At 66.4% G+C, this 57,074-nt stretch carries 49 protein-coding genes and 2 tRNA genes (2 of these 51 running past the window's edge); 23 read left to right on the top strand and 28 right to left on the bottom strand.

What is annotated here, in order from left to right; translation table 11 throughout:
• A protein-coding gene (locus BLR57_RS13575) for a Cdc6/Cdc18 family protein (RefSeq protein ID WP_089698384.1) crosses the window boundary here: on the bottom strand, nt 1-886 show its 5' portion. 320 nt of this gene lie to the left of the window's left edge; the window shows 886 of its 1,206 coding nt (coding positions 1-886); the start codon lies at nt 884-886; the stop codon falls past the left edge of the window.
• 1,349 nt (nt 887-2,235) lie between these two features.
• On the opposite strand from BLR57_RS13575, the gene BLR57_RS13570 reads away from it, so the two are divergent.
• Together BLR57_RS13570 and BLR57_RS13565 are read left to right on the top strand one after the other, a co-directional pair.
• Nucleotides 2,236-2,811: a hypothetical protein gene (locus tag BLR57_RS13570; RefSeq protein WP_089698382.1), complete on the top strand. Its 576-nt coding sequence runs from the start codon at nt 2,236-2,238 to the stop codon at nt 2,809-2,811.
• 568 nt (nt 2,812-3,379) lie between these two features.
• Nucleotides 3,380-3,841, top strand: coding sequence for a hypothetical protein (locus BLR57_RS13565; RefSeq protein WP_089698380.1), 462 nt, complete (start codon nt 3,380-3,382; stop codon nt 3,839-3,841).
• Nucleotides 3,842-3,855: 14 nt separating this feature from the next.
• On the opposite strand, the gene BLR57_RS13560 is transcribed toward BLR57_RS13565, so the two are convergent.
• Nucleotides 3,856-4,782: a hypothetical protein gene (locus BLR57_RS13560; RefSeq protein WP_089698378.1), complete on the bottom strand. Its 927-nt coding sequence runs from the start codon at nt 4,780-4,782 to the stop codon at nt 3,856-3,858.
• Nucleotides 4,783-4,903: 121 nt separating this feature from the next.
• Here BLR57_RS13560 and BLR57_RS13555 point away from each other — a divergent pair, with 121 nt between their 5' ends.
• Both BLR57_RS13555 and BLR57_RS13550 read left to right on the top strand, forming a co-directional pair.
• A complete protein-coding gene (locus tag BLR57_RS13555) occupies nt 4,904-7,105 on the top strand; it encodes a DEAD/DEAH box helicase (protein WP_170830643.1) in 2,202 nt (733 codons plus the stop codon).
• Nucleotides 7,105-7,434, top strand: a complete 330-nt coding sequence (locus BLR57_RS13550) for a hypothetical protein (RefSeq protein ID WP_089698376.1) — start codon at nt 7,105-7,107, stop codon at nt 7,432-7,434. Before BLR57_RS13555 ends, BLR57_RS13550 begins: the two co-directional genes overlap by 1 nt.
• Nucleotides 7,435-7,580: 146 nt before the next feature.
• On the opposite strand, the gene BLR57_RS13545 is transcribed toward BLR57_RS13550, so the two are convergent.
• Nucleotides 7,581-8,633 (bottom strand): pyridoxal-phosphate-dependent aminotransferase family protein, encoded by a 1,053-nt coding sequence (locus tag BLR57_RS13545; protein WP_089698374.1) that lies wholly within the window; start codon nt 8,631-8,633, stop codon nt 7,581-7,583.
• 129 nt (nt 8,634-8,762) lie between these two features.
• Here BLR57_RS13545 and BLR57_RS13540 point away from each other — a divergent pair, with 129 nt between their 5' ends.
• The gene (locus BLR57_RS13540; protein ID WP_089698373.1) at nt 8,763-9,746 is read left to right on the top strand and encodes an AIR synthase family protein; all 984 of its coding nucleotides are present in this window, start codon (nt 8,763-8,765) and stop codon (nt 9,744-9,746) included.
• 9 nt (nt 9,747-9,755) lie between these two features.
• On the opposite strand, the gene BLR57_RS13535 is transcribed toward BLR57_RS13540, so the two are convergent.
• Complete coding sequence (locus BLR57_RS13535) at nt 9,756-10,523, bottom strand: hypothetical protein (RefSeq protein WP_089698371.1); 768 nt, start codon at nt 10,521-10,523, stop codon at nt 9,756-9,758.
• A 120-nt stretch (nt 10,524-10,643) separates the two neighbouring features.
• On the opposite strand from BLR57_RS13535, the gene BLR57_RS13530 reads away from it, so the two are divergent.
• Nucleotides 10,644-10,717: transfer RNA gene (locus BLR57_RS13530), tRNA-Tyr, on the top strand.
• 231 nt (nt 10,718-10,948) lie between these two features.
• Here the strand turns inward: BLR57_RS13530 and BLR57_RS13525 are convergent.
• Both BLR57_RS13525 and BLR57_RS13520 read right to left on the bottom strand, forming a co-directional pair.
• Complete coding sequence (locus tag BLR57_RS13525; RefSeq protein WP_089698369.1) at nt 10,949-11,647, bottom strand: hypothetical protein; 699 nt, start codon at nt 11,645-11,647, stop codon at nt 10,949-10,951.
• Between the two features lie 85 nt (nt 11,648-11,732).
• A complete protein-coding gene (locus BLR57_RS13520; protein WP_089698366.1) occupies nt 11,733-12,083 on the bottom strand; it encodes a 2Fe-2S iron-sulfur cluster-binding protein in 351 nt (116 codons plus the stop codon).
• A 139-nt stretch (nt 12,084-12,222) separates the two neighbouring features.
• On the opposite strand from BLR57_RS13520, the gene BLR57_RS13515 reads away from it, so the two are divergent.
• The 6 genes from BLR57_RS13515 (at nt 12,223) to BLR57_RS13490 (ending at nt 16,064) form a co-directional block, all read left to right on the top strand.
• Nucleotides 12,223-12,513 carry a DUF7999 family protein gene (locus tag BLR57_RS13515; RefSeq protein WP_170830642.1) on the top strand — a complete coding sequence of 97 codons (291 nt, stop codon included), beginning with the start codon at nt 12,223-12,225 and terminating at the stop codon, nt 12,511-12,513.
• Between the two features lie 149 nt (nt 12,514-12,662).
• A complete protein-coding gene (locus BLR57_RS13510) occupies nt 12,663-13,067 on the top strand; it encodes an acyl-CoA thioesterase (protein WP_089698363.1) in 405 nt (134 codons plus the stop codon).
• Between the two features lie 188 nt (nt 13,068-13,255).
• Complete coding sequence (locus BLR57_RS13505; protein WP_089698360.1) at nt 13,256-13,717, top strand: 6-pyruvoyl trahydropterin synthase family protein; 462 nt, start codon at nt 13,256-13,258, stop codon at nt 13,715-13,717.
• A complete protein-coding gene (locus BLR57_RS13500) occupies nt 13,717-14,490 on the top strand; it encodes a 7-carboxy-7-deazaguanine synthase QueE (RefSeq protein ID WP_089698358.1) in 774 nt (257 codons plus the stop codon). Before BLR57_RS13505 ends, BLR57_RS13500 begins: the two co-directional genes overlap by 1 nt.
• Nucleotides 14,491-14,512: 22 nt before the next feature.
• Complete coding sequence (queC, locus tag BLR57_RS13495) at nt 14,513-15,241, top strand: 7-cyano-7-deazaguanine synthase QueC (protein ID WP_089698356.1); 729 nt, start codon at nt 14,513-14,515, stop codon at nt 15,239-15,241.
• A 64-nt stretch (nt 15,242-15,305) separates the two neighbouring features.
• Nucleotides 15,306-16,064 (top strand): class I SAM-dependent methyltransferase, encoded by a 759-nt coding sequence (locus tag BLR57_RS13490; protein ID WP_089698355.1) that lies wholly within the window; start codon nt 15,306-15,308, stop codon nt 16,062-16,064.
• On the opposite strand, the gene BLR57_RS13485 is transcribed toward BLR57_RS13490, so the two are convergent.
• Nucleotides 16,061-16,987, bottom strand: coding sequence for a DMT family transporter (locus BLR57_RS13485; protein ID WP_089698353.1), 927 nt, complete (start codon nt 16,985-16,987; stop codon nt 16,061-16,063). The genes BLR57_RS13490 and BLR57_RS13485 overlap by 4 nt on opposite strands.
• Before the next feature lie 102 nt (nt 16,988-17,089).
• Here BLR57_RS13485 and BLR57_RS13480 point away from each other — a divergent pair, with 102 nt between their 5' ends.
• Entirely contained in the window at nt 17,090-18,043 is a 954-nt protein-coding gene (locus tag BLR57_RS13480; protein ID WP_089698351.1) for a DMT family transporter, read from the top strand.
• A 72-nt stretch (nt 18,044-18,115) separates the two neighbouring features.
• On the opposite strand, the gene BLR57_RS13475 is transcribed toward BLR57_RS13480, so the two are convergent.
• Complete coding sequence (locus BLR57_RS13475) at nt 18,116-18,595, bottom strand: SRPBCC family protein (protein WP_089698350.1); 480 nt, start codon at nt 18,593-18,595, stop codon at nt 18,116-18,118.
• A gap of 103 nt (nt 18,596-18,698) precedes the next feature.
• On the opposite strand from BLR57_RS13475, the gene BLR57_RS13470 reads away from it, so the two are divergent.
• Nucleotides 18,699-18,959 carry a hypothetical protein gene (locus BLR57_RS13470; protein WP_089698347.1) on the top strand — a complete coding sequence of 87 codons (261 nt, stop codon included), beginning with the start codon at nt 18,699-18,701 and terminating at the stop codon, nt 18,957-18,959.
• A 46-nt stretch (nt 18,960-19,005) separates the two neighbouring features.
• Here BLR57_RS13470 and BLR57_RS13465 read toward each other — a convergent pair whose 3' ends face one another.
• Nucleotides 19,006-23,547, bottom strand: a complete 4,542-nt coding sequence (locus BLR57_RS13465; RefSeq protein WP_089698346.1) for a DUF7997 domain-containing protein — start codon at nt 23,545-23,547, stop codon at nt 19,006-19,008.
• Nucleotides 23,548-23,780: 233 nt separating this feature from the next.
• On the opposite strand from BLR57_RS13465, the gene malA reads away from it, so the two are divergent.
• From malA to BLR57_RS13450, 3 genes are all read left to right on the top strand, one after another.
• Nucleotides 23,781-25,739: an alpha-amylase MalA gene (malA, locus tag BLR57_RS13460; protein WP_089698344.1), complete on the top strand. Its 1,959-nt coding sequence runs from the start codon at nt 23,781-23,783 to the stop codon at nt 25,737-25,739.
• A gap of 114 nt (nt 25,740-25,853) precedes the next feature.
• A complete protein-coding gene (gene gghA, locus BLR57_RS13455; RefSeq protein ID WP_089698342.1) occupies nt 25,854-28,262 on the top strand; it encodes a glucosylglycerol hydrolase in 2,409 nt (802 codons plus the stop codon).
• A 98-nt stretch (nt 28,263-28,360) separates the two neighbouring features.
• Nucleotides 28,361-28,864, top strand: a complete 504-nt coding sequence (locus BLR57_RS13450; protein ID WP_089698339.1) for a DUF8215 family protein — start codon at nt 28,361-28,363, stop codon at nt 28,862-28,864.
• Here BLR57_RS13450 and BLR57_RS13445 read toward each other — a convergent pair.
• Genes BLR57_RS13445 through BLR57_RS13425 form a run of 5 tightly spaced genes read right to left on the bottom strand, consistent with a single transcriptional unit; the run spans nt 28,861 to nt 36,292 of the window.
• Entirely contained in the window at nt 28,861-31,125 is a 2,265-nt protein-coding gene (locus tag BLR57_RS13445; RefSeq protein ID WP_089698337.1) for an ArnT family glycosyltransferase, read from the bottom strand. The genes BLR57_RS13450 and BLR57_RS13445 overlap by 4 nt on opposite strands.
• A 3-nt stretch (nt 31,126-31,128) precedes the next feature.
• Nucleotides 31,129-32,271: an ABC transporter ATP-binding protein gene (locus tag BLR57_RS13440; protein WP_089698336.1), complete on the bottom strand. Its 1,143-nt coding sequence runs from the start codon at nt 32,269-32,271 to the stop codon at nt 31,129-31,131.
• On the bottom strand, nt 32,261-33,889 hold the full coding sequence (locus BLR57_RS13435; RefSeq protein WP_089698333.1) for an ABC transporter permease: 1,629 nt from the start codon (nt 33,887-33,889) through the stop codon (nt 32,261-32,263). Before BLR57_RS13435 ends, BLR57_RS13440 begins: the two co-directional genes overlap by 11 nt.
• A 15-nt stretch (nt 33,890-33,904) precedes the next feature.
• Nucleotides 33,905-35,074 carry an iron ABC transporter substrate-binding protein gene (locus BLR57_RS13430; RefSeq protein ID WP_089698331.1) on the bottom strand — a complete coding sequence of 390 codons (1,170 nt, stop codon included), beginning with the start codon at nt 35,072-35,074 and terminating at the stop codon, nt 33,905-33,907.
• A gap of 60 nt (nt 35,075-35,134) precedes the next feature.
• Nucleotides 35,135-36,292 (bottom strand): alpha-1 4-glucan-protein synthase, encoded by a 1,158-nt coding sequence (locus BLR57_RS13425; protein ID WP_089698329.1) that lies wholly within the window; start codon nt 36,290-36,292, stop codon nt 35,135-35,137.
• 115 nt (nt 36,293-36,407) lie between these two features.
• Here BLR57_RS13425 and BLR57_RS13420 point away from each other — a divergent pair, with 115 nt between their 5' ends.
• Nucleotides 36,408-37,583, top strand: coding sequence for a sensor histidine kinase (locus tag BLR57_RS13420; RefSeq protein ID WP_089698327.1), 1,176 nt, complete (start codon nt 36,408-36,410; stop codon nt 37,581-37,583).
• Nucleotides 37,584-37,703: 120 nt separating this feature from the next.
• Here the strand turns inward: BLR57_RS13420 and BLR57_RS13415 are convergent, their stop codons facing one another.
• From BLR57_RS13415 to BLR57_RS13400, 4 genes are all read right to left on the bottom strand, one after another.
• On the bottom strand, nt 37,704-40,031 hold the full coding sequence (locus BLR57_RS13415) for a DEAD/DEAH box helicase (RefSeq protein ID WP_089698325.1): 2,328 nt from the start codon (nt 40,029-40,031) through the stop codon (nt 37,704-37,706).
• A gap of 134 nt (nt 40,032-40,165) precedes the next feature.
• Nucleotides 40,166-40,939, bottom strand: a complete 774-nt coding sequence (locus BLR57_RS13410; RefSeq protein WP_089698323.1) for a class I SAM-dependent methyltransferase — start codon at nt 40,937-40,939, stop codon at nt 40,166-40,168.
• 79 nt (nt 40,940-41,018) lie between these two features.
• Nucleotides 41,019-41,378: a hypothetical protein gene (locus BLR57_RS13405; RefSeq protein WP_089698321.1), complete on the bottom strand. Its 360-nt coding sequence runs from the start codon at nt 41,376-41,378 to the stop codon at nt 41,019-41,021.
• 54 nt (nt 41,379-41,432) lie between these two features.
• Nucleotides 41,433-41,705, bottom strand: a complete 273-nt coding sequence (locus BLR57_RS13400; RefSeq protein ID WP_089698319.1) for a hypothetical protein — start codon at nt 41,703-41,705, stop codon at nt 41,433-41,435.
• A 214-nt stretch (nt 41,706-41,919) separates the two neighbouring features.
• Between BLR57_RS13400 and BLR57_RS19465 the strand changes: the two genes are divergently transcribed.
• Entirely contained in the window at nt 41,920-42,078 is a 159-nt protein-coding gene (locus BLR57_RS19465) for a hypothetical protein (RefSeq protein ID WP_170830641.1), read from the top strand.
• Nucleotides 42,079-42,085: 7 nt separating this feature from the next.
• Here the strand turns inward: BLR57_RS19465 and BLR57_RS13395 are convergent, their stop codons facing one another.
• Together BLR57_RS13395 and BLR57_RS13390 are read right to left on the bottom strand one after the other, a co-directional pair.
• Nucleotides 42,086-43,000, bottom strand: coding sequence for a DNA-3-methyladenine glycosylase family protein (locus tag BLR57_RS13395; protein ID WP_089698317.1), 915 nt, complete (start codon nt 42,998-43,000; stop codon nt 42,086-42,088).
• 103 nt (nt 43,001-43,103) lie between these two features.
• On the bottom strand, nt 43,104-44,063 hold the full coding sequence (locus BLR57_RS13390) for a mechanosensitive ion channel family protein (RefSeq protein ID WP_244510018.1): 960 nt from the start codon (nt 44,061-44,063) through the stop codon (nt 43,104-43,106).
• Between the two features lie 178 nt (nt 44,064-44,241).
• Between BLR57_RS13390 and BLR57_RS13385 the strand changes: the two genes are divergently transcribed.
• Entirely contained in the window at nt 44,242-45,303 is a 1,062-nt protein-coding gene (locus tag BLR57_RS13385) for a lysylphosphatidylglycerol synthase transmembrane domain-containing protein (RefSeq protein ID WP_170830640.1), read from the top strand.
• Nucleotides 45,304-45,343: 40 nt separating this feature from the next.
• Here the strand turns inward: BLR57_RS13385 and malQ are convergent, their stop codons facing one another.
• Entirely contained in the window at nt 45,344-46,834 is a 1,491-nt protein-coding gene (malQ, locus tag BLR57_RS13380) for a 4-alpha-glucanotransferase (protein WP_089698314.1), read from the bottom strand.
• Nucleotides 46,835-47,336: 502 nt separating this feature from the next.
• Here malQ and thrS point away from each other — a divergent pair.
• Nucleotides 47,337-49,265 (top strand): threonine--tRNA ligase, encoded by a 1,929-nt coding sequence (gene thrS / locus BLR57_RS13375; protein WP_089698313.1) that lies wholly within the window; start codon nt 47,337-47,339, stop codon nt 49,263-49,265.
• A 39-nt stretch (nt 49,266-49,304) separates the two neighbouring features.
• Here the strand turns inward: thrS and BLR57_RS13370 are convergent, their stop codons facing one another.
• The 5 genes from BLR57_RS13370 to BLR57_RS13355 form a co-directional block, all read right to left on the bottom strand.
• The gene (locus tag BLR57_RS13370; RefSeq protein ID WP_089698311.1) at nt 49,305-50,765 is read right to left on the bottom strand and encodes an alpha/beta hydrolase; all 1,461 of its coding nucleotides are present in this window, start codon (nt 50,763-50,765) and stop codon (nt 49,305-49,307) included.
• 50 nt (nt 50,766-50,815) lie between these two features.
• Entirely contained in the window at nt 50,816-52,108 is a 1,293-nt protein-coding gene (locus BLR57_RS13365; RefSeq protein WP_089698309.1) for an MFS transporter, read from the bottom strand.
• 48 nt (nt 52,109-52,156) lie between these two features.
• On the bottom strand, nt 52,157-52,606 hold the full coding sequence (locus BLR57_RS13360; RefSeq protein WP_089698307.1) for a hypothetical protein: 450 nt from the start codon (nt 52,604-52,606) through the stop codon (nt 52,157-52,159).
• A gap of 113 nt (nt 52,607-52,719) precedes the next feature.
• Complete coding sequence (locus BLR57_RS18985; protein ID WP_139173348.1) at nt 52,720-53,205, bottom strand: hypothetical protein; 486 nt, start codon at nt 53,203-53,205, stop codon at nt 52,720-52,722.
• A gap of 198 nt (nt 53,206-53,403) precedes the next feature.
• Nucleotides 53,404-53,477, bottom strand: a tRNA-Lys gene (locus BLR57_RS13355).
• A 134-nt stretch (nt 53,478-53,611) separates the two neighbouring features.
• On the opposite strand from BLR57_RS13355, the gene BLR57_RS13350 reads away from it, so the two are divergent.
• The gene (locus BLR57_RS13350) at nt 53,612-55,093 is read left to right on the top strand and encodes a DHH family phosphoesterase (protein ID WP_089698305.1); all 1,482 of its coding nucleotides are present in this window, start codon (nt 53,612-53,614) and stop codon (nt 55,091-55,093) included.
• Between the two features lie 5 nt (nt 55,094-55,098).
• Here the strand turns inward: BLR57_RS13350 and BLR57_RS13345 are convergent, their stop codons facing one another.
• Nucleotides 55,099-55,722: a DUF7125 family protein gene (locus BLR57_RS13345; protein ID WP_089698303.1), complete on the bottom strand. Its 624-nt coding sequence runs from the start codon at nt 55,720-55,722 to the stop codon at nt 55,099-55,101.
• 55 nt (nt 55,723-55,777) lie between these two features.
• Nucleotides 55,778-56,068 (bottom strand): PRC-barrel domain-containing protein, encoded by a 291-nt coding sequence (locus tag BLR57_RS13340; protein WP_089698301.1) that lies wholly within the window; start codon nt 56,066-56,068, stop codon nt 55,778-55,780.
• Between the two features lie 238 nt (nt 56,069-56,306).
• Between BLR57_RS13340 and BLR57_RS13335 the strand changes: the two genes are divergently transcribed.
• Nucleotides 56,307-57,074, top strand: partial view of an FAD-binding and (Fe-S)-binding domain-containing protein gene (locus BLR57_RS13335; protein WP_089698299.1) — the start only. It continues 2,388 nt past the right edge of the window; only the first 768 of its 3,156 coding nucleotides appear in the window; it begins with the start codon at nt 56,307-56,309; the stop codon falls past the right edge of the window.

Here is a 57,074-nt window from a genome sequence, read left to right as displayed (position 1 = left end):
GGAAGCGGTCGGTCTCCGCACGTTCGCGCGCTTGCGTGACGAAGTTTTCGCGAACCGTGGCGGCACCCTTCGACTGCGCGATCTCGCCAGCATAGCGGAGGATGTCGATGGCCTTCCGGGCGTCACCGTGTTCGCGCGCGGCGAGCGCGGCGGCGCGGGGAATCGTCGACGGGTCGAGGACGCCATCACGGAACGCGTCGCTACGGGCGTCCATGATGTCTCGGAGCTGGTTGGCGTCGTACGGGGGGAACACGAACTCCCGCTCGCAGAGACTGCTCTTCACGCGTTCGTCCATCCGTTCTTTGTACTGAATCTTGTTGCTGATGCCGATGACGCCGAGTTTGCAGTCGGCGATCTTGCCAGCTTCACCCGCTCGCGAGAGCTGCATCAGGATGTCGTCGTCGTCGAGCTTGTCGATCTCGTCGAGGAGGATGAGGACGACGTCGTAGCGCGCATCGAGGATACGCCACAGCCGTTTGTAGTAGGTCGACGTGCTCAGTCCCTTGTCGGGGACCTTGATACCCGTGTCCTCGGCGTCGTTGACGCTGTCGGCGATAGTCTGGACGGCCTGCGTCTCGGTAGTGTCTTGGGCGCAGTCGACATAGGCGAAGGTCGCGTTGACGCCTTCCTCACCGGCGGTGTCGACGAGCCGTTGGGAGACGTACTTCGCACACAGTGACTTCCCGGTCCCGGTCTTCCCGTAGATGAGCACGTTGCTCGGACTCTGGCCGAAGATAGCGGGGTTGACCGCGTTCGCGAGATTCGCAATCTCGTCGTCGCGGCCGACGATACGGCCTTCCCCCGGGAGGTGGCTGATTTCGAGGAGTTCCTTGTTGGCGAAGATGGGGTCTTCGCGCGTGAAGAGCGTGTCCCCAGTGTCGGACATACCATGCCACACCACGTTTCCGGTGAAATGACTTGCCCTTTCGAGGCGAGACACACACACCACGTTTCCGGTGAACGGGGTCGAAGGTGCGAGCGAGTGCAGTCGAAACGGGGGTTCTGGTTCATCGGAAACGAGGTGTGTCCACTCTGTCGCACGTTCGTTACGCGACTACCGATGACACCGACATCTCGGCTCGTGGACCTCAGTCCGCGTCGATTCCCGGTGATAACGAGACGGATGCTTCAGTGTCGGGAGGCAGTCCTCGCAGCGTCGGGTCCAACCACACAGCACTTCCCACCGACGGTGCTGTCTCTTCAAACGAAGCAGCAGTTCTCTTGCAGGAAACTGCAGAGTAGTATAATCTATTTCTGCAGAGGACTTGGTGGACTTTTCTCTCATGGAGTATATAATCCTGTCCTTACAGAGGCAACAGAATTGGTGACTGATTTGGCCCATGATCAAGCCGCTCTCCGGCCGCTCTCGCCCCTCTCAACGCGTTTCACCGGAAACGAGGTGTGTCTGTCTCCGGAAGACAGTCACTCGATCGGTGGTCATCGATGGCAGAGAACAGGGGAGCCGAACAGGGGAGCCGAACAGGAGAGCCGAACAGGAGAGTCGGCCCATGGAGTGTTGAATTGGGGTGTCGAGTTGAAGTGCCGAACTGGACTGCCGAACTAGAGTGCCGGATTGGGGGAGGATGTCGGACAGACCAATGGGGCGTACCGAGTCACGTCGTCGACACCGAGGGTCATCAGGGCAGTCGATGCTGAACCGTCGTGTGACACTGTTTCACCGGAAACCCGGTGTACTCCTGGTAGCACGCTGTTGCTGGTCGCGCGACGCTCACTGTACGCATCCGGCGTTCACCATAATATTCCACGTTGACCGTATACACACGACGTTCACCGTAAGCACTCGTCGACCGACACCACGTTTCCGATGAAATCTACGACTACTGACACGGTAGCTGTCGGGACGCGTGCTGTTCCTGAAACCCCTGTACGACTCACACAGCACCCCGCCCGACTACTGCCGGTTTCATCGGAAACACGGTGTCTGTGAGACCGTGTCGTTCCTGGAGCGGTTCCCCGGTCCGCGTGGGGATTCCCTGGTCCGTGTCGAGTTCTCCGGTCGACGTCGGGGCAACGAACCTCCGAAGGCCACGAACCGCCGGGCCGACGAGCGACGCTCTCGCCCCTCTCGACGCGTTTCACCGGAAACGAGGTGTCTTCCCTGGCTGAAACCGGTCCGCACGCGCTCGGCCCGGAGTCGCACTTCACCGGAAACGTGGTGTGGTCTCCAGCCAGCCGGTGCGTAAACGACATACGTCCTGTCAACCTAGCTGTGGTGTGGCTTCGCAACACAGTCGGGCGGATGACGCGCCGCCGACGTCCGACTCACGGCGCACGCCGTGGGACGTCCCGCTCCGTGACCCGGGTGTCTACGCCCTCACAAACCACTTCCGGCGACGGCTCGGACAACCCGGGAGATATCTCAGTCTCCCGGTCGTCTCCGAGACCATCCGTACCGGCCAACTCCGCTGGAATACGACCGACGGCTGGCGGTTCGCACTCGTCCGCGACGGCGTCCGGTTCATCATCGTCGTCGGCGATACCGAGACCAGCTCTCCCGTCATCGTGACCGGGTGGACCGAACTCGACTCGTGGGAGACCGCCCGCGCGTCGGCGCGGTGGTCCGCGAACGACCTCCACACGATTCGGCTGCGCGCGGACCTCAGCCGACACCGGACGCGACAGATTCCCGAGCGAATCCGTCCGCGGGTGGTTGACCGTCCGTTCGTCGTCGGCAACCACCGCGTACTCACGGATGCTGGCGCGGGCTACGTCGCCTGTGTCGACTGCGGTGCCCGCTTCCGGTCGAAAGCAGCACTCTGTGGTCGGCAGTGCTCGGACCGCCGCGGCTGAGATGCTACCGCCGGATGCGGACGCTTCGGCACCGCCTCGACCGGCGCGCTGATCTCGATTGGCGTGCTAATCTCAATTGGCCTGCTGATCTCGGCTGGTACGCTGAGGCCGAAATCTCTGCTATCTCACCGTGAGGCGGAACTATAACACCTCTTGGAGCGTATCTCCCGTATCGGTTGCGAGTCGGTCGGAGCGTCCTCACCGCACGACATCCTGGTCGCACGTGAACGGTCCTTGGCGGTTCCTGACCGTATGTGGACGAACTCACCTCCAGAGAACGACCCGCGCAAAACGTGCTCTCAGGAATCGTCAGTGGCTGATCCCCTAAGTGCCGTCGCTACAGTGGTCGGACCCTCGGATACCGGTCTCTCGAATGTCCATCTGCCGGATGTCGGTCCACCGGATGTCGATCCCCCGGACACACGGCTGCACGGACCGAACGCTGCCGATAGGAGCAGCTACCACAATGAGAGAATCCCCCGGAGGTCCGCTCTGGTTGCGAACGTATCGCTCACTGACGTCTGCCGTCGGCTCGGCCGCACGCAGGCTTCGCCGTGGCATCTCGTGGATGACGTCTCCCTACGGCGGTGGCACCTCCGCCGACCGTTGGGAGCGCGTCTGGCTCGCGCGAACCGAGGCGCGGTGGCGACGCGGTCCCGAGGTCGTCGAGTGCTTCCGGTTCGGCGACGGCTACGTCGCAACCGTCGAGTATACGAACCGCAGCGTCCGCTGGCAGCTCACCCCCGGCCCCGTTGGTCTCGCGAGCGCGCTGTTCACGGTCGCGCTCTATATCCAATACGACGTCACGCCGCAGATCGACCCCGACGGCCGGATGTTCGTCGCCCTCGCGGCCGACGGCCCTCGGCAGGTCTTCTCTGAATCCCTCGAAGAGCCGGTCCAGTACGTCTACATCGACAGCGTGCGCACGCTCGAAGAACTCCCGGGCTGTTTGGACACGATCTCGTTGGAACGGGCGTACTCGCGGCTCTCCTACGAGCAGCGGCGACAGCTTCGGTCGGGCCGGTCGTAGCGTCGCCAGCCAGCTTAGGGTTCCAGCCGCCCGTCGGCAGTGTAGAGTCGGGCGCCGTCCGCGTCGTCGACGAGGACGCCCCAGAGACTGCGGACCGAGGCGTCGAAGAGATGCTCGGGGACGAACGGCATCGGGACCGGTTCGTAGGCGGCCGCGCGCATCGACCTGATGTCGGTAAAGACGCCGACCTCGTGGCCCGAGCGGTCGGTCACGTGGAAACATTTGTCGCGTGGGTTCCGCTGGTAGGAGTAGGGGAACGTCGACGCTGGCGGACAGCCAAGGTCGTCGACACCATCGAGGACGGCGACCTCCTCGTCGTCGTCGGCGAGGACGACCCGTCGTCTGTCGGTCCCCGCCCGCCCGGCGTCAGCGTCGCCCTCGGCCGGACGCTCGAACCACTGGAAGTCGGGGTCGACAGCCTTGTGTAGCGCGTAGCCGCCCCCTGCCAGTTTGATCCGGTCGGGACCGTTGTAGAACGTCCGGCAGCCGTCCTCGGTCTCGTCTGCGACACACGCTGGCGAGGTGAGGAGACCGACGACCGTCTGGGCGAGCGCGTCGGCGTCGTCGCCCGGGACGACGAAGAGACTGCGGCGACCGTTGTTGCTGTTGTTCCAGAGCCGCGAGATAACCGTCGTCGGCTCGACGTCGCTCGCGCTCAACGGTTCGACCGCAATCGGTCCCGGTCCTCGCTCGCCACCGAAAAACGGGACCGTCTCCACGTCGTCGGCAGTTCGGCCATCCGATGTAGTTTGGTTCTCGGATGTGGTTCGGTCCGCCGATGTGGTTCGGTCCTTCGGTCTCGTTCGGTCCTCCTGTGCAGATCGGTCTTCCGGCGTGGCAATCGCCGTGGGAAGCCAGCTTCGCGCCGGTCGCTCGACCGCGTAGCCGTGACGCTCACACACGTCGACGCCGGACGCCACGAGCGACTCGTCAGTCGTCATCGACTGTCGTTAGGACTCGGCACACAATACGGTTGTGTGCGTGTGGCGACAGCTCCAACTCGGACGCCAGCGACCTTCCGAGGTCGCAAGCCGTTTCCCGCTGGCAGCGGTACGTCGGGTAATGACTGACGGGGACAGCGCTCCCAATACTGAACTCGCCGACGACACTGAACCCGCCGACGCGGCGACTCGCTCCAACTCGCGTGCTGACGACGCCGAGGCAGTCGCGGACTCGGCTGCCGACGACACGGACGCCGACGACACGGAGACCAACGACACGGACGCCGACGACTCGAAGGACTTCGACTTCTCGCTCGACCGGTTCTACGACGCCATCGAGTCCGAAGGCCGCCCGGTGATGACCGCCCAGCAGGTCGCACGACGGCTCGACTGCACGCAGGCCGAGGCGATGGACGCCCTCACCACCCTCGCGGAGGGCGGCGTTGTCACCCGCGTCGACGTCGAGACCGACCCGGTCGTCTGGTATCCCACCGAGTGGGAGGACGTCGCCAGCCGCGAGCGGGTGGTCCTCTTCTCCGAACGCCGCGAGATCGTCGTCGACCAGCCGACCCAGTACACCCGTGCCCAGCTCTCGCAGTTCGCCCACCTCGTCGACGCGACGGGCGAGCGGTTCGACTCCGCCCGCGAGCGCAACCGCGGCCGAGGGTATCTCTACAAAATCAGACAGGAAGACATCTGGCAGGCTCCCTTCGAGACGCTGGACGGACTTCTGACGAGCATCCGGTCGGTCCTGCCGCGGCGGTCACCCCATCTCGAAGAGTGGGTCGAGTCGCAGTGGAAGCGCGCTCACCAGTTCGTCCTGAAGACGCACGAGGACGGCTACACGGTGCTCGAAGCGGCCACCGACAATCTCATGGGCAACGTCGCCCGGCAGAAACTCGACGACGACCACATCCAGGCACCTCTCTCGGACACGGAGTGTTGGGTCTTCGACGACGCTGTCGCCGAGATCAAACGTATCCTCTACGACGCGGGCTATCCCGTCCAAGACAACCGCGACCTCGAAACGGGCGACCCGCTCGATATCGACCTCACCATCGAGCTTCGCGACTACCAGCGCGACTGGGTCGACCGCTTCGAGGAGCAACGTTCCGGCGTCTTCGTCTCCCCACCCGGTTCGGGCAAGACCGTCGCCGGTATCGGCGTGCTCGCAGCCGTCGGCGGCGAGACCCTGATTCTGGTCCCGAGCCGCGAACTCGCTGCCCAGTGGAAGGAAGAACTGCTCGCGCACACGACGCTCTCCGATGACCAGATCGGCGAGTACCACGGCGGCGAGAAGCAGATTCGCCCGGTGACTATCTCGACCTACCAGACCGCCGGGATGGACCGCCACCGCGCGCTGTTCGACTCGCGGAAGTGGGGGCTCATCCTCTACGACGAGGTCCACCACGTTCCCTCGCGTATCTACCGTCGCAGTGCCGACTTGCAGGCAAAACACCGTCTCGGTCTCTCGGCGACGCCAGTGCGGGAAGACGACCGCGAGAAGGACATCTTCACGCTCATCGGCCCGCCCATCGGCACCGACTGGGACAAACTGTTCGACGCCGGCTTCGTTCAGGAACCGGAGGTCGAGATCCGTTACGTCCCGTGGACGGACGACACCTCGCTCAACGAGTGGCGGAGTGCCGACGGCCGTGAGCGGCATATGCTGGCGGCGATGAACCCCGCGAAACTCGACGCGACCGAACGGCTCCTCGATGCACATCCGGACTCGAAGGCACTCGTCTTCGTCGACTATCTCGACCAGGGGAAGTTCCTCGAATCGGAACTCGACGTTCCCTTCATCAGCGGTGAGATGCCCCACTACCGGCGCGAACAGCTGTTCCAGTCGTTCCGCGACGGCGACATCAGAACCCTAGTCATCTCCCGCGTCGGCGACGAGGGTATCGACCTGCCGGACGCCGAACTCGCCATCGTCGCCTCCGGTCTCGGCGGGTCGCGCCGCCAGGGTGCCCAGCGCGCCGGGCGGACGATGCGACCGACGGGGAGCGCGCTGGTCTACGTGCTCGCCACCCGCGGGACGAGCGAGGAGGACTTCGCCCAGCGGCAGATGCGGCATCTCGCCGAGAAGGGCATCCGCGTCACCGAGCGCGACACGACCGCGTTACACGAGGAGACGGATCCTTCTGACGAGGTGGACGCTCACGAGGCGGACCCCGACAACGCGGACCTCGACGAGGCGGACCCTGACGAGGACAAGACGGCTCTCGCCGACGCCGAGAGCGACTCTCCAGAGCGTTCCGGCAGCGAATCCCAAACCGAAGAGAACACCACGGACGCCGAGAACACACGAGACAACTGATGCATACAGATCGCTTCGACTTCGAACTCGTCTCGCTGGAAGAGGCCGGTACCTTCTCGCGTGACGTCACCGCGGCCATCACGAACACGTCGGATGTTGTCGCGACGGACGTCGACCTGACGCTCGACATCTCTGCTGCGGGCGAGGACGTCGACACCGTCGAGGTCGGTCTCGGCGACCTCGCGTCCGGCGAACGCCGGGAGATCGCCTACACGCTCACCGTCTCACCGACACAGGGCGTCGCACTGCTCGCGAAGGGCGCGAATCTCGGGCTTACCGTCACCGCAGACGGCGAGACCGAGCAGGCCGAAGGCACTATCGAGGTCTGACGCTCCGCGCCGCGACCGCGCTTCTCACTCTTCTCTCCTCGTCGAGACCGGCCTTTTCGCCTCTGTCCACGTCGAGACAGCCGCTACGAGGCTGATTCGTTCGACGTTCGACGTTCGATGTTCGACGTTCGACCTTCGACGTCTCGCTACTTCCCGAGCACCGTCGCCAGCGCGTCCATGACGTGGTCGACCTTCTCGACGTCGGCGTTGTAGCCCATGTGGCCCACCCGGAGGATGTCGTCCGCGAGGTCCGCCAGCCCCGTCGATAGGACGACGTCGTGCTCCCCGGCCAGTTCCTCCTGGACCGCCTTCGCCTCGCCCGGCAGATGGAACGCCGTCACCGTCGGCGCGCTCCGCTCGGGGTCGGGGTAGAGGTCGAGTCCCAGCTCCGCGCCGCGCTCGCGACAGCGTTCGGCCGCCTGCTCGTGGCGGTCGTAGACCGACTCGACGCCCTCCTCGTGGAGCATCGTCAGCGACTCGTCAAGCGCGGCGACGTTGGCGACGAGATGCGTGTAGGGGAACATCTCGCTCGTGTCTCTCCAGGGCAGGAGGTTCGTGTAGAGCGACGTCGGGTCGCGCTCCTCGGCGACGTCCCACGCGCGGTCGCTGACGGCGACGGTCGTCAGCCCCGGCGGCGAACTGAACGCCTTCTGGGAGGCTCCGAGGTTGATGTCGATGTGTTCGCTCGGAACGGGCGTCCCGCCCAGCGAGGAGACGGCGTCGACGACGGTCAGTACGTCGTGCTCGTGACAGCGTTCGAGCACCGGTTCGATGTCGTTGAGCGTTCCCGTCGGCGTCTCGCAGTGGACCATCGTGGCGAGCTTGTAGTCGCCGTCTTCGAGTGCTGCCTCGACGCCCGCCACGTCCAGTGGGTCGGTATAGTCCGCGCCGACGAGCGTCGGTTCGCCGCCGTAGCTCTCGACGAAGTCGGCGAAACCATCGCCGTAGAGACCGTTCGAGACACACAGCACCTCGTCGCCCGGAGCGACGGTCGAGGCAATGGCGGCTTCGAGACCGAGGATGCCCTCTCCGCCCATGACGATGACGTCGTCGTCGGTGTCGTAGACGCGCTGGAGGTTCTCGCAGACGTCGTCGTAGGTATCGAAGAAGGCCTGTTCGACGTCAGGGTTCGGCATCGGTTCGCTCATCCGCTCGCGGACCCGCGACGGCACCGCCGTCGGGCCGGGTGTCATCTGCATGGTCGCGCTTGCGTGGCGGACGGCTTAGCCGTGGGGGGTCTGTCGGCTCTGCTGTCGACTTCGTCGCCCGTCGTCGGCGACGACTCTCAGACGGGAAGGCACAAAAGCCCGCTATCCCTCACCATCCCCATGAGCAAACTCTCGCCCGCGGACCTCGACCGCTACATCTTCTCGCGGACGGGCGCGGCCAGCGACGACCTGCTCGTCGGTCCCGGCTACGGCGAGGACGCCGCCGCCGTCGCCGTCGACGAGGGAACGATGGTCGTCAGCACCGACCCCATCTCGCTCGCCGCCGAACGCATCGGCACGCTCGGCGTCGCCATCGCGAGCAACGACGTCGCCGCCTGCGGCGGGGTTCCCGAGTGGCTGGTGAGTACAATCCTCCTGCCCGAACCGGACGTCGAAAGCCTCGACGAGATCACGCGACAGCTCGACGCCGAAGCCGAGCGACTCGGCATCACCATCGTCGGCGGCCACACCGAGACCGTCGCCGGCCTCGCCCGGCCCTTACTTTCGCTGACGTGCATGGGACCGGCCGACCGCTACGTCCCGACGTCCGGGGCAGAACCGGGCGACGCGGTCCTTCTGACGGAGGGTGCGGGCATCGAGGGGACAGCCGTCCTCGCGACGGACTTCCGGGCGGACCTCGAAGCCAGCGGCGTCGACGCCGACACCGTCGACCGCGCGGCGGGTTTCTTCGACGACATCAGCGTCCTTCCCGAGTCTGTCGTCCTCGCACCCGTCGCCACCGCGATGCACGACCCGACGGAGGGCGGCGTGCTCAACGGACTGGTCGAACTCGCCTGTGCCTCGGGGGTCCGTATCTCGCTGGCCGCGGACGACGTCCCCGTCCGCTCCGAGACGCGGACGCTCTGTGACGCGATGGGGGTCGACCCGATGCGAATCCTCGGCTCGGGGGCGTTGCTCGCGACGGTGCCCGCCGACGCCGCGGCCGAGGCAGTCTCGGCCCTCGACGCGGAAGGAATCGAGGCGACCGTCGTCGCGACGGTCGAGGAGAGCGCGGCAGACGGTGCGAGCGAGGGCTGTGTGGTCTACGACGGCCAGCAGTACACGGGTGGCGTCCGCGACGATATGTACGACCTCTGGGAGTAGCGCGGGAACTCAGAGCTCGTCTTCCGACGGCTCGTCCCACTTCGCGTTTTCGTCGACTGGCTCCAGCGCGTGACGGATCTGTTCTTCGGTGTAGTCGACGTCGCTGAGCACCATCGCCAGCCGTTGCCAGCGCGCACTCGTCTCGCCCTCGCCCTCCGGGCCGACGCGGGCACCGCGGGTCTTGAAGAACTCGGTGCCGCGACCCTTTCGCTTGCCTTCGCCGGTGTGACCGTCGAAGACCGCGTCGAACTCGCCGCCGACGTCGAGGTCACCGACCGGGAAGTCGTGCGTCGGCGTCTCGCCGCGCTCGAAGGCTTCGGCGCGCTTCTCGGCGACCGCACCGAAGTACGCGTCGGCGTTCGACGCCTCCCGCGACGACTGCGCCCGCGACGCGGCGAGCGCGCCCTGAATCCCGCAGAGTCGGCCACGCCACGTGTCCATCCCCCACTCCTCGGCGAGTTCCTCGTAGTGGGCGATGTGAAGCGCGACGTCCTGCCCGGCACGGAGGTCTTCGACGACGTAGAGATTCAGCCGGTCCCAGAGGTTCCAGCCGAAGCCCGAGCGGGCGAGTTCCCACGCGGCCCATGCGGCCACCTCGTCGTCGCTGCGACGGACGGCCTTCTGGAGCAGGCTGGAGACGACGTAGCGGCTGTAGCCGCCGTTCGTCTCGTCGCCGTCTTTCTCCTCGCCGAAGTCGTTTTCACCCGTCGCCTCCGGCGGCGTGTCGGTCTGCAGCTCCCCGTCGTTGCCGAACGTGGCCTGTCGGTCCTCGCCCATGCCCGAGTCGACGACAGCCCCGGATAAATCGGCTGTGGCCTCGCTCGCTCCGTGAAAACCGGGGACACCGAGCGACCGAATGAGAATTCTTAAGTTTCGGACCGGACTCTGTTTCGGTAGCCGCTCTTAGCTCAGCCTGGCAGAGCAGCCGACTGTAGATCGGCTTGCCCCCCGTTCAAATCGGGGAGAGCGGACTGAACTTCAACACCAGCGAGCAACGCGGAACCGAAGGTTCCGCTGGCAGCCGGTGCTGTGCGCCGGCGACGACAGCGAGCGGTGTTGAATGTGAAGGACTCCTCGCACCGATTTGAGCCTGCAAGTCACAGCCCGCGGAGCCGAGCGGAGCGAGGCGAGCAGGAATGTCTTGCTCCGTTCAAATCGGGGAGAGCGGACTCGATTCTCTCGGCGCAACGTGAACGAGCTCCTCAGCCTTGGATACTGACTTCTGCGTCGAGACCGGCGCGTTCGACCGCCGTCCGAATCGTGCGCTCGACGTCGACAGCCGACCCGCTGAGGTTGTCGACCAACTCCGCCGCGGCGGCGGTGTCGACGGTGCCGAACTTCATCACGTAGAAGAACGGCTGGTTCGTCGGGTTGACAGCGACGACTTCCGCGGGCGACCCGTCGCCGTGGACGAACGACCCGTACACGTCCTCGCCGAGGTCGCCGCCGACGAACGACCACCAGAGGTCGTCCTCCTGGTGTTGCGTCGACTGGACGACCTGTATCTCCGCCGTCGCCTCGGCCACGTCGAGCGGCATACTGGCGACGACCGGGCCGTCCCACTCCTCGTCGGCGACGGCGCGCCGCCAGAGGTCGACCGCGAAGTCGGGCGAGCGTTCGACGCCCGTCACGAGGACGAGTCGGAGCGGGTCGACGATGTCGAGATCGACGAACCGGCCGGGCTGTCCCGGGTGGAGACTCGCCTTGAGCAGGTTCCCCGGTTCGACGGCGTCGACGACGTGCTGGAGGTCCCCACCGTACTCCTGCGAGGAGACGGTGAGCGTGTGGCCGACCGTGACGTCCGCCGGGATGTCGACGTCCTCACCGGTTGGTCGGACGAGCAGTTCGCCGCGGGCGTCGCTGCGGCCGACGACGCGCCACGTGCCACGCTGGAGTTTCACGAGCGATCACCGACGGTACTGACGAGTGAATAGACCATTCAAACAGGATGGTTCGCCAGAAGCTTAAACTAGCTGTCACCGCGCGCTACTCGCGGCCGCCCCAGACACGCTTGTCTTCGACGAGCCTGACCGTCATGTCGCCGTCGATAGTCACCTGACAGGAGAGCCGCGGATAGCCGAAGCGGTCGGCGAGGCGGTCGTGCCAGTGGTCGGCTTCCGGCCCGTCGTGGAGACGAACGCCGCAGGTGGCACACAGCCCCCGACCTCCACAGTTGAGCCGCTCGGTGAGTGCCGAATACGGCGAGAGTCCGTGGTCGAGCAGGAGGTCACGGAGGACCGTCCCACGGGTCGCGGTGAGGGCGGTCGTCGTGTCGCCGTCGACGACGGTGACCGTCACCGTCGACTCGTCGCCCGAAGACCCGTCTGACTCGCTCATCGACTGAACTCTCGGCTCGCGTACACTTCACCGTGTTGGCACTCGGCTTGCCCCCCGCAGCCGTCGGATTCCCGGCAGAACCGGTAAGGATATCCTATACATCTGAGGAATTAAGAAGCTCTGTTTCATATATGGTACCATGCCACACGCCAGCCCCCGGATGGCGGTGCAGCAGGTACGGGTCATCCGTCAGATGAACGACCACGGCGCGATGACGGTCGAGACCGTCGAGACCAACGCGACGCGCCACGTCGTCGAGTACGCATCGCCGACGCTCCGGCGGACGCTCGCGGCCCTCCCGGTCGGCGCGACGGTCCCGCTGGTCCTCGAACCGCTCGGGACGCGGGCGAACGTCTGGCGTGCGACCCGACTGACCGCCGAACCGTCGGCGTCACCCTCGGCGGGGTCGCCGACGCCGCTCGTCGACTGACCGGTCGCTGACCGCCGTCGACCGATCGCTCGCTGACCGACCGCTTGTCGACCACTCGTCGACGGACCGCTCGCCGATTGACCGCTCGAAGTCGCGGCAATCCCCGCACCGACCCGCGCGTTTTCACGGCTTGGACGTTCCCCCTCCGTATGAGCGAGTTCAACCACGAGGTGGACATCACCGTCCGCTATCGCGACCTCGACCCGTGGGGCCACGTCAACAACGCCGTCTACGTCACCTATCTCGAACACGCCCGCGTCGACTACCTCGACGCCGTCCTCGACGTCGAACTCGAAGACATCGACGTCGTCGTCGCGAATCTGGAAATCGACTACGAGCAGTCGATCACCATCGACGACGACGTGACTGTCGCGATGGGTGTCTCGAACCTCGGTACGTCGAGTTACACGATGACCTACGAGGTCCGCGTCGGCGACGACGTGGCCGCGACCGCCGAGACGACGCAGGTCGTCATGGACCGCGAGACGGGCCGCCCGACGCCGATGGACGACGCCCACCGCGAGACCCTCGCCGCGTTCGAAGGTCTCGACTGAGCGTTCACTCCAGCCGTTTTCCGTCACCCACGTTGTGCTCCGTCGCCTGCATCCTTTCGGTCGCCCGCACCGTTTCCGTCATTTCCTTCGTCTCTACCGTTCCGCCCTCTCCGGGTTTTCTTCGCCACTCCCTCCCACAGCGGCAGCCGGTGGACACTGTTTTATACTCGCTACGGTATTCTCCGGATATGACTCCGGGAATACTCGAAGAAACTCCCGAGACGACGCTCGTCGAAGGGAGCGAGCGCGTCCTCCACATCGGTCGGGACCGACCCATCCGCATTAGTTCGGGCCACCGACTCATGCACCACGACGGCAAGTGTAGCAGGCCGCACGGCCACAACTACGAGATCTCCGTCCGCGTCGTCGGCGACCTCACCGAGGAGGGCTGGGTCGTCGACAAGGGTGACGTCACGAGTATCATCGACCGCTGGGACCACCGGTTCCTCCTCGAAGAGGGCGACCCGCTGGTCGACGCCTTCGAGTCGGCCGGCGACGGCGACGCCGTCGTTCTGTTCGAGGCCCCGCCGACAGCCGAGGTGATGAGCGTCGTGCTCGAACGGCGTCTCGCCGAGGAACTTCCGGACAACGTCCGCGACGTCTCGGTACAGGTGTCGGAGACGAGCGAACTCTGTGGCGGCGCGTTCTGATGCCCGTCACCTCCTCCGTCGACCGACCCGACAGTGCCCCCGAGGGCGACGCCCTCCCCATCAACGAGCTGTTCGTCTCGTTGCAGGGCGAGGGAACCTTGGCCGGTGTCCCGAGCGTCTTCGTCCGTACCAGCGGCTGCAACCTCAGATGCTGGTTCTGCGACTCCTATCACACCTCCTGGGAGCCGACGCACGCCTGGATGACCCTCGACGAGATCGTCGCGGAAATCGGTTCCTTCGACGCCGACCACGTCGTCCTCACGGGCGGCGAGCCGCTCGTCCACGACTCGGCACAAAAGCTCCTGCGGCAGCTCGACGCCCTCGGCTACCACACCACCGTCGAGACGAACGGAACGGTCGTCCCCGACGCCGAAACCCCTCTCGACCTCGCCAGCGTCAGCCCGAAACTGGCCTCGTCGACGCCCACCGTCGAGAAAGACCCGAAGGGCGAGGGCGAGTGGGCCGACCGCCACGAGGAACGTCGCATCGACATCGACGCGCTGGCAACCCTGGCCGAGCGCTACGACCGGCAGTTCAAGTTCGTCGTCACCGGTCCCGACGACATGGATGAGATCGAGTCCGTGCTCGCCGACGTCCGCGCCGCCGCCCACGTCGAGATTCCGGATACGGACGTCCTGCTCATGCCCGAGGGACAAACCCGCGAGCGGCTCGCTGAGACCAGAACTGTCGTCGCCGAACTCGCCCTCGAACACGGCTACCGCTACACCCCCCGCCTCCACGTCGACCTGTGGAACGACGCCCCCGAAACCTGATTCGACCCACGACCCACTCACAATGACCGACACGACCAACACGACCGACGAGACCGCACAGAAACGCGCCGTCGTCCTTCTCTCGGGCGGTATGGACAGTGCCACCGCCGCCTACGAGGCCAAGGCGAACGGCTACGACATCTACGCGCTGCACACCTCCTACGGCCAGAAGACCGAGGCCAAGGAACTCGCCTGCGCCGAGAAACTCGCCGACGACCTCGGCGCGAAGGACTTCCTCCACATCGAGACGAGCCATCTCTCGGCTATCGGAGCATCGAGCCTCACCGATGACGAGATGGCCGTCGAGGACGCCGACTTGGAGAGCGACGAGGTGCCCACCTCCTACGTCCCGTTCCGCAACGCCAACCTGCTCTCGATGGCCGTCTCCTACGCCGAGGCCAACGACTGCGACGCCGTCTTTATCGGCGCGCACAGCGAGGACTACTCGGGCTATCCGGACTGCCGCCCCGAGTTCTTCGAGGCCTTCGAGGCGATGGTCGACGTCGGCACGAAGCCCGAGACGAGCATCTCACTGGAAGTGCCATTCGTCCACGACTCGAAGACCGAAATCGCGCGACATGGCGTCGACCTCGGCGTCCCCTTCGAGCACACGTGGTCCTGCTACCGCGCCGAGGAGCCAGCGTGCGGCACCTGCGATTCCTGTGCCTTCCGCCTGCAGGCGTTCCAGAATATCGGCGTCCGCGATCCCATCGCCTACGAGGAACGGCCGCAGTACGTCGACGCCGAGTAAACTCCGACTCGTCGAGTTTACCAGCCGAGCACCACTTTTCTCCCTGGCCTGCGAACGGCAGTCCATGAGCGACGAGAAACGCGACACAGCTGCGAGTTTCGGCGGCGCGGCCGAGGACTACTTCGAGAGTGCCGTCCACCGCGAGAGTGACGATCTCCGGGTGCTCGCCTCGTGGTGTGCCGACGCCGACCGCGCGCTCGACGTCGCCACCGGCGGCGGCCACACCGCGGGTGCCATCGCCGCGGCGGGCGTCCCGAACGTCGTCGCGAGCGACCTCTCGCCGGAGATGCTCGCCGTGGCGACCCGCGAATATCCCGTTCAGGGAGCACTGGCCGACGCCGAAGACCTCCCCTTCGCCGACGCCTCGTTCGACGCCGTCGCCTGTCGCATCGCCGCCCACCATTTCCCCGACCCCGAAGCCTTCGTCGCGGAGACCGCCCGGGTGCTCGAACCCGGCGGCGTCCTCGCCTTCGAGGACAACGTCGCCCCCGCGGACGACGAGCTGGCGACCTTTCTCAACGGTGTCGAGAAACTGCGGGACCCGACGCACGTCGAACTCTACTCGGTCGCGCAGTGGCGCGACTGGTTCGAGCGCGAGGGACTCGCAGTCGAGGCGGTCGAGACGGCGGCCATCACCCTCGACTTCGAGGACTGGACGGCACGGACGAACGTCTCCGAGGCGGATAAAGCCGAACTCCGCCGTCGCTTCCGCGAGGCACCCGACGGCGCACACGAGCGGTTCTCGGTCGCCTTCGACGACGAGGGAGACGTCGTGTCGTTCGCTAACCCGAAGGCACTGATTCGGGCGCGGAAGGTCGACTAAGCCGCGGGTTCGGATTCAGACTCAGATTCAGATTCAGGTTCGGGTTCGGTCTTGGTCTCAGTCTCGGTCTCGGACTCCACCAGCACGACGCCCGTGACGACGAGCAGGCCGCCCACGACGGTCACGGACGTCACCGGCTCGCCGAGCAGCGCGGCACCGAGCACGAGCGTCATCGCCGGTTCGACGGTGCTGACGATGCTTGCCCGACTCGCGCCGATACGGCGCATCCCGGCGAAGAAAGTGAAGATGGGCACCGCGGTCGCAACGAGGCCGACGCCGACGACGAGTGCCCACTCGGTCACTCCTGTCGGGAGTGAGAGCGTCCCCGTGAGGCTCCCGTACCCGAGAAAACTCACGGCGGCCGCGGGGACGACGTGGGCCGTGAGCGTCGGCGAGTCGACCGTCTCGAGGGCTGTCCGACTGACGGTGATGTAGCCTGCGTAGACGACGGCTGCACCGAGGACCACCGCGACGCCCCGCAGATCGACCCCGGCGGCGTCGCCGCCAGTGATGAGCACGACGCCACCCAGTGCCAGCCCCAGCGCGGCGACCGTCCGGCGGGTCACCCGTTCGTCGAGCGCGACGACGGCGAGACCGACGACTACGACGGGATAGGTGAAGAGGACGATGCCCGCGAGGCCGGCTGTCAGATACGCCAAGCCCCAGAAGTACAGCCCGCTGACGGCGGCGTAACCGAGCGCGCCGAGACCGAGACCGACCGCGAGGTTCCGGCCCGTCAGGACTCGGAGGTCACCACGCAGCCCGAGCCAGCCCCAGACGGCGGCCGTGGCCACGAGAAAGCGGAAGGCGAGGACGGTCGGAATCGACAGCCCGGCGTCGGCGGCGAGCTTGCCGAAGATGCCGAGCGTCCCGAAGCCCGTCGCCGAGAGGAGCACCAAGCCGACTCCCGTCCGGTCGCTCATACCGGCTCTCTCGGAGACAGGGAGAAAACCGCTCGCATCTCTCCCTTCGGTTGCCTGCCACCGAGTCGCAAACGGTAAACGCCCGACTGCCGAGATACGGCTGTGTCGTCGCTCTCGACTCGGCTTGACCATCCGACCGCCCCGCTCGTCGGTCTCGCCGTCGCGGTCCTCGCGGTGAGCACGAGTGCCATCCTCGTCACGTGGAGCGAGGCTCCGAGCCTCGTCAAGGCCTTCTACCGCGTGCTCTTCACGACGCTCCTCCTCGCGCCCTTTGCGTTCTCCCGGCACGCGGGCGACTTCGCCCGCATCCGGCGACGCGACGTGCTCGTCGCCGTCGCCTCGGGTGTCGCGCTCGCACTGCACTTCGCGACGTGGTTCGAGAGCCTCAACTGGACCACCGTCGCCGCGAGCGTGACGCTCGTGCAGGCCCAGCCGCTCTTCGTCGCCGTCGGCGCGTGGGCACTGCTCGACGAGCGCGTGACGGGCCGCACCGTCGTCGGCATCCTCGTCGCCGTCGCCGGGATGGTCGTCATGTCCGTCGGCGACCTGCTCTCCGGTGTCGCCGTCGCCGCCCCCCGACCGCTCTACGGCAACGCCCTCGCCGTCGTCGGCGCGGTCACCGCCGCGGGCTACGTGCTCGCGGGGCGGTCGCTCCGCCAGCGGATCGCGCTCCTCCCCTACGTCACGGTCGTCTACAGCGTCTGCGCGCTCGTCCTCCTCGTGCTCACCGTCGCCGAAGGCCACGCCCTGCTCGGCTATCCACTCCGGGAGTGGCTGCTCTTTCTCGGCATGGCGGTCGGACCGGGGCTGTTCGGCCACACGGTCATCAACTGGGCACTCGCCCATCTCGAATCCAGCGTCGTCAGCGTCTCGCTGCTCGGCGAGCCGGTCGGCAGCACGTTGCTCGCGCTCGTCCTCCTCGGGCAGGTCCCCACGCTCGCGACCGTCGTCGGCGGCGCGGTCGTCCTCGGCGGCATCTACGTGACTGCGGGCAGTCGGAACGAGCCGTCTCCCCCGGAGCGCTCGCCGTCGACGGAGGTCTCGGGGGAGAGTTGAAGGGTTGAACGGGACGCCACGCCGACAGCGTCAGGAGAAGCGACGGGAGGCGGCACGGACGCCCACACTCGCCTATTCGAGCAGCCGCTTCGTCTCGCGGTGGCGGTAGCGGAACATCGGCTCGAAGCCGACGACGGCGAACGGTCCGGCGAGGTCGCCCAGTCCGCCGAGCGGCAGGTCGTACTCGACGGTGTCGTCGACGACGGTGCCGTCGCCGTCGGCAGTGAACTCGTGGGTGTGGACCCACGTCTCGAACGGCCCGCCCTGCATGTCGTCGCGGAAGACCGCGTGCTCGTCGCCCTCGTCACGGGAGATGATGCGCGACGTCCACGTCTGTCGCGGGCCGACGCCGAAGGGTCGCATCGACATCCGCACCTGCGCGCCCTGTTCGAGCAGCTCGGGGTCGGCCTCGCCGTCGGGACCGCGGACGGCCTCGACGCGGAGGTTCATCCAACCGGGCGTCAGGGCCTCCAGCCCCTCGATACGCGAGTGGAAGTCCCACACCTCGGCCAGCGGCGCGTCGACGCGCACCTGTCGGTGGTAGGTCGGCATAAGTAGGGGAAGGGACGCCGACGGCAAAAGCCCACCCGCCCCGGCGGTCCGTGCCGATTCACCCGCCCAAAGAAATTTGTCAGCCGCACGTCGACTTTCCGGTATGGTCCCGCTGTTCGGTTCCATCCCTGGCGGTCCAGAACTGCTCATCATCTTCCTCGTCTTCCTGCTCGTGCCAGTCCTCGGCGCGGCGGTCGGCTTCTGGATCTACCGCGACGCCAAGGGTCGCGGCGTCCCCTACGCCCCGGCGTGGGCCGTCGGCACCGTCGCGCTGTTCTTCGCGGGCTTCATCCCCGGCCTGCTCGCGCTGGCGGTCTACCTCTATATGCGCGAGGAACTGGCCGGTCAGGCTTCCGTCGCGTAGTCCGACTCTCGACCGCTGAAAAAAGCTGCTTTTGACGCCGCTCTGTCTAGAGCGTGAAGCGTCGGACCGTCGTCCCGGCTTCGCGCAGGTCCGCGTCGCTGGCGGCGGCGACGGTGACCTGGTTCTCGCCGTGTTCGATGCGGACAACGGCCTCGAACTCGCCGTCGTCGGGTTCGACGAGTACCGTCTCGGACGGCGTGCGAATCGAGACGACCGCGCCGTCAGTCTCGCCCATCACTTCGAGATGGTCGCCGCTGAAGCGCGTGTCGACGCGGAGCGACGGCCCGTCGGGGCGGTCGCGCTCGACGTAGCGGTCGTAGACGAACGCGGGCATCTCGACCGGCTTCCCGGCGTCGATGCCGTGGGCGAGTCGGACGTACTGCGCCATACTCCAGGCCAGCGGCGTCGCCGACCCGGTCCCCTCGCCGAACTCCCAGTTGTACTCGGTGGCGTGCTGGCGGTCCCAGACCTGCTCGGCGAGCATCCGTCCGGAGTTGGCGAAGCCCTCCATCGTCCGCAGGAGGTTCGTCGGGTCAAGGTCGCCCTCGTCAGTCCCGGCGAGCAGTTCGTACTCGCCGCGCTCGCCGGTGAAGATGGGCCACAGCCGACCCTTGCCCTTCGTCTCGACGGTCCACGGGGCACCTTCGGCACCGACGCCCTGCTCGCCGTAGCCGTCGCCGTTGTAGCGGTACCACGCGGGCCCGTACGGCGTATCGATGCGGATGGTCTCGTCGTACTCCGTGATAGTGTTCAGGATGACGTCGTCGTCGTACGGCTTGATTCCCAGTCGCGTGAGTTCGAGGAAGCCGCCGTCGATGATCTCGCGTTCGTCGAGCGTCGGCCCGGCGTTGGCGAGCGTCCGCAGATGGCCCGCCTCGGGATCGCCGTCGCGGGTGACGCGGACGTAGTAGGGAGTGTTGTCGTGCAGTTCGGTGCCGGTCTCGGTCGCGGTCCACTCTTCGATGTTGGCCGTCCACTCGTCGGCGAGTGCGAGCCAGATGAGCGCGTCGGCCTCGTGACCGTCGTCGAGACCGATGGCCGCCGCACACGCGAGTCCGGCGATCTCGGCGGCGATAGAGGAGGGCGAGTAGCCCGCCTCCTCCTCCCACCGCTCTTGGGCGGTCTCAGGCCCGTTGCGGGCGACGTAGTCGGCACTGGCTTTGACGTTCTGGAAGTCGTAGCTCGTGTCCTCGAAGTCGACGCCCGACTCTTTGAGCATGTAGGCCATCACCTGTGGGAAGGAGATGTTGTCCATCTGCTCGCCACCCCAGCGGGTCCGCCCGTTGAGGTAGGTGTTCTGCGGGATGAAGCCCTCGTCGTCCTGCTGGAGGGTGTAGATATACTCCAGGGCGTCGGTCGCGGTCTTCAGGTCGCCGATGGCCCAGAAGACCGTAAAGACCTGATAGAGGTCGCGCGACCAGACGAAGTTGTAGCCGTACCCCTTCGACTCGTCGGCGGAGACGGCCTCGCCCCAGGGGACCGACGGCGAGGCGATGCCCGCCCCGAGGAACGTCTTGTCCTCGACGGCACGCAGCCCCATCAGCGCGGCCTTGTACTGGTTCGCGAGCGCGTCCTCTCCCTCGATGGCCTCGGGGAGCGGCTTGTCCGCGAGGAACGACGCCCACGAGTCGAGATACGCGGTCCGCACCGTCTCGTAGCTGCGAGTGAGTGCCCCGACGGCCTCACCGAGTGCGGCGGCGGTGTCGGCGTTCTCCGCGAAGCCGAGCGCGAGCGTCTCTTGGACCTCCGTCCCGCCGCCGACGCGTCCCACGAGCACGACGTTCTCGTCGTCGACGCGCTCGCGGGAGTCGGGCAGTTCGCCCTCGCTGAACAGCTGTGCGAGATACTCCGAGCCAGCGACGCCGACGGTGGCCCAGTCGAACCGCTCCGTGGCCGTGAGCGCGACGGCGATACTGTACGGCTCGCCGTCCTCGTCGATGAGCAGCGGGTCGTCCTCTTTCCCTTTGTCGTAGGCGGTGGCGTCGCGGGCGACGAGATGGTGGCGACCGGGCTGGCCCAGCCGGAGACCGCGGTCCTTCGTCCCGGTATTCGTCAACGCCGTGTCGCCGATGACGTAGACCTCGTACTCGTTGTCGTCGTGGGCCTCGAACTGGAGTTCAGTGAGCAGCGCGTCGTGTTCGGGGTCGACGGCGTACTCGACCTGGAGCGTCCACTCGTGGCCACGGCCGTCGCCCTGCTCGCTCGTCGTCTGCCGGAAGAGCAGCGCGTCGTCGTCGGCCATCTCCGCGCGCCGCTCGATGGTGTCGGCGTCGTCGTCACGGCGGGTCTCGTTGTGCGTCCGGGCCGTGTACTCGGCCTTCGGGTCCGTGTCGACGACGAGGAAGTCCATCGTCCGCAGGTTCATCAGGTCGACCCGCGGGAACCGGACCTCCGTCAGCGCGCCCTCGGTGAGGGTGAACCAGACCCGCGAGGGGTCCTCGTCGCCGTGGTCGGCGACGGTGCCGACGCCGTACTTCTCGCCGGTCGTCCACCGCGGATGCTCCGCGGGGCCGGACGGCGACTGCTTCGCCGACGGTAGTGCGTCGTACTCGCGGAGGAGCGCGGTCGTGTGCAGGCGGATGGCGTGCGACCAGCCGAGCGGGGCCGCGCTGTCCGGCGTCCCGTCGTCGAACACCTGTTCGGCGAGATAGCCCGCCGTCGTACACAGCGGTCCGTCGCGGTCGATGAGTTCGTACAGTTCGCCCGCGCGCTCGAACAGCGTCTCGGCTTTCGCGTCGCGACCGAACTCCTCGAGAAGCACGCCGAGTTGGGCCGCCGCGTTGGCTCCCCAGCCGGTCGAGACCGACCAGACCTTCTCGTCGTCCTGTCCCTGACTCCGCCAGTAGTCCTCTTCGAAGCGGGCAAGTCCGGCGACCGGCGTCCCCCGCGGGTCACGGAACAGCCCGTCGATGACGTTCTCGACGTGTGTCGTCAGCCGGTCGAGGTCGTCGCCGGTGATGCCTTCCAGCGAGTCGTAGCCGGCGATCGCCTCCACGAAGGCGAACGTCGCCGAGTCGTAGCGGTCGTCGAGATGACCGCCGTCGAGTCGGAGACCGTATATCTCCTTGTCCTCGACCCAGAACTCGTCGAGTGCCTCGTAGACCGTCTTCGCCTGCTCGTGGGCGTGTGTTCGGAGGTTCTCGTCGACAGGGGCACGAGCGACCGCGGTGTACGCCTTCAGGAAGGTGGCAGCCGTGTGGCTGAAGCGGCCGTTCATGTTCTCCCAGAGGTTCTGACACCGCTCGGGAAGCCCGTCGTCTTCCAGCGAGTCGTCGAGACCGGTGATTCCCGTACGGATCGTCTCGCGGATCTCGCTCGTCAGGTCGTGGGAGAGTCCGTTGCCGCGTTCGCGGAGCAGGCGGGCGAGATAGGCGAGGACGCTCGCCGTCTGGTCGGCCTGGTACTCGGGGCTGTCGGCCCCCTCGACGCGGGCGTGTGCCCAGCCGGGGGCGAGACTTCCGTCGACGGCCCAGACGCGGTGAGGCCACGTCCCGTCGGGCTGTTGGGTGTCGCAGTAGAACTGCGCGCTCGTCTGGAGGTCCTCGTCGACCCGCAGGTCGAGGAGGTGGTCGACCTCCATCAGATACGTGGCGACCTCCGCGTCGTCGCGGAACCAGGTGAAGCCGTAGCCGCCGGAGTTGGTGAAGAAGGGGTCGAACTCCGGTCCGGCGATATGCGCGCCGGTCGGCGCGGTGAGCAAGGAGAGCACCCGCAGGTCGGCGCGGACGAGGTCCGAACGCGGCGCGTTCTCGGGGACGTTCACCTCCGTCCGCTGGCGGCCCGCCCGTCGCAGGGCGTCGGCGTTGGCGTGGTGGTCCGCACAGTGACGGAGGTCCGCGAGGGCGTCCTCGCGGCTGATCGACTGGTGGTCGGAGAGTTGGGTGACGAGCGTCGTCTGGGCGGCCCGCCCCTCGCGTTCGAGCGGGGCACTGACGACGACGTCGCCGCTGAGGTGGGTGTCCTCGTAGCGGTTGAGGACGGCGTCGCGCGGGAAGTCGAAGTAGCCGTCCGAGAGCATCTCGTCGAACCGTTCGGGGATCTGCCCGCGGACGTCGTCGAGACCGGTCGAGGCGGTGACGTAGTCGTGTTCGTTGCGGTGGAAGACCTCGACGGCTTTCGTCCCGTTGGGACCGCCGTTCTCGTGGATGAGGCGGCCGACCTGCGTCTCACGGCCCTCGGGGGCGAAGGTGAGAAAGGCCGTCAGATGGGCGTCGGCCGGGATCGCGCCGCGCAGTTCGACGTGGGTGACGTGTGCGCGGCCGAGCGTGAGGTCGTACTGGTGGACGGTGAAGCCACCGGCGTCGTACTCCGTCTCGACGACGTTGGTCTCGCGGTAGTAGTGTTGGCGCACCGAGTCGAGTTCGTCGAACCAGTAGGTCTCGTCGTCGGTTTCGATGCCAAACCGTGAGCGGTCGATGCCGTACAGCCCCGACAACGAGGAGGAGTAGTCGCGGATGTAGCCACCGGGGTCGACGTAGACAAGCCGGTCCCCGTGGCCGGAGAACGCGCCCGCTGCGGTCGGGCACTCTTCGGGGAAGCGTGCCCCCCGCATCCGTTTGTATTCGTTCAGCGCGGTTCGCAGTCGCATAGACGCACTGGCGGGTTCCACTACTTAAATCCTGCCGGAATCCGCAAGATGAGCAGCGCGAAATCAGCCGACAGAGCGGCTTCACCCCGGTTCAGTCGGTCGGTTTTCCCGCCGGTATTTGTCGGGGTGTGTCTGCTTTTCGTATAAAGGTGTTCACCCGTCGTTGACTACAGGTGTATACAATACTTTGCAAAGGAGAAAAACCAAAGTAGCGTTGATGGTAGTGTTCCAGTATGCATCACCCTGGTCCGCCCCGGTTCGCTGCCGTGGGCGACACGCTTGAACTCGCGCCGCGGGACCCGGACCCCGGCGCGACGTACAGTTGGCACGTCAAAAGTGCACCCGTAACCAGTCAGGCGACTCTCGGCACCGACGACGTCGAGGAGTTCACCCCTGACGCACCCGGTACTTACGTCATCGAACTCGACGCCCCCGACGGCGTCCACGAACTCACCGTCCGCGCGTTCCCCGGCTCGCTCCGCCCCGTCGGCGGCACCGGTCTCGGTGCCAGCGGCATGAGCGGCATGAGTGGCTGGAGCGGCGTCTCGGGCGTCTCCGGTGTCTCGGGCATCTCCGGTCTCTCCGGCATCAGCGGCTCCGGCAGCGGGGCACGTGGTGCCGAGAAGGAAGGCGAAGGCGGCCGTCCGCGCGTCCAGCTGCACGGCCGCGTCGAGGGCGACACCGTCGTCGTCGAGGCCCATCCGCAGCCGCACCCCCACAGCAAGCTCTCGCCCGACGACCTCGACGTCGAGTTCCTGCTCGACGACCGCGACGCGGTCGACCGCAGCGAGGTCACCATCGAGGGCCGCGAGGTCCACATCCCGATCTCGGCGTTCGACGAGCGGATCCGCGTCCACGGCGTCGCCATCGGCGAGTCGTACTCGGTTCCGGACTCCGTCTCCGTCGAGAAGGCCGGCGAGTCCGTCTCGGTCGTCCGTCTCAACGACCCGCCGGAGTGGTCGAAGGAAGTCACGCTCTACGAGATCTACGTCCGCGGCTTCGCCTCCGACGACGACGAGGCCGACAACACCTTCGAGGCACTGACGAAGCGGCTCGACTATCTCGAAGAGCTCGGCGTCGACTGTCTCTGGCTGACGCCCGTGCTCCAGAACGACGACCCGCCGCACGGCTACAACATCGTCGACTTCTTCGACATCGCCGAGGACCTCGGCACCCGCGAGGACTACGAAGCCTTCGTCGACGCCGCCCACGACCGCGGGATGAAGGTGCTTTTCGACCTCGTGATGAACCACTCCGCGCGCGAACATCCGTACTTCGAGGACGCCTACCAGAATCCGGACTCCGAGTACTACGACTGGTACGAATGGCAGGACAACGGCGAGCCGGGCACCTACTTCGACTGGGAACTCATCGCCAACTGGAACTTCGAGAACACGAAGGTCCGGCGGTATCTCCTCGACGCGGTCGACGAGTGGATGCAGGTCGCCGACGGCTTCCGCTGCGACATGGCGTGGGCCGTCCCCAACGCCTTCTGGCAGGAACTGCGCGACCGTGTGAAGTCCTACGACCGCGACTTCCTGCTCCTCGACGAGACTATCCCGTACATCGCGGACTTCCACAACGGGATGTTCGATATGCACTTCGACACGACGCTCTACTTCACGCTCCGGCAGGTCGGCAACGGCCACGAGGACGCCGACGCCATCCTCGACGCTATCGAGCAGCGCGCCGAGGTCGGCTTCCCGGACCACGCGTCGTTCATGCTCTACCAGGAGAACCACGATGAGACGCGATACATCGTCGAGTGCGGCGAGTCCGAGGCGATGGCGTCCGCGGGCGCGCTGTTCACGCTCCCCGGCGTCCCGATGCTCTACGGCGGCCAGGAACTCGGCCAGCGCGGCCGCCGTGACGCCCTCGCGTGGGAGCACGCCAACGAGGGACTGCGCGACCACTACGAGACGCTCGTCGAGACGCGCAACGAGGTCGACGCCCTCGGCTTCGAAGGCGAGTTCCGTCGCGTCGACTACCAGTCCGACTCCGACCGCGTGACGACCTTCGTCAGACAGAACGGTGGCGAAGGCTACGTCGTCGCACTCAACTTCGGTTCCGAGCCCGCGACCTTCTCGGTCGCCGAGTCCGTCCTGACGCGCGACGCCGTCTCCGGCGAGGACGTCCTCGTCGACGGCGAACTCACGGTCGAGGACGTCGCCGTCCTGCCGATTCAGGACTGAGCCGTCGCCGGTGTCACGGCCGTCGACGACGACGGCCGGTCATCCGTCGCTGGCGACGCCTCGCCCGGTACTGCATCGCCGACAGACCACATTCACAGCCACAGACACTACCACATGAGCCAAACCTACGGAGAACCCACCCTACTCGAAGCCCAGACGCAGGACCTCGTCGACTGGCACGACGAGACCCTCGCCGAACACGACGACAGATTTGAGGCGATGAAAGAGATCGTCCAGCGACTCGGCGCGCACTACACCGACGGCCGCGCCGAAGTCGGCTTCTGGACGCCCGAACTGCTCGACGCGGACGTCCCTGACTCGGACGTCTACCTCGAAATCCTCACGCCGACCGAGGACGTCGACCCCTACGGCCACGACTCCCTGTCGTTCCACCGCGAGCGCGTCCCCCTGCAGCGAAACGGCGAGTTCCACTGGGGCGTCGTCGAGGGCATGAAGCCCGGGACCCGCGAGGCACTCGGGTCGCTCTACCAACTCGCCTACGAGCACGACGGCGAGTGGCACACCGTTCCCGACCCCGTCGCCTACTCGGTGCCGTTCGGCGCGTTCGCGCCCGCCGAACTCTACGACATGGAGAAACTGGACGAGGAGCGCGCGGACCGCGACTACTTCCAGGCCTTCGGTACCGACGAGGAGCGTATCTCGACGACCGAGGACGACGGCGTGCCGCGCGTCGACCCGGCGACGAGCATGGTCGAGATTCACCCCGGCACCGCGACCGAATCAGGGTCGCTCGGCGGCCTCGCCCGCCAGTACGAGGACATCGGCGAGACGCTCCGCGCGGGCGAGGACCTCACACCCGCCGAGCGCAACTTCGTCGGCTACGACGCCATCCAGGTGATGCCGGTCGAACCCATCACCGAGAACGAGGACATCCACGACTTCTGGTCCGTGGAGACCGACGACGACGAGGCCGAGAAAATCGAGGTCAGCGTCGACCGGCCGGATATGATCAACTGGGGCTACGACATCGTCATCTCGGCGTTCTCGGCGACGAACCCCGCCATCCTCGAGACGGGCCGTCCCGACGAACTTGTCGACTTCATCGCGACGTGCCACAACCTCCCCGAACCGATCCGCATCGTCTTCGACATCGCCCTCGGCCACTCCGACAACGGCGGTCTGCAGCTGCTCAACGACTACTACTTCGAGGGTCCGGGGATGTACGGCCAGGAGCTGGAGTATCCCCACCCCGTCGTCCGCGCGGTGCTCCTCGAAATGCAGCGCCGCAAGATGGACTTCGGTGCCGACGGCATCCGCGTCGACGGCGCGCAGGACTTCACGAACTGGGACCCCGAGTTGGAGGAGAGCATCCACGACGACGACTATCTGGCCGAGATGGACCACATCGTCCAGGAGGTCGCGGGCCAGGAGTACCGCCCGTGGATGATCTACGAGGACGGCCGCCCGTGGCCGCGCGAGGACTGGGAACTCGCCTCCACGTATCGCGCGCTCATCGAACAGCATCCCCACTCGTTCCAGTGGTCGCCCATCACCTTCGCGCACAACACGCCCGCGCTCCTCACCTTCTGGGCGACGAAGTGGTGGCGCGTCCGCGAGGTCGCGGACTTCGGCGGCAACTGGCTGACCGGCGTCGCCAACCACGACACCATCCGGCGCGGCACGCAGATCGACCCGACGGTCGAATTCAACCAGTCGCCGGTGAATCCCTACCTCGGCGACGACTACCCCGAGACGCTCGACGAGGCCTACAACAACCCGGCGTCGTCGATGCTGTTCCACTGTATGCTGCCCGGCGTCCCGATGGACTTCGTCCACGCCAACATGCGCGCCCCGTGGGGCTTCGTCCGCGACACCGACTCAGTGTGGAACGTCAAGGTCGTCTCCGACGAGTCGAAGTTCCTCTACTGGCAGGTGCGCGACGAGGACTTCGAGAACCCCGCGCACTTCCAGCGTATCAAAGACCTCGGCTTCGAGAGCCGTGACGGCCTCCAGACGTTCATGGAAGCACTGTCGTCGACGGTCAAGGCGACGGACTACGACCTCGACGTGATGGCCGATATGCTGTCGGCGATGGACCAGCCGTTCGGCGACGACCTCTCGGCGGCCGACCTCGAAGCCTACGCCTACGCGTGGATGCAGGACGTCCACGACTTCGCGAACCTCTCTCACTGGCACGACTCGCAGGACGACGAGCGGACCGCCTTCGACCTCTCGGTACGGGAGTTCCGCCAGGAGCGCGAGTGGCTTCTAGACGACCTTGACTACGACCGCGAGGACTTCGGCTACGTCCATCCGACGGAGGGGACGGTCCTCTACTACGGCCTGCGCGAGTCGCCCGACGGCGACGAGCAGGTGCTGTTCGCGGCCAACATGGAGGGCGTCCCGGTCGAGGTGTCGCCGGCGTTCCTCCGTGAGGAGCTGGAGGTCCCGCTGGCGACCGAGGGCTGGGAGGTCGAACTCGCGGCTCCGGGCGTCGACGACGCAACCGACGACTTCGAACTCGCGAACAATCAGGCCGTCGTCTGGACGCGCGAGCTGTAGGAGTTCGAGACCGCTCCGTCCGCCTCCGTGCTCTCAGCACCGACTCGTGTCGTCTGAACGAACGTTTTTGAGCCTTCGCCTCGCAGTCGAAGCCAGTCATGTCCAACGTCCCCGGTCGAGACACGGAAGCCGCAGAGAGTAGCCGTCGCTGGACGTGGGGCGGCCACGGCACGGGTGGGTTCACCGAGAAGGACAGCTACGGCCAGTTCATCGACGACGTCGTCTTCGTCTTCGCCGAGCTGTCGGTCCTCTCGCTGCCCGCGCTCTACCACGTCCTGACGACGACGGGCATCAGCTACGGCGGCATCAAGGGGTCGACGATGATCGCGTGGATGGCGATGGTCCTCGTCGGCGCGTTGCTCCGCGGCGGCTGGCTGAAGCCCCTCGGCAGCGACGTCCGCGGCTGGGTGTCGCTGACGCCGGAACTCGTCGCGTTCCGTCTCGGCTACTACAATCTCGTCCTCCTCGTCGCCGGCTACGGCGGTGGCTTCTTGGGTTCGGTTACGCCGCTGCTCTCGGCCAGTTTCTCCCTGCTCGTCGGTGCCGTCGGCATCGCCGCCTTCCCGCGGCTCGCGGAACTCGTCGCCCAGGTAGAATTTTAGGCCGTCTCGTTCACGGCGCGGGCGTCCGTCTCGACGGAGACGCCCGAGAGATAGTCCCCGTCGGGACCGACGTAGGTGCGGTCCATCCCGCACTCGGTCGTCAGCCGACAGACCCGCGTCTCCGGCGGCCAGAGGGCGCGAACCTCGTCGCCTCGGCTGTCGACGGTCGCCTCCTGCCGGTAGGTCACGGTCGCGCCCGACTCGGTGACGAACGTGACGACGAGGTCGACCTCGCTCGCACCGTCGGGGACGGCGAGTTCCGCCGCACCCCCGGCCCGCGGGAGGTTACTCACACGCGCGCTGTCGGCCGTGATGGCCCAGTCGACGCGAACCGACTCCCCAACGTCGTCGACCGTGTAGCGGGCGTAGTCCTCCTCGGTCTCCAGTCGGACCGTCGCCGCCGACGCCTGTGCCGGAGTTCCGAGCGTCGACGTCGCCTCGACGCGGTCGCCCTCCAACACTTCCAGCGGCACCAGCGCGGGCGTCACCGGTTCGACCGCGCCGGACCACTCCCCGCGGTAGGTAAAGCGGTAGGGCGTCCTGTCGCCGACGGCGTCCAGCGTCTCGATGTCTCTGTCCGGCCCTTCGTCGAGCGCGTAGACGACGTCGCCGTCGAAGCCGGGGTCGTTCCGGAGATACTGGAACGGATGCTGTTGCCAGTCGCCGTAGGGGTCGGGCACGTAGACGAGCGCGTCGTCGAACTCGGTCTCCACGATGGGTTCGTAGGTCGTCGCCAGGTTGGCCGTACGCTGGCCGTTCTCCTCGAACGGCTCCGAGAGCACCTGCATCTCCGCCGTCGCCGCGAGCGGTGCCGTGACGACGAGCGCGAGCAGGAGCACCCCCCGGACTTCGGAGGCCGAAAAGCGCGCTCGGGACTCCCGCGCCAGCGTCCGGGCCGTCACGAGGACGCCGTAGGCTCCGAACGCGGAGAGCGGCAGCAGGAGGTCGAAGTGGTAGAAGGGACCCAAGAGCTCGATGAGGTCGTTTCGGAGGCCGTTGTGCGTCCCCCAGAAGTAGGCGTTGCCGAGGACGACGCTCGGAACGAGCCCGGCGAGGACGAGCCGGAGCTCCCGGTCGGACAGCCGGTTCGTCACGCGCCCGGCCTTCGAGAGCGGCGAGCGGCGTGACTGCTGTCGCGTCCGACGTCGCTTCTTCCCGCCCTTCGACAGCGACGTCTTCGTTCGGCTCCCGCGCCCACCGCGTCTCTTCCGACCGCCACCGAACTGCGACAGTCGCGCCTGCACCGCCCCGGTCGGGACGACCGCCCGCCAGAGTACGACCCCGAAGCCGACGAGGAAGGCGGCCGTCCCGAACAGCCCTGCAGTCGTCCACTCGGTCGCGAAGAGGACGAGCAGGCGGACGGTCGTCTCGGCCGCCAGCGTCGGCGTGTAGTTCTCCTCGTAGCCGAGGATCTCGTGGGGACCGAAGCCGAGACCGTCCCGTGGCGCGAACGCGGCGTAGGGGAACACCAGCGGGTCGCCCGTCACGACGAGATTGTACGCGAGCGTCAGGACCACGAAGGCAAGGCCAGGTAGCGCGACAGCGAGTAGATTCCGCAGCGTCGGCTCGAACGCGTCCTTCCCCCACGTCCGGGCCAGCGAGACGAGCGCGTGGCCGATGAACGGGAGGGCGAACAGCACTGCCGTATACGACCGTGCGAAGAACGCGACGCCGATGGCAGTACCCGCAAGCGCGCCCCACGCCAGGGCCAGGTTTTCCCCACTCCGTCGGGAGCGGACGTAGGCGAAGGCGAAGAGGAGGTTGAAGAACGTCGTCGGCGCGTAGGCGAGGAAGGTCGAGGAGGTGACCAAGAAGAGTGGCGACCCGAGCAAGACGAGTCCCGCCAGAACGCCCGTCTTGCGGTCGAACGCCTCGGCTGTCAGCGCGTAGACGAGCGCGGCACTCCCGGCTGCGAGAACGCCGAGGACGACGTTGAAGTCGCCCGTGAGCAGTTTCGACAGCGCGAACACCGCGGGGGCGACGGGCGAATACTTGCCGTACATCTTGACGCCGCCGACCTCGGCTGGCGCGTCGGCGACGACGAAGAACCACGGCCGGACGACCTCGGCCAGTTGGCCGGGGTAGATGAACAGCTGTCCCTCCAGCAGCATCGCGGCCTGGAGGAGGTAGACGCCCTCGTCGTCGTTGACCGAGTGGTACGGAAAGAGGTTCGTCGCGAGCGCGTAGACTGCGACGCCCGCGAGGAGGGCGACGACGAGGCCGAGGACGGAGAACAGCCGGTTTCGGAGGGCTCGGTCCATTCCTCAGTCGTCGTCGGCCATTACACTCGTCCGCTGGCCGTGCGGGAACCACGACAGCTCGTGGCCCGCGTCGACAGCGACCGAGACGTCCGTGTCGAGCGGGACCGTATCGTCGTGGTTGTGCATACATTGGACGGTGTCGCCGTTGTCCAACTGGACCTCGTAGAGGATGGTGGGACCCAGATACCGCCGCTGGACGACGTGGCCGTGGGCGTCGCCGTTTGTCGCGATCCGGGCACTCACGTCGTCCGGCCGCAGCAGGATGTCGATGCGGGTCATGTCGTACTCGGGAGCCAGCCCGTGGATCTGCTCGCGCGGGACGCTTCCGAGGTCGGTCTCGACGGCGTCGCCGGTGACGTAGCCCGAGAGGAAACTCGCGTGGCCGAGGAAGGAGGCGACGAAGCGCGATTCGGGATGTTGGAACACCGCCTCGGGGTCGCCGACCTGTTCGATACGGCCCTCGTTGACGACGGCGACGCGGTCGGAGATGGACATCGCCTCCTCCTGGTCGTGGGTGACGGAGACGGCGGTGACGCCCGCCTCCTTGAGGATGCGCCGCACTTCCTCGCGCATCTGGACGCGGAGGTCGACGTCGAGGTTCGAGAAGGGTTCGTCGAGCAGAATCATCTCCGGCTCGGGCGCGAGCGAGCGGGCGAGGGCGACCCGCTGTTGTTGGCCGCCCGACAGTTGGTCGGGATACGACTCGCCCTGGTCGGCGAGACCGACGAGGTCGAGCATCTCGTCGACACGCTGCTCGCGCTCCTGTTTCGACCACTCGTTGAGTCCGAAGGCGATGTTCTCGCGGGCCGTGAGATGCGGGAAGAGCGCAAACTCCTGGAAGACGACGCCGATGCCGCGCTGTTCGGGCGGGACGAACGTCCCCTCACGGGCGACCGGGTCGCCGTTGAGCCGGATCTCGCCGCCGTCGGGCCGTTCGAGTCCGGAGATGAGTCGGAGCGTCGTCGTCTTCCCACAGCCCGAGGGACCGAGCAGCGTCAGGATTTCGCCCTCCTGCACGGACAGCGAGAGGTCGTCGATCACCGTCTCCGTCCCGTACCGTTTCTGCACGTCGTCCAGTTCGAGGACTGCGTCGGTCACCGATTCGTCTCCCAGTACGTCCGTCTGTTGTTGCAGTTTACTTGACATCGTAGCCCTCCTGTGAGAGGATGACGAGCATCGACAGCCCCGACACGAACAGCAGGATGAGTGCCGGAACCGCTGCCTGCCCGAAGTAGCCCTGCTCGTACGCCGCCCACACCTGCGTGACGAGCGTTCTGAAGCCCGGCGGCGAGAGCAGGAGTGTCGCCGGGAGTTCCTTCATCGTCGTGAGAAAGACGAGTGCCGCGCCGCCGACGACGCCGGGTGCGATGAGCGGCATCGTGACCTCGCGGAACGCACCTGCCGACGTACGGCCGAGCGTCCGCGCCGCCTCCGGCAGTGCCGGGTTGACGCGCAGGAACGAGGCGCGCATCGACCCGACCGCCTGCGGCAGGAAGCGGACGATGTAGGCGAAGACGAGCAGATAGACCGTCTGATAGAGGGGAACTTCGCCACCGATCTCGAGTTGGGTTCCCACGTATACCAGTGCCAGCCCGAGCACGACGCCCGGCACCGCGTAGCCGACGTAGGTCGCCCGCTCGAAGACGTTCGAGAGCTTCGAGCGGTGGCGAGCGGCGAGGAACGCCACCGGAAGCCCGGCGAGCGTCGCCACGACTGCCGCGGCGGTGGAGACGCCGACCGAGTTCAGCACGAACGAGAGGTCGAAGGCCAGCGCGCCACCCGTCGACGCCGTCCCGCGGCCGAACCACGTGAGGAGGACGCCGATGGGGACGACGAGCGCGAGTCCCGAGACCGCGGCACAGAAGCCGAGCGCGGGGAGTTTCCAGCCGCCGAGTCTGGCCACGTCGCCGGTGCGGCCACCCTGCCGCCCGGAGTGCAGCGGTTCGTCGCCGCGGACGCGCGACTCCAGTGCGAGGATGAGAAACGTCACGCCGACGAGTTGCAGCGAGAGCAACGAGGCGAGATTCCGGTTGAAGCTGTTGAACTCGACGTAGATGACCCGCGTGAAGGCGTCGAACCGCATGATCGCGGGCGTCCCGAAGTCCGAGAGCGCGTAGAGCGCGACCAAGAGAGCCCCGGCGGCGACGGCGGGGCGAATCTGCGGGACCGTGACGCGCTTGAACGCCTCCCAGCGGGTGTGGTCGAGCGTCCGAGCGGCGTCGATGAGTGTCGTGTCCATCGACTTTAGCGCGGCTCGGGTCGTGATGTAGACGTACGGATAGGTGTAGAGCGTGAGCACGAGACTCGCGCCGACGAAGCCGTAGATCTCCGGCAGACGTTCGACGCCGAACGGCGCGAGCAGTCGCTGGAACGTCCCGCGCGGGCCGAGCGCGGAGACGAAGGCGAACGCCCCGATGTAGCTCGGGATGACGAGCGGCAAGGAGACGGCGACCGTCCAGAACTTCTTGAACGGCAGGTCCGTCCGCACCGTCAGATACGCCAGCGGGACGCCGACCAGTACCGACGCGGCCGTGACGGCGGTCACGAGCAGCGCGCTGTTGACGAACACTTCGAGCGTCCGGGGACGGGTGAGAAGCGAGAACGCCTCACTGAAGCCGACTTCGAGCGAGGTCTTGACCAGCCAGACTAAGGGAAGTAGCACGGCAGCGGCGACGGCGGCACTCGCGACGGTCGGTGCCAACGGTAGGCCCTCCGCTCGGCTGTCGCCCGCGGCCGTCGTCTGTGTCTGCTGGTCTGTCGCCATGGTGGTCTGTGAGCCCTAGAGGACGCCGACGTCCCGGAGGAGTTCGACGGTCCCCTGTAAGTCCGAGAGCTGAGTGAGGTCTAACCCCTCGGGCGGGTTCAATTCATCGATACTCGGTAGCTCCGCGAGCGGCTCGACCTCGGGGACGAGCGGATACTCGAACGTCTCGCGGGCGAAGTAGTCCTGTGCCTCCGCCGAGAGCAGGTGACGGACGAAGTTCGCGGCCAGCTCGGTGTCTTCGGCGGTGTCGACGATGGACGCGCCGGCGACGTTGAAGATCGCGCCCGCGTCGTTCTCGGTGAACGCAAGCGAGATGGGCGGATCGGCGCGGCCAGCTTGCACGCGCAGCGTGTAGTAGTGGTTCGCGAAGCCCGCACCGAGTTCGCCGTCGGCGACGGCCTGCGAGACGAGGAACTCGTCGTTGTAACTCTCGACGCCGAGGTCCTGCATCCCCTGGAGCCACTCGCGGGTCGCCTCCTCGCCTTCGAGGATGCGCATCGCCGTGACGAACGCCTGGAACGAGGAGTACGTCGGTGCCCAGCCGACGTTGTCGCGGAGTGCCTCCGTGCCGGGGAAGTCCATAACGCTGTCCGGGATGTCCGACTCCGAAAACTCGTTGGTGTTGAACGGGACCGACCGCGCGCGGCCGGAGGTCCCGACCCAGCCACCGTCGGGGTCGCGGAAGCTCTCCGGGACGAAGTCGAGCACTTCGTCGGGGAGCGTCTGCGTGCGACCGGTCTGGTCGAGCTGGCCCAGCGCGCCCGCGTTGACCGAGTAGAACACGTCGGCCGGGCTGTTGTCGCCCTCGGTCTGGATGAGGTTGACGAGCTCGATAGCCGAGCCGTAGCGCGGCTGGATGGTGAAGTCGGGGTAGAGGTCCTCGATGTACTCCAGGAGCGTGCCGACGAGCGGCTCGCCGCGGCCGGAGTAGAGGGTCAACTCGCCTTCGAGGTCGGGCATCTCCGCCATCGAGACCCCGCCGGAGATGTCGCGGTCGCCGAACGGGGAGCGTCCGGAACCGATCTGTCCGACGGGTTCGCTGCCGCTCCCGCCGTCGCCACCGTCGCCGCCGGAGGATGGCAGGAAACTACTACAGCCAGCCAGTGCGGTCGCACCGACCAGCCCACTCGCACCGAGGATACGCCGCCGACTATGCAGCCGCGGCTCTCCGTCGTCGTCTTCCATACATGATTTAGGCCTGCCTAAAACATATATAACTGCCGGTTCGCGAATCCGGCTTCAGAATCAGTCGTCGGCGACGACGGCTTGCTTCTCGGTTTCCAGCGCGTCGAGACACGCCAGCCAGTCGTGCATATGTTCGCCGACGAAGGTGAAGAAGTCTCCGTTGGTGTACTCGTCCCAGTCGCCCTCGGCGAGCGTGTCGGCCATCGCCTCGAAGACCGCCGCGTAGCTGTCGGCGTCGCCGCCGACGTCGTCGATCTCCTCCCAGAGATGTTCGTTGAGTTCGAGACCGGGCACCTCGTTGTTCAGGTCGTCGAACGTCGGCCGCGGGGCCTTGTTGTGCTCACAGAGCGGGTAGCCGTTGACGATGTCCTTGTCGAGGACGTCGGCCGCGCGCTTCAGGAAGACACCCGACCAGATGTCGTCGAACCGGCCGACGTCCCACTCGTTGTCGTCCATCGGCAGCTGGTAGAACGCCGGGATGACCTCGCGCTTGAACGCGAGGTTCATCGAGCAGACGGTGAGATACTGGCCGCGCTCGGCGACGAAGTCGCCGTCGAAGTCCTCGAAGTCCGTGCGCGTCTGGGCCTGCCCCTGGAGATCGCCGTCCATCAGGATGCGGACGGCGTCGAGGTCCGGCACGTTCGTCCAGAGACCCTGGGAGGCGACGACGTCCGAGACCGCCGTCGAACCGGTCTCGACGGTTTCGTGCATCGCGCCGTAGGGGTAGCCGCGCGGATAGAGACCGTGGTCGTCGGCGTTCTGATAGAGCACGTTGACCCACTGCTCGTCGGAGCGAACGGACTCGATCTCGCCCTCGTAGTGGAGGTTCTCCATGTGACGGCCGAAGAAGTCCCACTCGTCGTGCGGGAGCGTGTCGTCGTCGATGAAGACGCCGTAGTCGAAGCGGTCGTGCGCCCACATGTAGAGCAGGCCGAAACTCGTCTCGGCGTGGCTGGCGGCCGGGACGATATGTTCGAACTCGCTCACACCCTGCTCGTCGTACCACTCTTCGCGACGGCTGCCGTCGAAGACCGCGCCGTCGACGCCCTCGTCGTCCAGCATCGCCTGCATCTCGTCGGTGTCGCAGAAATCCTCCGTAACCAAGAGAACGAACAGCCGGTCGAGGTCGAAGCCGTGCTTCCGGGCGTTTGCGAAGTACGAGCGCATACACTCGTACTCCCGAATCGTCGGTACGACGACACAGATGTCCTGACTCATTGCTCCCTCGTTTTTAGGCCTGCCAAAAATACCTGTTGGTTCTTTGGTCGGCCTAATTCTCGCAGCAAATAATTTATCACATAGATACATATTCTAGCCGCCACAGTAGCTCCTGATGAGTGATTTCGTTCGGAGTGTCCGTGCTGTCGTCCGCGACACACTGATGCTCGATAGCTTAGACGAACCGACCGAGATGCCCACACGACGGTCCGATAGCAGCCCGAACCGACTCCTCGCCAGCGGGTCGGTGAGTCTGACCGGTCTCGGGCTTCTCGTCCTGCATCTGGTCCATCTCTCGACCGGGCCGCCAGCCGTCGGCACCGCCCTCTCGGCCGTCGGTGCCGCAGTCTCTGTCGGACTGTGTCTCGTCGGCGTCGCGCTCTACCGCAGTGGCTTCTCGACGACGAACGCCGTCCGTATCGCCGTCTGGAACCTGCTCGGGGTGGTCGTCCTCGGCTCGGTGATGGTCGCCAACATCGCCTACCAGAGTCAGCTCGGGTCGATGCTCAGTAATCCGGGTTTCACCGTCGCGAATCTCCTGGCACTCGGCGCGGCCGCCCACGTCATCATCGGCTTCCACGACGCCCGCCGTGTCCGCGCCGAACAGCTCGCCCGCGAACGTCAGCGAATCGCCGTCCTGAACCGGGTCATCCGCCACAACCTCCGCAACAGCGCGACGGTCCTCCAGGGTCACGCCGACATCCTCGCGGCCAACGTCGACGACCCCCAGTTGGTGAAGTCGGCCGAGGCCGTCAGTGCCCGCGCGGCGGCCGTCGGCAGTCTCGCCGACAACGCCAAGCACGTCATGCAGATCCACGAGCGTGGAACCGACGACCGCCGTCCCCGTGACGTCGGTGCCATCGTCCGGCAGGCGGCCGACGACGCGGCCGACGCACATCCCGACGCACGGGTAACCGTCGACATCGACGACAGCAACGACAACGACGCCCACTGGGCCGCCGTCGACTCGGACCTCGGGCTGGCACTGACCGAACTCGTCGAGAACGCCGTCGAGCACAACCCGGCCGATAACCCCGAGGTCGGTCTCTCGCTCACTGGCGACGACGAGTGGGTCACGGTCAGCGTGCACGACGACGGCCCGGGCATCCCGGACCACGAGACAGGCGTCCTGACCGGTGACACCGAACTCACCCAGCTCCAACACGGCAGCGGACTCGGGCTCTGGCTCGTCAAGGCCGTCGCTGACGCCTCGGAGGGCGTCCTCGGCTTCGAAAAAGACGACAGCGGCTCGACCGTGACGCTCCGACTCCAGCGGACGACACCGGCGTAGTCGCTAGCTTCGTCGCCAGTGTCGTCGCCAGCGTCGTACAAGCGTCGCCAGGGTCTCGCAGACGCTCACTTCTCCGTTTACTTCTCCGTTCTCTCGCCCTGGCCCGTCACCGTTCTTCGCTCACTCGCGTTGGCCCGTCAGCGACTCCAAGAGATATACTGCCGGGGCCTTCGACAGCGGTTCGTTGGCGTTGCCACACTGCGGCGACTGGACGCAGGCCGGACAGCCGTCCGCGCAGTCACACTGGTCGATGAGCCGCGCCGTCCGCTTCATGAGCTCCTCTATCTGTCCGTAGCCGCCGCGGGTGATGCCGACGCCGCCGGGGTAGCCGTCGTAGATGAAGATCGTACTTCGGTCCGTGTGTTCGTGATAGGGCGTCGAGATGCCGCCGATGTCGCCGCGGTCACAGAGCAGTGACAGCGGCATCAGCGAGATGGTGCCGTGTTCGGCGGCGTGGATGCCGCCGTTGAACGCCCACTCGCCCCACTCCTCGCGCATCTCCGCCTCCACATCGGGAGGAACGGTGTAGTAGAGTGCCTTCGTCCGCAGCGTCGTCTCCGGCAGGTCGAGCGACTCGCGGCCGATGGCCTCGCCGCGCTTGGGGTCGCGACGCTCGAAGCCCGTAATCTGCGTCGTCACGGTCACGTCGGCAAATCTGACGAGAACGTCCGGCCGCGCCGACAGCGGCTTTTCGGCCAAATCCGCGTTGACGACCATGTCCTTGTCGCTGAGGATGCGGGTGTAGTAGTCGGCCCACGTCGGCTGGAGTTCGGCGACGTCGCGGTCCAGGTCCAACTCGACTACTTCGTAGGACTGCCCCTGGTGATGGTAGACGGCACCGGGATGGGCGTCTCGCAGGCCATCCGAGAAGGAGAGCGAGCCGATGATTTCGTTTTTCCGCCTATCGAGCAGGTCGATCTCCCGGTCGTCGATGGTCCGGAGGTTCATCTCGTGTTGCGGACTGCCGCCCGCGTTCGTCCACCGGATTCCGCCCTCCGTGTCGCGCCGGTCCAGTTTTCCGGCGGCTTCGAGGTCGCCCACGATTTCGGGGAACGGCGGGCCGAAGTACCGCTCGTCGTCGGTCGATAGCCAGTTCTCGCTCGCGGCTGAGCGGACGTGGCCGGGCATGAGTTCGGTGTTTTCGGGGTTCGAGATGGCCTCCTCGGGGTCGGCCTCGAAGAAGTCCGTGGGATTGCGCATCAGATACTGGTCCAGTTGGTCTTCGCCGCCGACCATGACCACGAGCGCGGGGTCGTCGCCGCGGCCCGCGCGGCCAGCCTGCTGGAACGCCGACATCCGCGTGCCGGGGTAACCGTCCAGCAGGACGGCGTCGAGTCCGCCCACGTCGACACCGAGTTCCAAGGCGTTCGTGCTCCAGACGCCGCGGACGTCGCCGGAGTGGAGTCCTCCTTCGATGTCGCGGCGGCGTTCGTGCCGCAGGGCGGCCTGATACGCCTCGATGCCACCCGCAGCGTCGTGTTCGCCGCGCTGTCGCAGTTCCTTCGCGCTGTCGGTCGCGTACCGCTCGGCGGCCTGCCGGGCGCGGGTGAAGGCGAGCGTCTGGTAGCCCTCGGCGACGAGGTCGACGAAGAGGTTCTTCGTCTCGACGTGGCTGGACCGACGGCGACCACTTCCGCCGCCGCCACCCTCGTACTCCGGCGGGTTCCACAGCACCCAGTGGCGCGGCCCGGTCTTACTCGCGTCCTCGTCGACGAGGCTGAACGACGACTCCGATTCGCCGGTGACTCGGGCGGCGTGCTCGACGGGGTTGCCGATGGTCGCCGAACAGCAGACGAACTGCGGCTGAGACCCATAGCGGTCGCAGATACGCCGCAGCCGCCGGAGCGTCAGGGCGACCTGACTGCCGAAGACGCCGCGGTAGCCGTGGATCTCGTCGATGACGACGGTCTCCAAGGAGGAGAAGAACCAGTCCCACAGCCGGTGGTTGTGCGGGAGCAGCGCGTAGTGCAGCATATCGGGATTCGAGAGCAGGACGGTTGGCATCCGGTCGCGCACGTCGCGCTTTTCGGACTTCGAGAGGCGGCCGGTGTATTGGGCGACCGAGACGCGACTGCCGAAGCCGAGACCGCGGGCAAGTTCTGAAAGTGTCTCCTCCTGGTCGGCGATGAGGGCGTTCTGCGGGCCGAGATAGAGCGTCCGCCCGCCGTGGTCCATCGCCCGCTCGAAGGCGGGGACGGTGTAGGCGAGGCTCTTGCCACTCGCCGTCTCGGTGGCGAGGACGACGTTCCCGCCGTCGCGGACGGCCTCGATAGCCTCCGCCTGGTGGCGGTAGAGGCGCGTGATGCCCTCTTTTTCGAGGGTCGACGCGAGCCGCGGTTCGAGGTCGACGTCGACGAAGGTCGGGTCGCGGGCGGGAATCGCACGGTGCTCGCTGATCTGTCCCTCGTAGTACGGCCTGCTCCGCAGCCACTCGACGATGTCGTCCACGGTTCGTCTGCGGAGTCGGTGTGGGTAACCGTTGTGGTCAGGCAGATAATACGGTGAGCCGCGGACGCGCTCGGGAGGCGACTTCGCGACCACCCCGGAACTGCAGCCTTCCCGCGACCTTCGACTACGTCGAACTACGCGGTCAAGCAGAGGCAGATGGAGTGTGCCAGTCCGTTCTTATACTTCTCGGCGGCCGCGGGATGGTCGCGCCTGAACGCGTCGTCCGGGACCGGTTCGACGACCGATTCGAGGGTGAACCCTGCGTCCAGAAGCGGAGTCAAGATTCCCTCGATGGAGCGGCGGTAGTAGGTGCCGCGGTTCACCTCGTCTCCAGAGCCCCAGTGGACGTCGTACCGTTCCGTGTCGGCGTACGACGGCTCACTGTCAGCGGTCTCGACAGCCGACTCGGGTGTCTGCTCGTCCTCGGTTGGATACGCTCCATCGCGCACGACGAGGTAGTCGTGGACCGGATTGTGTGTCGAAACAACGAGCGTGCCGCCGTCACGGAGCACCCGAGCGAACTCGTCGAGCGGTGTGGTCAACGTTTCGAGGTGCGAAAAGACGTGCTGACAGAGCACGGCGTCGACGCTGTCGTCGTCGAGGAATACGAGCGGTTCGCCGAGGTCACCCTGAACGAACGTCGCGTCCGGGACCCGCTCTCTTGCTTGCTGGACCATCTGTTCGCTTACGTCGACGCCGACGACCTCGGCACCGTTCGTCGCGAGGGCCTCCGAAAAGACACCGGAGCCACAGCCAGCGTCCAGCACACGGCGGCCGTCGACGGGTGCCAGCATCGCTTCGAGCGTCGCCCACAGGAGCTCTCGCCGTTCGGGTGTGTTGACGACCTCTGCCCAGTATTCGGCCAGCTCGTCGTAATGCTCACTGATGCGGGGGTCGGCGTTCTTCACACTCGAAGCTATGTTTCCGTACTGCTATTGTATCTCTCGGTAGTGTGACACTGGCTCTCATAGGCGGTGGGCGTGAGACTCACGACTGCTGTCGTTCCTGCTGCCCGCTACCCTCGGCGCGCTCTTGCATCTCACGCAGTGCCTTCTCCTGCTCGCCGCGCGAGAGACCGCCGGATTCGACGTGACGGCCGTCGTACTGCCAGTCGGGGATGAGGTCCCAGACGGAGTCACCGTCGTCCGTGTCGTCCTCGCTGTCGCCGTCACGGTGCCGAGCGACCACCGCTGTGGCGACGAGCAGCGCGATGACCGCGTCGACGACGAGCGTCCCCCACAGCGGCAGAGGGGTGAGCGCGCTCACGCCGACGACGAACGGGAGGACGAGGGCGGCGACGGCGACGCCGGTGAGGAGGGCTCTCGGGAGCGACGGAGTGGAGGACATATTCCGGAGTTGTCTGCGACAGAACAAGTAGCTTGGGCCGCGTCGTGGACCGAGTCAGCGTTCGCGGTCGTCGTGTTGGCACTCGGGACTGGTCTCCCAGACCTGTCCCAGTCGCTCGCCGCGCGTCTCCGCTCGGCGGAGGAGCGCGTAGGCGACGACGCTGCTCGCGAGCAGGACGACGAGACCCAGCGGTGCCCACCAGACGGGCGGTGTCGTCGGGTCGCTCCCGCTCGTGAGCAGCGTCGCGAGTGCGACCACCCAGAGCACGAGCAGCGCGCCGACGAGGTCGGTCGCGCTCACCGAGTCGAGCGGGCTGTCGGGGGCCATACCTGAAACTCCCACGGCAAACGACATATACGCTCGGGTGTGTCGGGCTGTGTCAAGGTACGGGGATGCGGCAGGGTGTGGCGGGATGTGGCCGGGCGTGGTCGGGTGTGCCGTCACCGCTGGGCGCGTCCGCTCTGCGCGCTATCGGCACCGGCCTACAACAATCTGTATCGACGACACTCCTATCGGTCACCGGTCGGTACGGGCGTCTGTGGTGACTTCCCCGACCGTCTACCTCGGCTGTGCGTCGCTCTCCGTTGCCGTCGCAGCACTGGCTCTCCTGAGAATCGGTCCGTATCTCCAGCCGTCCGACGCCCCGCTCTTCGCCGGTCTCGGCGTCGGCGCGCTCGTTTCGTGGGCGTCGGCGCGGTAGTGCCCGGCTACTCGCCGCCAGCGCGGAGGTAGTAGAAGACGTAGGTCTGTGCGTAGCCCGCGTAGTCGCCGCCGAGAGCCTCCCGAATCGCCCGCGACGTCGTCGCGTAGCCACCCTGCTCGCACTCGGGGTAATACTCCGCGATGGCCGTCTGAATCCAGGTGTCCAGTGGGACCGCCTCCAGAAAGCCCAGCGAGAAGAGCAGCACGCAGTCGGCCACCTTGTCGCCGACGCCGACGAACCGCGTCAGCGACTTCCGGGCGTCTTCGTACTCCAGCCCGAGGGCCTCGTTCGGGTGGGCCTCGCCCTCGGCGACCATCTCGGCCGTCCGCTGGACGTAGGGCGCACGGTAGCCGAGTTTCAGCTCTCGCAGTTCCTCTTCGGTCCGCGCCGCGAGCTGTTCGGGTGTGGGAAAAGCGTGGTACGTCTCGCCATCCAACTCGACCGTGTCGCCGAATTCTTGGGCGAGAGCCATCTGCATCCCGTGGATACGCGAAACGCGCATCTGCGCCGAGCAGATGAACGAGATCAGGCAGGCGAAGGGCGGGTCGCGGACGAGGCGCATCCCCGGATAGGCCGCGTAGGCCCGTTCGAGCAGGCCGTCGTCGGGCGTCGCGTCGAGAATCGCGTCGAGGTCGTCGTCGAGCCGGAGCAAATGCGTCAGAATCGGCACAGCGTCGGTCGTCGACTCCCACTCCAGCACGCCGTCGGTCTGGCGCACCCGGACGACGGCCTGCTCGTCGGAGACGCCGTCCAGTGGCGGGACGACCGTCTCGTACCAGTGGTCGCCGCCGTGGACGCTCATCTCCTCGTACATCCCGCCGTCGGCGCGGTCCCAGAGATAGCTCTGCCCGCTCTCGACGGTCGCTTGCAGGTCGAACTCCCCGGCGAGCTCTCCGAGCGGAATGGCTCCCTGTTCCATCGTCCGAGAGGAGGGAGTACGCGGGTTTCGGGGTTTCGGTCGGTGAATGCGTCGCCGTGCCGTCGCGGCGGTGTCGGTGCGGCCGACAGAGTGGCCCTGGAACTCAGCGGTTCCGGCCGACCGGGAAGCCGACGCGGTCGGGATGCTCGTTGAACCGGGCGAGACCGCGGCGGTACAGCTCGTTTTTCGTCCGTTGGCCGCGGCGCGGACGGACGAGATAGCGGACCCGTAGCTCGACCCACGACTCGCCCTGCGTGACGTTGACCGTGGGACGGTCTTGGACCTCCAACTCGACGGCCGTCTCGGCGAGCCGTTCGCGGTAGCGGGCGATGTTGGCCGCCATCTCGTCGCCGAGGAAGTCGTCGGCCTCGTCGGCCAGCAACTCGACCGCGAACTCGAGATCCGTCTCGTAGGACACCTGAAAGGAGACCTCGTTCCAGACGAACGGGAAGCCTTCGCCGCCGAAGTTGACGACCTGCGAGGAGAGGACGACGCTGTTCGGAACCGTCACCACGCGGCCGGAGGGCTGGTTCGAGGAGACGAGGTCGCCGTTGATCTCCCAGAGCGTCGTCACGAGGAAGTCGACGGCGATGACGTCGCCCTTCGTGTCTTCGATCTTGACGCGGTCGCCGACGCCGTAGGGCCGTTTGACCATGATGTAGACCCAGCCGAGCAGCGAGAGCAGCGGCTGTTGGAGCGCGAAGGTGATCGCGAAGCCGACGATACCCAGCGAGAACAGCACTCCGACCCACTGCTCGGTGACGACGCCGAGGACGCCGAAGATGGCGACGGTGCCGAAGACGAGTCTGAGCACGTTCCGGACGTCGTGCGCCCGACGCTTGCTCGTGCTCCGGTTCATCAACGCCTGGGTGACGAGGAGATAGAGTCCGTTCAGCCCGAAGATGACCGCAGCGGCGAGCAAGCCCTTGCCGACGGCGATGTCGATTGGGACACCGTTGATGTCGGGCAACGCTCCGAACGGCTGGCCCGCCTGTACGAGCCCACCGAGCAGCGCGGCGGCCGCCGCGAGAACGAGCGAGACGTATCCGATTGGCCGTTTCACACTCGCCCGTTGTGGCGGCGTGCCAAAGCCGTTGTGCCCTCCAGCCATGGCTGCGTGTCCTCCCGCCCCGGCTGCGTGTCCCCCGTCGGCCAGCAGGACTTCCCCTGTCTCCGGACGACCCCACCTCCGGACTGGCCGCGGAAACAGACTGATATCCCCCGCTGTCGTCTGTCCTGGCATGACTGACTCCCCCGTCGAGCCGAAGACGAGTGCCGGACGCCGCGTCGGCCTCGGCGTCGTCGTCCTCGCGGCACTCGTCGGTCTCGTCGTCGTCGCCGACGTCCAACTCGGCGCGATTCTCGCCCAGCTCGCGGCCGCCGACCCGCGGTATCTCGCGCTCGCACTCGTCGCGAGTCTCGTCGCCCAGCTCGCGTGGGCAGCCGTCTCGTGGCTCTTCCTCCGGACGCTCGACGAGGATGTCTCCTCCGAACGCGTCGGCTTCGGCTACCTCGCGGGCACCTTCGCCAAACAGGTGCTCCCCTTCGGCCACGCCGGCGGCGTCCCGCTGCTCGCCTACGTCTTCTCCTCGGACCTCAAGCTCGACTACCGCCAGACGTTCGCGGCCGTGACGGCCAGCGAGTTGGTCATCTTCTGTTCGTCGCTCGTCGTCGCCGCCGTCGGCTTCGGCTGGTATCTCCTGACGACGCCCGTCGGGAGCGGGCTGGGTGCCGTCGTTGTCGTCGGCACGGCGGGCCTCGTCGTCGGTCTCGTCGGCGTGGCGCGCTACGGTCGCGGCACACTCTCGCGGACCGCACGGCTGTTGGCGGCGGTCGGCCGCGTGACGCTCGGCCGACTCGTCCCGAGCGTCCGACCGCGGCTCGCCGCCGACGCCGTCGACCGCGGCGTCGCCGGCTTCTTCGAGACGTTCGACCGCGCCACTGCGGACCGCTCGGTCGTCGCCCGCGCCGCGGCCATCGCACTCGTCGGATGGGTCCTGTTCACGCTGCCGCTGTACTTCGGCTTCTTGGCGGTCGGCTACACCATGCCGCTGGCACTCTCGCTGCTCCTCGTCCCCGCGGGCGGGCTGGCGACGCTGCTCCCGACGCCGGGCGGGCTCGGCGGGACAGAGGTCGGGACGGCCGCGGTGCTCGTCGTCCTCACTGGTGCGACCGTCGACGTCGTCGCCGCCGCCGTCCTGCTCTACCGCTTCGCCTCCTACTGGTTCGTCGTCGCCGTCGGCGGCGCGAGTTCGCTCTATCTCTCGGTGGGGCTGACGGACCTGCGACCGAGCGGAAAATAGCATCAGCACCGGGCGTCGCGTCGGTGATGCGGTGGACAGTCTAACGGATACTGATGTCGGTCAGCATCGCCAGATGGTCGGCCACGCCGGAGTCGAAGCCTTCCTCGGTACACCGCCAGTCCCAGTTGCCCTCGGCCGTACCGGGGGTGTTGAACCGAGCGTGGCTGTCGAGACCCAGGAGGTCCTGCATCGGTGCGAGTGCGATGACGGCGTTGGAGTTCCAGACCGCCTCGATCATCGACCAGTTGATCTCGCTGCCGTCGACGCCGAGGTTGTAGTGCAGACACTCCTTCTGGTCCTCGGGGAGGTCGTTGTAGTAGCCGACGGTCGTGTTCGTGTCGTGGGTCGCCGAGTAGGCCACCGAGTTCTCGGGGTAGTGCATCGGCTGGTTCGGGTCGCCCCCCTGACACCAGTTGGCGTAGTGGGGCACCTTCATCCCGGGCAGGTCGAACTCCTCGCGGAAGTCGATGAGCTGCTGGTCGATGAAGCCGAGGTCTTCGGCGATGAACGGCAGGTCGCCGAATCTCGCTTGAATCGTCTCGAAGAAGTCGTATCCGGGCGCGTCGCGCCACTCGCCCGCGGCGGGGCTGTCGGCGTCGGCCGGGATGGCCCAGTATTCGTCGAAGCCCTTGAAGTGGTCGAGCCGGGTGACGTCGACCATCTCGAAGAGGCGGTCGAGGCGGTCGAGCCACCACTGGTAGCCCGTCGCCTGCAGCTCGTCCCAGTCGTAGAGCGGGTTGCCCCACCGCTGGCCGTCGTCGTGGTTGTTCGGCGGGACGCCCGCCACGGCGGCGGGTTCGTGCGCCTCGTTCAGGTCGAACGCCTCCGGCGCGGCCCATACGTCGGCACTGTCGAGCGCGACGTAGATGGGCAGGTCGCCGACGAGCTTGACACCCTTCTCGTGGGCGTATTCGAGGACGTCGTGCCACTGCCGGTCGAAGACGAACTGGACGAACTCACGGTATTTGATTTCGTCGGCCAGTTTCTCACGGTACTCGGCCAGCGCGCTCTCCTCACGCACCTTGACGTCGTGGGGCCACTCGGTCCACAGCGCGTCGTCGAACTCCTCCTTCAGGCTCATGAACAGCGCGTAGCCGTCGAGCCACGAGGCCTCGCGCTCGCGGAAGGCGTCGAAGGCGTCGCGCTCCTCGTCGCTTGCGGTCTCCTCGAACCGCTCGAAGGCCGTCCGGAGGAGGGGACGTTTGTACTCGCCGACGGCCTCGTAGTCCGTCTCGTGGCGGTCGAAGTCGGGGACGGGTCCGAGGTCGTCGTCGGTCAGATAGCCGCGCTCTTCGAGGCGGTCGAGACTGACAAGCAGCGGATTCCCCGCAAAGGCCGAGTAGGCCTGATACGGCGAGTTGCCCATCGCCGACGAGGTCGGCCCGAGCGGACAGACCTGCCAGAGTGACTGGTCGGCCTCGGCGAGAAAGTCGACGAAGGCGTAGGCCCCGTCGCCGAGGTCGCCGATGCCGTGCGGGCCGGGGAGAGAGGTGACGTGCATGAAGACGCCGCTTTGGCGGTCGAATCGCATGGCTGAGGTATGTCGTGGAGGGGCTTTGAAGGGTTTGGTCACTGGAGACGTGACAGCTCGTGAGCCGGTTGAGGAATCTGTTCAGGGTCGATTCGGTCGCCCGGTTCGTCCGTGTCGTTGACGTGGCCTACCGGCTCTACCCGCTGGACGACCTTCTCCACCTCTCCGTCTCCCCGTCTTGGCTCAGACGTCTCGGTCGTCGGTCATCCGTCTAAACTGCGGGGTCAGAACCTGCGGTTAGCTATATATCTCTCCGGAATCGGCGTTTCAGCGGAAACGAGGTGTGTTCTCGGCTTTCGATGGTGGGCTGGTGGCTCGGTCTCGTTGTCCTCTCGGTAGTCGGGGTGGTTCAGTATTGATTTCGTTGTGTCTCTCACGACACCCCCGACCTGTCGCCCAGTCGAAACCATCACCGAGCCATCCGACAAAGCGATTCCCCTGCATTGACACGCCGTCGCGCGTCTCAACAACACTTATCCGGCCGCTCCGATTCCGTTTTCGTATGAGTGACATCGTGGTTATTCTCCCCGACGGGTCGGAGCTTTCCGTCCCCGACGGAGCCTCCGTCGAGGACGCCGCCTACGAAATCGGTCCGGGTCTCGGAAAGGACACGGTCGCCGGTGTCGTCAACGGCGAACTCGTCGACAAAGCCTCCGAACTGCACGACGGTGACGATCTCGTCATCGTCACCGACCAGTCAGACGAGTATCTGGACGTTCTCCGACACTCCGCCGCCCACGTCTTCGCCCAGGCACTCCAGCGACTCCATCCCGAGGCCAAACTGACCATCGGCCCGTGGACGGACGAGGGCTTCTACTACGACGTGACGAACGTCGACCTCGACATGGACGACCTCGAGGACGTCGAAGCGGAGATGGACGCCATCATCGAGGAAGACCTCGACATCGAACGCGAACTCGTCGACCGCGAGGACGCGCTCGCGAAGTACGAGGACAACGAGTTCAAGCGCGAGATTCTGGAGACCGAGGCCGCTGGCGACGACCAGCTCTCGTTCTACAAACAGGGCGAGTTCGAGGACCTCTGTAAGGGCCCGCACGTCGAGTCGACGGGCGAAATCGGCGCGTTCAAACTGCTCAACATCTCCTCCGCCTACTGGCGCGGCGACGAGGAGAACGAGACGCTGACGCGTGTCTACGGGACGGCCTTCGCCTCCGAGTCGGACCTCCACGACTTCCTCGAGATGCGCGAGGAGGCCAAAGAGCGCGACCACCGCAAACTCGGCCAGGAGCTCGAACTGTTCTCCATCGACGAGACGACGGGGCCGGGGCTGCCGCTCTACCATCCGAACGGCAAGCGCATCCTCGACGAACTCGCCGACTTCGCGAAGCAGCTCAACCTCGATGCGGGCTACGACCCCGTCGAGACGCCACATCTGTTCCGGACGGAACTCTGGAAGAAGTCGGGCCACTACGAGAACTACGTCGACGACATGTTCCTCCTCGACGTCAACGACGAGGAATATGGATTGAAGCCGATGAACTGCCCCGGCCACGCGACCATCTTCGACCAGCGGTCGTGGTCCTACCGCGACCTGCCGGTCCGCTACTTCGAGGACGGGAAAGTCTACCGCAAGGAGCAGCGCGGCGAACTCTCGGGTCTGTCGCGCGTCTGGTCGTTCACCATCGACGACGGCCATCTCTTCGTCCGACCCGACCAGATCGAAGACGAGATCAACCTCATCATCGAGAACATCCTCGAAGTCTTCGACACGTTCGGTCTCGACGCCGAGGTCGCGCTCGCGACGCGCCCGGAGAAGTCCGTCGGCAGCGACGAGATCTGGGAGCAGGCCGAGACGCAGCTTCGCGCTGTCCTCGACGACAGCGGCATCGACTACGGTATCGAAGCCGGCGACGGCGCGTTCTACGGCCCGAAGATCGACTTCGCGTTCAAGGACGCCCTCGGCCGCAAGTGGGACGGGCCGACGGTCCAGCTGGACTTCAACATGCCCGACCGCTTCGACCTGAGCTACACGGGCGAGGACAACGAGGAACACCAGCCGGTCATGATCCACCGCGCGCTCTACGGCAGCTACGAGCGGTTCTTCATGGTGCTCATCGAGCATTTCAACGGCAAGTTCCCGTTCTGGCTCGCGCCCGAGCAGGTCCGTATCCTGCCCATCAGCGACGACCAACTCGGCTACGCAAAGCGGCTCAAGAACCGCGACTTCGGCGACTTCCGCGTCGAGATCGAGGACCGCTCGTGGACGCTTGGCCGCAAAATCCGAGAGGCGCAGGAGGACCGCGTCCCGTACATGATCATCGTCGGCGGCGACGAGGCCGAGACCCAGACCATCTCGGTCCGCGACCGCAAGGAACGCGAGGCCAAGGACGTCGAGATCGAGGACTTCCGCGCCCATCTCGAAGCCGAGCGCGAGGAGAAGCGCGAGGAACCCGACTTCCTCGACGAGTAGCGATACCGACCTACGCTTACGGTGCCGCCGCCGCCGCTGCTACGACGCGGCCGCCGATGTCGACTCGTCGACGTCCGCTGTTTCTGTGACTCCGTTCGACTCCTCCAGCGTCGCGAACGCCGCCTTTACTCGCTCTCGGAACTCGTCGTGACGGAGCATCTGCATCAGGACGCCGAAGTGGCCGACGTCCCACTCGACGCGGTTTCCGTCCGGCACGCCCCACGAGTCGAGGAGCCACCGCGTCGTGTCGTAGGGGACGACCTCGTCGCGGACGCCGGCGACTGGAACCACCCGCTCGGGGTCGATACCGCACGTCGTCGGCGGATTCAGGAGCGGCCCGAACTCGCCGAGGAGCGCGGGCGTCCACCCGGCAGCCCGTAGCGCCTTGTCGGTGTCGAGCGCGTCCAGTAGCTCACTCCGGACGACCGTCTCGTCGACGAGACCGGCGCCGGCGACGGGGAACGCGAGGTCCGGGCGGGTCGATTCGGGCCACGCACCGCAGTGGCCGACGACGTGGAGCGTCGTGATGCCACCGAGACTCAGGCCGCCGACGGCGACGGCCGGCGCGCCCTCCGTTCGCGCCCAGTCGACGAGGACGCCGTTCTCCAGGGCTGCGGCCGAGAACAGTTGGAACATCCCGATGGGACCCTTCGCGAGGTAGTGCTCGCCGCTGTAGGTGCCGACCATCTCGCGGCGACCGTGCCAGGGCGCGTCCGGCAGCACCACGCGGAACCCCTCCCGTGCGAGCGGCCGCGCCAGCGCGGCCTCCGGCGGCCAGTAGGCCATCGTGTCGTTCATCATGCCGAGGCCGTGGTTGAAGACGAGCGTCGGCAACGCCGACCGGTCGGCCGTCTCGGGCTCGTAGACTCGCGCTGTCGCCGTCTCGAAGTACGGCGAGGGCGACTCGAACCGGAGGAACGACTCGACGGTGCCGGGACCGCGAACCTCTTGCGAGCGTTCGACCGTCGGCAGCGGGCCGTCGAAGCCGTAGAGCCGTTCGGGCGTCGCGAGATAGCCCTCCCACTGGTGACGCGCTTCCTCGGGTGTCGGCACGTCGTACTTCACGGGCGGCAGGAGATGGTCGGTCGCGAGGAAGCGAAACAGCCGAGTCGGCTGTGCGCGGCGGTCGGCGGCCGCGCGACGCTCGCGCTCGACTTCGACGAGGTCGTCGGGGGCGGCGTCTTCCGGTCCCCAGAAGGCCTCCTCCCAGCGTTCGTTGGCCGCGTCGAACGCCTCGCGGCGCGTCGCGTACGCGGCCAGTGCCCGTTCGATGCGTGGATGGAGGTCGGGTGCGGGGGGCGCGCCGACGGCGTCGAGGAACGCGGCGGGACCGTGGCCGAGCGAGACGTCGGCGGCCGAACGGGCGCGGCTGATGCCGAACTCACGGCGGACGCCACCGAGGGCGACCCGTTCGAGGGCGTCCGTCTCCAAGAGCCGTCCGAGCGGCGAGGTGAGGAGGCGGTGCAGTCGGGGGGTTTCGAGCGACGCTGGACGTGCCATACCTGTGATACGGTCGACGAGCTATTGACACTAGCCCGCAGCGAGGCGTCTCACCACTCGGTCAACGCGGTCGGCCCGTGGAAGTACGAGAGCACGCCGAGGAACGTGACGACGCCCGTGACCGCGGCCGCGCCGCCGACGTAGAAGACCCACTCCATGCCGACCTCGGTCATCAGATAGCCGCCGAGGAGAGGTGCGACGACGCTGCCGGGCCGCCAGACGAGTTCGCGGATACCGAAGCTACTGGCGACGCCGCCGTCGTCGGTTCCCTCGTCGGCGAACAGTGCCATACTCGCGGGTTCGCGGAAACTGTCGGCGACGCCGAGCAGTCCTGAGAGTCCGACGAGCGGGAGGAACGCGGGCGTGAGTGGGCCGAGGAACGGCAGTGCCGTCGGGACGCCGAGTGCCGTCCCGATGGCGGGCGAGAAGGGGACCGCGAGCGCGACGAGTCCGTAGAGACCGCCGCCGAAGAAGATGAAAAGCGCTCGCCCGTGGCCGTCGGAGATACGGCCCGTGTGGGGCTGGAGCACCATGTTACAGAACTTCTCGGCGATGATGGTCAGACTGACCGCGAGCGCGCCGTAGCCCAGCCCGCCGGACGCGGCGGTGACACCGGCGTAGATGGGGACCCACGTCCGCACGAGCGTGACGGCGACGGCGTACTGCGCGCGGAAGCTCGTCAACGAGATGATGCGGCGGTTGAACGCGAGATCCGAGAAGGGAAAGCCCTGAATTCGGGTCTCGTCGGGCGAGAGCGAGAGCCACGCGAGCAGGGTCGCGACCGCCAGAATCGCCGTGATGAGCGCGAAGATGGGGGTGAAGGCGTCGCCGTCGGCACCGAAGTAGTCGTAGAGACCGCCCGCTGTGGCCGCGCCGATGATGGAGGCGGCGAAGCGCGAGGCGTTCGCCTTTCCGATGCGGTTCGCGCGGGTGCCCGTGTCGGCGATTTCGCCGACGAGCGCGAGCGACATCAGCCCAGCACCCGTGACGGCGACGCCCTGCAACCCGCGGGCGAGGATGAACGAGAGGCTCAGGTCGGCCAGCGGAAACAGCGCGTAGGCGACGACGCCGAGACCCATCGAGCCGACGAGGACGAGCCGTTTGTCGAACCGGTCGCCCGCCCACGCCAACGGGACGACGGCAATCGTCTGCGCCAGCGTAAAGCCCGTCGTGTACATCCCGATGACGAACCCGGCACTGAGCGAGACGCCGAGAACCGTCACCGCCGTCGGTTCGAGATAGTCGATGAACTTCGGTAGGAGCGTCAACAGCGTGACGACCCCGAAGCCACCCGCGAACCGCGTGAGGTAGAGTGCGTAGAACTGCAGCTTTCTGTCGTCCACAGGGGGAATCCACCAACCCGGCGAAAAGTGGTTTCGGTTCGTAGGCCGTCAGTGCCCGGTGTTCCGCATCGCGTCGCGGATCGCCCGCGCCAACTCGTACGGCTCCTGACTCCCGACGAGCAGTTCGCGCTCGCCCGGACGGGTCAACCGCACGCCCTCTGAGCCTCTCACGTTGTACGCCAGCCGACCCTTCGCGAAGCGGATTCCCCACCCGCCGTAGTCACGGAGGGGTCGGTACCGGACCGCCTCGGCGGCAGCGACGTCGCTCCACGGAATCCGCTTCTCCGAGACGTGAAACGGGAAGAACCGCACGTACAGCGCGTCCTCGCGGACTTCGGTCGTGAGCCGCAGCGACCACACGAAGAGGGCGACCGCCCCGCCGACGAGCGCGCCGAACGGCCCACCGACGATGGCTGTCGGGAGGAGTACGAGGATGAGAAACGCCCAGAGCCACGGCTGACGGAAGCGTTGTACTTCGCGAAACGTCGGGTTGGCCATGACTTCTCAATGGCGCGGAGGGCATGTAGCCGTTCGCCTCTACAATTTCAACGCAGGATTGACCTGGCAGCTAAATCTGTGCTCTTCTCGATACTGCAGCGGGGTTTTTGAAATCAAGATGACCAGACAATTGATGAAGCCATCATTGCGGCTATCAACAACGGGAGGGAGAGCAACCCGACACCTGTGATAGATGGTGAAACTGGTCCGATTAAACGTAAAAATAACCAAATAAACAGACATCCCCCCGCCACGAGATTCGTTGCCATTCCTGCGACTGCCAAAGTACGTATTACCTTATTATCTGGTCGCGTCGCGTCCCATACCTCAAATCCGACAACGAATGGATTGGTCTCGTTCTTTATTTTGTTGCGAGAATTGCGGTTCCTGACATCAGAAAAGCGGTTTCTGTTCGTCAGTGCTTCACGGAGTGCCTCATGCATCTTGTAGGTTATAGCACCGGCCACAGTAAGCATCATAAATAGAATGAGAACCCACGGAGAGTCATTGACGGTGAAATAGAAAGCTGCGGTCGCAGCTGGCCACAACTGAATTTCTTCACGAGCCTTGGCGAAGGCGCTGAGGCTTCCGCTCTGCATATGCGTGACTTTTTGTCATACTAACATAAACTCCGCTGACATTCTGTTAGCAGCAAAAACACGCAGGATTTGAACCACGGTCACTCCACTCGGTGACGCTCGTTTCGTTCCCTGATTCAAATCGCTCCGATGCCCGCACAGCCGAGAACGCGAGTCGCGAGCACACGAGGTGCTCGCCGTGTGGTTCACCGAAGAAAGCGGGCCGGGCGCGATTTGAACACGCGACCGTCTGATTAAGAGTCAGACGCTCTGCCTAACTGAGCTACCGGCCCTGTGTGCACTCACGCCTTTCGGTGGTACATTAAAAGGCGTTTCCCTTTCGAGCAGCGTCGGTACGCCGTCTCACACCGATAATCACGGCAAACGGTGGGTGTTAAGTGTCGTCCGTGGATACCCAACCGTACTGATGAGTACTGGGGTCAGCATTTCCTCGATGTCGACGTATGCGATTTTGGGGTGTGGCAGCGTGGGTCACATCGTCGCCGAGGAACTGGCAGACGAAGGGAAGGACGTCCTCATCCTCGACAAGGACGACAGCCGGGTCGAGGCACTTCGCGACCAGGACTTGAACGCACAACAGCAGGACATCTCCGAGGACGAGGTCGCCGAGGCCGTCTCGGACCGCGACGTCATCCTCATTCTCGCCTCCGACGTCGACGCCAACAAGGCCGCCGTCTCGGCCATCCGCGACCGCGGCGGCGACCAGTTCATCGTCGTCCGCGCCTCCGACCCCGTCTCCGAAGACGAACTGAAGAGCCTCGGTGCCGACATCGTCATCAACCCCTCCACCGTCATCGCCGACTCCGCGCTCCGGACGCTCGAATCCGGCGAGCTGGAGTACAAGGCCCGCCAGCTCGCGGACGTCCTCCGCGAGACCGACGAGAATCTGGCCATCCTCACCCACGACAACCCCGACCCCGACTCCATCGCCTCCGCCGTCGCCCTCCAGATGATCGCCGACGAGTACGACATCGACGCCGACATCCTCTACCGTGGCGACATCGGCCACCAGGAGAACCGCGCGTTCGTCAACCTCCTCGGCATCGAACTCATCCCGCGTAGCGAGGCGGGTGACCTCTCCGAGTACGGCGCGGTCGCGCTCGTCGACCACATGAAATCCGGCGGCTTCGACGCCGACGTCGACGTCGACATCTTCATCGACCACTTCGAACCCGACGAGGGCATCGACGCCGCGTTCATGGACGTCCGCCCCAACGTCTCCTCTACCTCCACTATCCTCACGAAGTATATCCAGGAGTTCGACCTCAGTCCGACCGAAACCGTCGCGACCGCGCTTCTCTACGGCATCCGCGCGGAGACGCTTGACTTCAAGCGCGACACGACCCCCGCCGATCTGACCGCCGCGGCCTATCTCTACCCTTTCGCCAACCACGACACGCTCGAACAGGTCGAGTCGCCGTCGATGTCGCCGGAGACGCTCGACGTGCTCGCGGAAGCCATCCAGAACCGCGAGGTCCAGGGGAGCCATCTCGTCTCGAACGCGGGCTTCATCCGCGACCGCGACGCGCTCACGCAGGCCGCCTCGCATCTCCTCAACCTTGAGGGGATCACGACGACCGCCGTCTTCGGCATCGCCGACGACAAGATCTACCTCGCGGCTCGCTCGAAGGACATCCGGATGAACATCGGCAAAGTGCTCCAAGATGCCTTCCAGGGCATCGGCGAGGCCGGGGGTCACTCGACGCAGGGCAGCGTCGAGATTCCGCTCGGTATCTTCACCGGCATCGAGACGAGCGAGGGCAACCGCGACACGCTGCTCTCGTTGACCGAGGAGGCCGTCCGCCGGAAGCTGTTCCAGGCGATGGGCGTCGAGAGCGGCTCCGGGACCAGCACCGGCGGTGCGAGCGAGACCTCAAACGGCAACTGAACGACTCAGGCGATATCGCGGCTCGTGTCGAGCGTCACGTGGTCGGTCAGCCGCAGTTTGATCGGCTCGATCTCGGCACGACCGCGCCGGTATTTCGTGACGAGCAGCCGCGTCTCGATGGATTGGGTCGTCGTCCGCACGTCGAGTCGCATCACCCCGTCGACGCGCTTCAGCGTCAGCCGACGTTGGTAGCTCTGCGCCGGTTCCTCGAGACAGTGGACGAGACCGACTGCGTTCCGCTCGTCGACGGCCCGCCGCATCGCGTCGAGGACGCGGAGCGACGCCTGGCCGGCCTCGTTTTCGACCGTGTCGAACGGGTCAAGCACGAGATACCCCCCTTCGGGTGGTGTCAGCCACCGTTCGGGGTCCGCGGCGAGCTCTTCGGCCGAACAGTCGGTGACCGTTACGGCGTCGTCGGGGATACCTACCCAGTCGAGTTCGTCCCGGATCTCCGCGGCCGGGCGCAGGGTCGAGACGATGTGCGTGGGCTTCGTCGCCGCGAAGAGTTCGAGGAGGAGTTCGCTCTGACTGTCCGCCGGTGAGACGAACGCGTAGAGCTGCTTCGTGAGGAGACCACCGCCGAGCTTCCAGTCGAGCGCGGAGAGCCCGGTTGGTAGTCGTTCGCTCATACTATCATAGAACGGCGCGCGTCGGATTAACCTGTTCGCCGAGGAGAGTGTTCGGTCAGGCGACGACTTCGTTGTCCTGTTCGGGCGACTCGAGCCGCTCGATGACGTCGTTGACGAGGATGACGTCGCCGACGGCGCGAACCCAGCGGTACGGCAGGAGGACCCCCATCCCGCGGTCGATACGACCGCTGAACAGTTCGCCGTTCAGTTCGCCCAGTGCCAGCCCGGTGACCACCTCTTGGTCGAGGTCGAGACGGACGTCTTCGACCTCACCGACGAACACGCCGTTGTTCGAGTAGACCTCCCGGCCGACAAGCGTGGTAATCTCTTGTGGTGTCTCGTCCATACGCACTGTGTTGAAGTCCCACGTCTTAATTGTTCGTAGCACTGCTGGCCCTGGACGGCCGTTCTGGCCGCTCTCGGCACGCGGACGGCAGACGGCTGTCTGACGCGGCTCCCGTGGCAGTGCGGCCGTGCTCGTCGCCCGGCACCGACCGTTCACCTCCTCGATTGCAGCGGACCGTCACAGCCTCGATTGCAGCAGGCCCCGGTTTTTAGACGGCTACACGCGAAGCGTGGGACAGATGGCCTCACACGTCCCAGACGACGCTCCCGACCCTGACCCCGCGACGGAGGGAGCGAACTACGACTACGTGAGCGACGACGTCGCTCGCCCCGGACTCGTCGCCGACCTCGAACGGCTCGTCGACGGCGAGGTCCGGTTCGACTCCTACTCGCGACAGCTCTACGCCACCGACGCATCGGCCTACGAACAGACTCCCATCGGCGTCGTCATGCCCACCTCGACCGCCGACGTCGTCGCCGTCGTCTCCTACTGTGCCGACCGCGGGATTCCGGTCCTCCCACGCGGCGGCGGCACGAGCCTCGCGGGCCAGACGGTCAACGAGGCGGTCGTCCTCGACCTGATGACGCACATGGCCGACGTCGAGCACGTCGACCCCGCCGCCCGGACGGCTACTGCTCAGACCGGCGTCCGCCTCGGCGACCTCAACAAAGAACTCGAAGCGCACGGACTGAAGTTCGCGCCCGACCCTGCGTGGGGCGACAAGTCCGCCCTCGGCGGTGCCATCGGCAACAACTCCACCGGCTCACACTCGCTGAAGTACGGCAAGACCGACTACTACCTCGAGGAGGCCGAAGTGGTCCTCGCCGACGGGACGGTCACCCGCTTCGGCGAGGTCGCCGTCGACACGCTGCGCGAGGAGGCCGACGCCGACGCAGACGACCTCCTTCCACGGATCTACGCCGAAGTCGTCCGAATCCTCGACGAAGAGGCCGACGAGATCGACGCGCGCTATCCGGACCTCAAGCGCAACGTCTCGGGCTACAAC

Source organism: Halogranum gelatinilyticum (assembly GCF_900103715.1).
Classification (GTDB): domain Archaea; phylum Halobacteriota; class Halobacteria; order Halobacteriales; family Haloferacaceae; genus Halogranum; species Halogranum gelatinilyticum.
Note: the sequence above shows the minus strand (reverse complement) of the source record. Positions and strands in the feature narration are given on the sequence as shown.

Excerpts from the sequence above, each read along its gene's own strand:
- BLR57_RS13565 (WP_089698380.1), top strand. The coding sequence starts at position 3,380 with ATGACGTCTCCCTACGGCGGTGGCACCTCCGCCGACCGTTGGGAGCGC.
- BLR57_RS13560 (WP_089698378.1), bottom strand. The coding sequence starts at position 4,782 with ATGACGACTGACGAGTCGCTCGTGGCGTCCGGCGTCGACGTGTGTGAG.
- BLR57_RS13555 (WP_170830643.1), top strand. The coding sequence starts at position 4,904 with ATGACTGACGGGGACAGCGCTCCCAATACTGAACTCGCCGACGACACT.
- BLR57_RS13550 (WP_089698376.1), top strand. The coding sequence starts at position 7,105 with ATGCATACAGATCGCTTCGACTTCGAACTCGTCTCGCTGGAAGAGGCC.
- BLR57_RS13545 (WP_089698374.1), bottom strand. The coding sequence starts at position 8,633 with ATGCAGATGACACCCGGCCCGACGGCGGTGCCGTCGCGGGTCCGCGAG.
- BLR57_RS13540 (WP_089698373.1), top strand. The coding sequence starts at position 8,763 with ATGAGCAAACTCTCGCCCGCGGACCTCGACCGCTACATCTTCTCGCGG.
- BLR57_RS13535 (WP_089698371.1), bottom strand. The coding sequence starts at position 10,523 with ATGGGCGAGGACCGACAGGCCACGTTCGGCAACGACGGGGAGCTGCAG.
- BLR57_RS13520 (WP_089698366.1), bottom strand. The coding sequence starts at position 12,083 with ATGAGCGAGTCAGACGGGTCTTCGGGCGACGAGTCGACGGTGACGGTC.
- BLR57_RS13515 (WP_170830642.1), top strand. The coding sequence starts at position 12,223 with ATGCCACACGCCAGCCCCCGGATGGCGGTGCAGCAGGTACGGGTCATC.
- BLR57_RS13510 (WP_089698363.1), top strand. The coding sequence starts at position 12,663 with ATGAGCGAGTTCAACCACGAGGTGGACATCACCGTCCGCTATCGCGAC.
- BLR57_RS13505 (WP_089698360.1), top strand. The coding sequence starts at position 13,256 with ATGACTCCGGGAATACTCGAAGAAACTCCCGAGACGACGCTCGTCGAA.
- BLR57_RS13500 (WP_089698358.1), top strand. The coding sequence starts at position 13,717 with ATGCCCGTCACCTCCTCCGTCGACCGACCCGACAGTGCCCCCGAGGGC.
- queC (WP_089698356.1), top strand. The coding sequence starts at position 14,513 with ATGACCGACACGACCAACACGACCGACGAGACCGCACAGAAACGCGCC.
- BLR57_RS13490 (WP_089698355.1), top strand. The coding sequence starts at position 15,306 with ATGAGCGACGAGAAACGCGACACAGCTGCGAGTTTCGGCGGCGCGGCC.
- BLR57_RS13485 (WP_089698353.1), bottom strand. The coding sequence starts at position 16,987 with ATGAGCGACCGGACGGGAGTCGGCTTGGTGCTCCTCTCGGCGACGGGC.
- BLR57_RS13475 (WP_089698350.1), bottom strand. The coding sequence starts at position 18,595 with ATGCCGACCTACCACCGACAGGTGCGCGTCGACGCGCCGCTGGCCGAG.
- BLR57_RS13470 (WP_089698347.1), top strand. The coding sequence starts at position 18,699 with ATGGTCCCGCTGTTCGGTTCCATCCCTGGCGGTCCAGAACTGCTCATC.
- BLR57_RS13465 (WP_089698346.1), bottom strand. The coding sequence starts at position 23,547 with ATGCGACTGCGAACCGCGCTGAACGAATACAAACGGATGCGGGGGGCA.
- malA (WP_089698344.1), top strand. The coding sequence starts at position 23,781 with ATGCATCACCCTGGTCCGCCCCGGTTCGCTGCCGTGGGCGACACGCTT.
- gghA (WP_089698342.1), top strand. The coding sequence starts at position 25,854 with ATGAGCCAAACCTACGGAGAACCCACCCTACTCGAAGCCCAGACGCAG.
- BLR57_RS13450 (WP_089698339.1), top strand. The coding sequence starts at position 28,361 with ATGTCCAACGTCCCCGGTCGAGACACGGAAGCCGCAGAGAGTAGCCGT.
- BLR57_RS13445 (WP_089698337.1), bottom strand. The coding sequence starts at position 31,125 with ATGGACCGAGCCCTCCGAAACCGGCTGTTCTCCGTCCTCGGCCTCGTC.
- BLR57_RS13440 (WP_089698336.1), bottom strand. The coding sequence starts at position 32,271 with ATGTCAAGTAAACTGCAACAACAGACGGACGTACTGGGAGACGAATCG.
- BLR57_RS13435 (WP_089698333.1), bottom strand. The coding sequence starts at position 33,889 with ATGGCGACAGACCAGCAGACACAGACGACGGCCGCGGGCGACAGCCGA.
- BLR57_RS13430 (WP_089698331.1), bottom strand. The coding sequence starts at position 35,074 with ATGGAAGACGACGACGGAGAGCCGCGGCTGCATAGTCGGCGGCGTATC.
- BLR57_RS13425 (WP_089698329.1), bottom strand. The coding sequence starts at position 36,292 with ATGAGTCAGGACATCTGTGTCGTCGTACCGACGATTCGGGAGTACGAG.
- BLR57_RS13420 (WP_089698327.1), top strand. The coding sequence starts at position 36,408 with ATGAGTGATTTCGTTCGGAGTGTCCGTGCTGTCGTCCGCGACACACTG.
- BLR57_RS13405 (WP_089698321.1), bottom strand. The coding sequence starts at position 41,378 with ATGTCCTCCACTCCGTCGCTCCCGAGAGCCCTCCTCACCGGCGTCGCC.
- BLR57_RS13400 (WP_089698319.1), bottom strand. The coding sequence starts at position 41,705 with ATGGCCCCCGACAGCCCGCTCGACTCGGTGAGCGCGACCGACCTCGTC.
- BLR57_RS13395 (WP_089698317.1), bottom strand. The coding sequence starts at position 43,000 with ATGGAACAGGGAGCCATTCCGCTCGGAGAGCTCGCCGGGGAGTTCGAC.
- BLR57_RS13385 (WP_170830640.1), top strand. The coding sequence starts at position 44,242 with ATGACTGACTCCCCCGTCGAGCCGAAGACGAGTGCCGGACGCCGCGTC.
- malQ (WP_089698314.1), bottom strand. The coding sequence starts at position 46,834 with ATGCGATTCGACCGCCAAAGCGGCGTCTTCATGCACGTCACCTCTCTC.
- thrS (WP_089698313.1), top strand. The coding sequence starts at position 47,337 with ATGAGTGACATCGTGGTTATTCTCCCCGACGGGTCGGAGCTTTCCGTC.
- BLR57_RS13370 (WP_089698311.1), bottom strand. The coding sequence starts at position 50,765 with ATGGCACGTCCAGCGTCGCTCGAAACCCCCCGACTGCACCGCCTCCTC.
- BLR57_RS13360 (WP_089698307.1), bottom strand. The coding sequence starts at position 52,606 with ATGGCCAACCCGACGTTTCGCGAAGTACAACGCTTCCGTCAGCCGTGG.
- BLR57_RS18985 (WP_139173348.1), bottom strand. The coding sequence starts at position 53,205 with ATGCAGAGCGGAAGCCTCAGCGCCTTCGCCAAGGCTCGTGAAGAAATT.
- BLR57_RS13350 (WP_089698305.1), top strand. The coding sequence starts at position 53,612 with ATGAGTACTGGGGTCAGCATTTCCTCGATGTCGACGTATGCGATTTTG.
- BLR57_RS13345 (WP_089698303.1), bottom strand. The coding sequence starts at position 55,722 with ATGAGCGAACGACTACCAACCGGGCTCTCCGCGCTCGACTGGAAGCTC.
- BLR57_RS13340 (WP_089698301.1), bottom strand. The coding sequence starts at position 56,068 with ATGGACGAGACACCACAAGAGATTACCACGCTTGTCGGCCGGGAGGTC.